General features: G+C 68.1%; 50 protein-coding genes, 3 tRNA genes and 2 pseudogenes (2 of these 55 only partly in view). 33 read left to right on the top strand and 22 right to left on the bottom strand.

What is annotated here, in order from left to right:
* From QFZ61_RS01310 to QFZ61_RS01320, 3 genes are all read left to right on the top strand, one after another.
* Positions 1–904 carry the end of a prolyl oligopeptidase family protein gene (locus QFZ61_RS01310; RefSeq protein ID WP_307032600.1) on the top strand. The gene continues 1,307 nt to the left of window position 1, outside the view, so only the last 904 of its 2,211 coding nucleotides appear in the window; its start codon lies beyond the left edge, outside the window; its stop codon occupies positions 902–904.
* Between the two features lie 82 nt (positions 905–986).
* Positions 987–1,074 (top strand) — tRNA-Ser (locus QFZ61_RS01315).
* A gap of 160 nt (positions 1,075–1,234) precedes the next feature.
* Entirely contained in the window at positions 1,235–2,899 is a 1,665-nt protein-coding gene (locus QFZ61_RS01320) for an NAD(P)/FAD-dependent oxidoreductase (RefSeq protein ID WP_307032602.1), read from the top strand.
* A gap of 130 nt (positions 2,900–3,029) precedes the next feature.
* Here the strand turns inward: QFZ61_RS01320 and QFZ61_RS01325 are convergent, their stop codons facing one another.
* The gene (locus QFZ61_RS01325; RefSeq protein WP_307032604.1) at positions 3,030–5,231 is read right to left on the bottom strand and encodes an ATP-dependent DNA helicase RecQ; all 2,202 of its coding nucleotides are present in this window, start codon (positions 5,229–5,231) and stop codon (positions 3,030–3,032) included.
* Positions 5,232–5,355: 124 nt separating this feature from the next.
* Here QFZ61_RS01325 and QFZ61_RS01330 point away from each other — a divergent pair, with 124 nt between their 5' ends.
* From QFZ61_RS01330 to QFZ61_RS01345, 4 genes are all read left to right on the top strand, one after another.
* Positions 5,356–6,774, top strand: a complete 1,419-nt coding sequence (locus QFZ61_RS01330) for a phosphomannomutase/phosphoglucomutase (protein WP_307032606.1) — start codon at positions 5,356–5,358, stop codon at positions 6,772–6,774.
* Positions 6,775–6,779: 5 nt separating this feature from the next.
* Positions 6,780–7,289, top strand: coding sequence for a hypothetical protein (locus tag QFZ61_RS01335; RefSeq protein WP_307032608.1), 510 nt, complete (start codon positions 6,780–6,782; stop codon positions 7,287–7,289).
* Between the two features lie 14 nt (positions 7,290–7,303).
* Positions 7,304–7,753 (top strand): Rrf2 family transcriptional regulator, encoded by a 450-nt coding sequence (locus QFZ61_RS01340; RefSeq protein ID WP_307032610.1) that lies wholly within the window; start codon positions 7,304–7,306, stop codon positions 7,751–7,753.
* Positions 7,754–7,904: 151 nt separating this feature from the next.
* Positions 7,905–9,065 carry a globin domain-containing protein gene (locus QFZ61_RS01345; protein ID WP_307032612.1) on the top strand — a complete coding sequence of 387 codons (1,161 nt, stop codon included), beginning with the start codon at positions 7,905–7,907 and terminating at the stop codon, positions 9,063–9,065.
* Between the two features lie 76 nt (positions 9,066–9,141).
* On the opposite strand, the gene QFZ61_RS01350 is transcribed toward QFZ61_RS01345, so the two are convergent.
* Complete coding sequence (locus QFZ61_RS01350; RefSeq protein WP_307032615.1) at positions 9,142–10,974, bottom strand: phosphoenolpyruvate carboxykinase (GTP); 1,833 nt, start codon at positions 10,972–10,974, stop codon at positions 9,142–9,144.
* A gap of 280 nt (positions 10,975–11,254) precedes the next feature.
* Here QFZ61_RS01350 and QFZ61_RS01355 point away from each other — a divergent pair.
* The 5 genes from QFZ61_RS01355 (at position 11,255) to QFZ61_RS01375 (ending at position 16,459) form a co-directional block, all read left to right on the top strand.
* Positions 11,255–11,328: transfer RNA gene (locus QFZ61_RS01355), tRNA-Arg, on the top strand.
* 164 nt (positions 11,329–11,492) lie between these two features.
* The gene (locus QFZ61_RS01360) at positions 11,493–12,950 is read left to right on the top strand and encodes an NAD(P)/FAD-dependent oxidoreductase (RefSeq protein WP_307032617.1); all 1,458 of its coding nucleotides are present in this window, start codon (positions 11,493–11,495) and stop codon (positions 12,948–12,950) included.
* A 133-nt stretch (positions 12,951–13,083) separates the two neighbouring features.
* Positions 13,084–13,761: an ABC transporter ATP-binding protein gene (locus QFZ61_RS01365; protein WP_307032618.1), complete on the top strand. Its 678-nt coding sequence runs from the start codon at positions 13,084–13,086 to the stop codon at positions 13,759–13,761.
* Entirely contained in the window at positions 13,758–15,824 is a 2,067-nt protein-coding gene (locus QFZ61_RS01370) for a YhgE/Pip domain-containing protein (protein ID WP_307032619.1), read from the top strand. Before QFZ61_RS01365 ends, QFZ61_RS01370 begins: the two co-directional genes overlap by 4 nt.
* On the top strand, positions 15,821–16,459 hold the full coding sequence (locus QFZ61_RS01375) for a TetR/AcrR family transcriptional regulator (protein WP_307032622.1): 639 nt from the start codon (positions 15,821–15,823) through the stop codon (positions 16,457–16,459). Before QFZ61_RS01370 ends, QFZ61_RS01375 begins: the two co-directional genes overlap by 4 nt.
* Positions 16,460–17,208: 749 nt before the next feature.
* Here QFZ61_RS01375 and QFZ61_RS01380 read toward each other — a convergent pair.
* The 4 genes and pseudogenes from QFZ61_RS01380 to QFZ61_RS01395 all read right to left on the bottom strand — a co-directional run.
* A pseudogene (locus QFZ61_RS01380) lies at positions 17,209–18,084 on the bottom strand (EamA family transporter); the annotation flags it as partial.
* A gap of 30 nt (positions 18,085–18,114) precedes the next feature.
* Positions 18,115–18,648, bottom strand: coding sequence for a hypothetical protein (locus tag QFZ61_RS01385; protein ID WP_307032625.1), 534 nt, complete (start codon positions 18,646–18,648; stop codon positions 18,115–18,117).
* 113 nt (positions 18,649–18,761) lie between these two features.
* Positions 18,762–19,289 carry a histidine phosphatase family protein gene (locus QFZ61_RS01390; RefSeq protein WP_307032628.1) on the bottom strand — a complete coding sequence of 176 codons (528 nt, stop codon included), beginning with the start codon at positions 19,287–19,289 and terminating at the stop codon, positions 18,762–18,764.
* A gap of 150 nt (positions 19,290–19,439) precedes the next feature.
* On the bottom strand, positions 19,440–20,309 hold the full coding sequence (locus QFZ61_RS01395; RefSeq protein WP_307032630.1) for a winged helix-turn-helix domain-containing protein: 870 nt from the start codon (positions 20,307–20,309) through the stop codon (positions 19,440–19,442).
* Between the two features lie 593 nt (positions 20,310–20,902).
* Between QFZ61_RS01395 and QFZ61_RS01400 the strand changes: the two genes are divergently transcribed.
* The 3 genes from QFZ61_RS01400 (at position 20,903) to QFZ61_RS01410 (ending at position 24,432) form a co-directional block, all read left to right on the top strand.
* A complete protein-coding gene (locus QFZ61_RS01400) occupies positions 20,903–21,643 on the top strand; it encodes a response regulator transcription factor (protein WP_307032632.1) in 741 nt (246 codons plus the stop codon).
* Between the two features lie 2 nt (positions 21,644–21,645).
* Positions 21,646–23,235, top strand: coding sequence for a HAMP domain-containing sensor histidine kinase (locus QFZ61_RS01405; protein WP_307032635.1), 1,590 nt, complete (start codon positions 21,646–21,648; stop codon positions 23,233–23,235).
* Between the two features lie 399 nt (positions 23,236–23,634).
* Positions 23,635–24,432 carry a hypothetical protein gene (locus QFZ61_RS01410; RefSeq protein ID WP_307032636.1) on the top strand — a complete coding sequence of 266 codons (798 nt, stop codon included), beginning with the start codon at positions 23,635–23,637 and terminating at the stop codon, positions 24,430–24,432.
* A 32-nt stretch (positions 24,433–24,464) separates the two neighbouring features.
* Here QFZ61_RS01410 and QFZ61_RS01415 read toward each other — a convergent pair whose 3' ends face one another.
* The 3 genes from QFZ61_RS01415 to QFZ61_RS01425 are packed head-to-tail and all read right to left on the bottom strand — an operon-like array spanning position 24,465 to position 26,389.
* Positions 24,465–24,842: a VOC family protein gene (locus QFZ61_RS01415; RefSeq protein WP_307032638.1), complete on the bottom strand. Its 378-nt coding sequence runs from the start codon at positions 24,840–24,842 to the stop codon at positions 24,465–24,467.
* A gap of 56 nt (positions 24,843–24,898) precedes the next feature.
* Positions 24,899–25,534 carry a uracil phosphoribosyltransferase gene (gene upp / locus QFZ61_RS01420; RefSeq protein ID WP_091255877.1) on the bottom strand — a complete coding sequence of 212 codons (636 nt, stop codon included), beginning with the start codon at positions 25,532–25,534 and terminating at the stop codon, positions 24,899–24,901.
* Positions 25,535–25,546: 12 nt separating this feature from the next.
* Positions 25,547–26,389, bottom strand: a complete 843-nt coding sequence (locus QFZ61_RS01425; protein WP_373427111.1) for a phosphatase PAP2 family protein — start codon at positions 26,387–26,389, stop codon at positions 25,547–25,549.
* A gap of 72 nt (positions 26,390–26,461) precedes the next feature.
* On the opposite strand from QFZ61_RS01425, the gene QFZ61_RS01430 reads away from it, so the two are divergent.
* Complete coding sequence (locus QFZ61_RS01430) at positions 26,462–27,004, top strand: nucleoside deaminase (protein ID WP_307032641.1); 543 nt, start codon at positions 26,462–26,464, stop codon at positions 27,002–27,004.
* Here QFZ61_RS01430 and QFZ61_RS01435 read toward each other — a convergent pair whose 3' ends face one another.
* From QFZ61_RS01435 to QFZ61_RS01455, 5 genes are all read right to left on the bottom strand, one after another.
* Positions 27,005–27,973: a DNA glycosylase AlkZ-like family protein gene (locus tag QFZ61_RS01435; protein WP_307037945.1), complete on the bottom strand. Its 969-nt coding sequence runs from the start codon at positions 27,971–27,973 to the stop codon at positions 27,005–27,007. It lies immediately after the preceding gene.
* A gap of 3 nt (positions 27,974–27,976) precedes the next feature.
* A complete protein-coding gene (locus QFZ61_RS01440) occupies positions 27,977–28,255 on the bottom strand; it encodes a hypothetical protein (protein WP_307032643.1) in 279 nt (92 codons plus the stop codon).
* 69 nt (positions 28,256–28,324) lie between these two features.
* A complete protein-coding gene (locus tag QFZ61_RS01445; RefSeq protein ID WP_307032645.1) occupies positions 28,325–29,356 on the bottom strand; it encodes a glycosyltransferase in 1,032 nt (343 codons plus the stop codon).
* Positions 29,357–29,402: 46 nt separating this feature from the next.
* Positions 29,403–29,801, bottom strand: coding sequence for a 6-carboxytetrahydropterin synthase (locus QFZ61_RS01450; RefSeq protein ID WP_307032647.1), 399 nt, complete (start codon positions 29,799–29,801; stop codon positions 29,403–29,405).
* A gap of 3 nt (positions 29,802–29,804) precedes the next feature.
* A complete protein-coding gene (locus QFZ61_RS01455; RefSeq protein ID WP_307032648.1) occupies positions 29,805–30,821 on the bottom strand; it encodes a dehydrogenase in 1,017 nt (338 codons plus the stop codon).
* A 136-nt stretch (positions 30,822–30,957) separates the two neighbouring features.
* Between QFZ61_RS01455 and QFZ61_RS01460 the strand changes: the two genes are divergently transcribed.
* The 5 genes and pseudogenes from QFZ61_RS01460 to QFZ61_RS16930 all read left to right on the top strand — a co-directional run.
* Positions 30,958–31,047, top strand: a tRNA-Ser gene (locus tag QFZ61_RS01460).
* A 250-nt stretch (positions 31,048–31,297) separates the two neighbouring features.
* Positions 31,298–31,600 (top strand): DUF4193 domain-containing protein, encoded by a 303-nt coding sequence (locus tag QFZ61_RS01465; protein ID WP_307032650.1) that lies wholly within the window; start codon positions 31,298–31,300, stop codon positions 31,598–31,600.
* A 272-nt stretch (positions 31,601–31,872) separates the two neighbouring features.
* Positions 31,873–32,316 (top strand): YdeI/OmpD-associated family protein, encoded by a 444-nt coding sequence (locus tag QFZ61_RS01470; protein ID WP_307032652.1) that lies wholly within the window; start codon positions 31,873–31,875, stop codon positions 32,314–32,316.
* Between the two features lie 273 nt (positions 32,317–32,589).
* Complete coding sequence (locus tag QFZ61_RS01475) at positions 32,590–33,078, top strand: DUF3995 domain-containing protein (RefSeq protein ID WP_307032654.1); 489 nt, start codon at positions 32,590–32,592, stop codon at positions 33,076–33,078.
* A gap of 320 nt (positions 33,079–33,398) precedes the next feature.
* Positions 33,399–33,866: pseudogene (locus QFZ61_RS16930) on the top strand (glycosyl hydrolase); the annotation flags it as partial.
* A 951-nt stretch (positions 33,867–34,817) separates the two neighbouring features.
* Here QFZ61_RS16930 and QFZ61_RS01485 read toward each other — a convergent pair.
* Complete coding sequence (locus tag QFZ61_RS01485; protein WP_307032658.1) at positions 34,818–35,276, bottom strand: rhodanese-like domain-containing protein; 459 nt, start codon at positions 35,274–35,276, stop codon at positions 34,818–34,820.
* Between the two features lie 422 nt (positions 35,277–35,698).
* Between QFZ61_RS01485 and QFZ61_RS01490 the strand changes: the two genes are divergently transcribed.
* Entirely contained in the window at positions 35,699–35,941 is a 243-nt protein-coding gene (locus tag QFZ61_RS01490) for a hypothetical protein (RefSeq protein WP_307032659.1), read from the top strand.
* 29 nt (positions 35,942–35,970) lie between these two features.
* Here QFZ61_RS01490 and QFZ61_RS01495 read toward each other — a convergent pair whose 3' ends face one another.
* Positions 35,971–36,771: an IclR family transcriptional regulator gene (locus QFZ61_RS01495; protein ID WP_307032661.1), complete on the bottom strand. Its 801-nt coding sequence runs from the start codon at positions 36,769–36,771 to the stop codon at positions 35,971–35,973.
* A 284-nt stretch (positions 36,772–37,055) separates the two neighbouring features.
* Between QFZ61_RS01495 and QFZ61_RS01500 the strand changes: the two genes are divergently transcribed.
* The 7 genes from QFZ61_RS01500 (at position 37,056) to QFZ61_RS01530 (ending at position 47,409) form a co-directional block, all read left to right on the top strand.
* The gene (locus QFZ61_RS01500) at positions 37,056–38,372 is read left to right on the top strand and encodes an MFS transporter (protein ID WP_307032662.1); all 1,317 of its coding nucleotides are present in this window, start codon (positions 37,056–37,058) and stop codon (positions 38,370–38,372) included.
* Positions 38,369–39,112, top strand: coding sequence for an enoyl-CoA hydratase/isomerase family protein (locus QFZ61_RS01505; protein ID WP_307032664.1), 744 nt, complete (start codon positions 38,369–38,371; stop codon positions 39,110–39,112). Before QFZ61_RS01500 ends, QFZ61_RS01505 begins: the two co-directional genes overlap by 4 nt.
* A gap of 67 nt (positions 39,113–39,179) precedes the next feature.
* Complete coding sequence (locus QFZ61_RS01510) at positions 39,180–39,812, top strand: hypothetical protein (protein WP_307032666.1); 633 nt, start codon at positions 39,180–39,182, stop codon at positions 39,810–39,812.
* Between the two features lie 116 nt (positions 39,813–39,928).
* Positions 39,929–40,705 carry a YcnI family protein gene (locus QFZ61_RS01515; RefSeq protein WP_307032668.1) on the top strand — a complete coding sequence of 259 codons (777 nt, stop codon included), beginning with the start codon at positions 39,929–39,931 and terminating at the stop codon, positions 40,703–40,705.
* 139 nt (positions 40,706–40,844) lie between these two features.
* A complete protein-coding gene (locus QFZ61_RS01520) occupies positions 40,845–41,507 on the top strand; it encodes a DUF4232 domain-containing protein (RefSeq protein ID WP_307032670.1) in 663 nt (220 codons plus the stop codon).
* Between the two features lie 54 nt (positions 41,508–41,561).
* A complete protein-coding gene (locus QFZ61_RS01525) occupies positions 41,562–46,568 on the top strand; it encodes a DNA glycosylase AlkZ-like family protein (protein WP_307032672.1) in 5,007 nt (1,668 codons plus the stop codon).
* Complete coding sequence (locus tag QFZ61_RS01530) at positions 46,561–47,409, top strand: DNA-formamidopyrimidine glycosylase family protein (RefSeq protein ID WP_307032673.1); 849 nt, start codon at positions 46,561–46,563, stop codon at positions 47,407–47,409. Before QFZ61_RS01525 ends, QFZ61_RS01530 begins: the two co-directional genes overlap by 8 nt.
* 7 nt (positions 47,410–47,416) lie before the next feature.
* On the opposite strand, the gene QFZ61_RS01535 is transcribed toward QFZ61_RS01530, so the two are convergent.
* A complete protein-coding gene (locus QFZ61_RS01535) occupies positions 47,417–48,064 on the bottom strand; it encodes a YitT family protein (protein WP_307032675.1) in 648 nt (215 codons plus the stop codon).
* 221 nt (positions 48,065–48,285) lie between these two features.
* Between QFZ61_RS01535 and QFZ61_RS01540 the strand changes: the two genes are divergently transcribed.
* Positions 48,286–49,215 carry an RluA family pseudouridine synthase gene (locus tag QFZ61_RS01540; RefSeq protein WP_307037946.1) on the top strand — a complete coding sequence of 310 codons (930 nt, stop codon included), beginning with the start codon at positions 48,286–48,288 and terminating at the stop codon, positions 49,213–49,215.
* A gap of 56 nt (positions 49,216–49,271) precedes the next feature.
* On the top strand, positions 49,272–49,892 hold the full coding sequence (locus tag QFZ61_RS01545; RefSeq protein WP_307032677.1) for a DedA family protein: 621 nt from the start codon (positions 49,272–49,274) through the stop codon (positions 49,890–49,892).
* Positions 49,893–49,923: 31 nt separating this feature from the next.
* Here the strand turns inward: QFZ61_RS01545 and QFZ61_RS01550 are convergent, their stop codons facing one another.
* The 4 genes from QFZ61_RS01550 to QFZ61_RS01565 form a co-directional block, all read right to left on the bottom strand.
* Positions 49,924–50,229 carry a hypothetical protein gene (locus QFZ61_RS01550; RefSeq protein WP_307032680.1) on the bottom strand — a complete coding sequence of 102 codons (306 nt, stop codon included), beginning with the start codon at positions 50,227–50,229 and terminating at the stop codon, positions 49,924–49,926.
* A gap of 39 nt (positions 50,230–50,268) precedes the next feature.
* The gene (gene ppc, locus QFZ61_RS01555) at positions 50,269–53,088 is read right to left on the bottom strand and encodes a phosphoenolpyruvate carboxylase (protein ID WP_307032681.1); all 2,820 of its coding nucleotides are present in this window, start codon (positions 53,086–53,088) and stop codon (positions 50,269–50,271) included.
* Positions 53,089–53,263: 175 nt separating this feature from the next.
* The gene (locus tag QFZ61_RS01560; protein WP_307032682.1) at positions 53,264–54,118 is read right to left on the bottom strand and encodes a Rieske (2Fe-2S) protein; all 855 of its coding nucleotides are present in this window, start codon (positions 54,116–54,118) and stop codon (positions 53,264–53,266) included.
* An 85-nt stretch (positions 54,119–54,203) separates the two neighbouring features.
* Positions 54,204–54,884, bottom strand: a complete 681-nt coding sequence (locus QFZ61_RS01565) for an NADPH-dependent F420 reductase (protein ID WP_307032684.1) — start codon at positions 54,882–54,884, stop codon at positions 54,204–54,206.
* 155 nt (positions 54,885–55,039) lie between these two features.
* Here QFZ61_RS01565 and QFZ61_RS01570 point away from each other — a divergent pair, with 155 nt between their 5' ends.
* Both QFZ61_RS01570 and QFZ61_RS01575 read left to right on the top strand, forming a co-directional pair.
* On the top strand, positions 55,040–55,684 hold the full coding sequence (locus tag QFZ61_RS01570; protein WP_307032686.1) for a TetR/AcrR family transcriptional regulator: 645 nt from the start codon (positions 55,040–55,042) through the stop codon (positions 55,682–55,684).
* Positions 55,684–56,523, top strand: a complete 840-nt coding sequence (locus QFZ61_RS01575; RefSeq protein ID WP_307032687.1) for a DUF1684 domain-containing protein — start codon at positions 55,684–55,686, stop codon at positions 56,521–56,523. Before QFZ61_RS01570 ends, QFZ61_RS01575 begins: the two co-directional genes overlap by 1 nt.
* A gap of 148 nt (positions 56,524–56,671) precedes the next feature.
* Here the strand turns inward: QFZ61_RS01575 and QFZ61_RS01580 are convergent, their stop codons facing one another.
* A protein-coding gene (locus tag QFZ61_RS01580; RefSeq protein WP_307037947.1) for an acyl-CoA dehydrogenase family protein crosses the window boundary here: on the bottom strand, positions 56,672–57,264 show its 3' portion. Its footprint extends 574 nt past the window's final position; only the last 593 of its 1,167 coding nucleotides appear in the window; its start codon lies beyond the right edge, outside the window; it ends in the stop codon at positions 56,672–56,674.

Below are 57,264 nucleotides of genomic sequence, written 5' to 3' on the forward strand. Positions count from 1 at the left end.
AGTGGTCAGCGCCCACGAGGTAGTCCGGACCTCGCCGTCGTTCTTCGATGAGGAGGCCTACGAGGTGCAGCAGCACTTCGCCGTGTCCGCGGACGGCACCCGGGTGCCGTACTTCCAGATCGCGTCCCGTGACCTGGTGCTGGACGGGCAGAACCCGACGCAGCTCTCCGGTTACGGCGGCTTCGAGATCTCCCGTACCCCTGCCTACAGCGGCGCCGTCGGCCGGGCCTGGCTTGAACGGCGCACGGAGGATTCAGCGGGCGCCGAGGGCGAGGCACCGCACAGCCGGGGCGGGGTCTACGTCGTCGCGAACATCCGCGGCGGCGGCGAGTACGGGCCGGCCTGGCACCGTGCCGCGCTGCAGGAGAAACGGCACCGCGCCTATGAGGATTTCGCCGCCGTCGCGCGGGACCTGATCTCGCGCGGCGTGACCTCACGCCAGCGGCTGGGCTGCGTGGGCGGCTCCAACGGCGGGCTGCTGGTGGGCAACATGCTCACCCAGTACCCGGAACTGTTCGGTGCCGTCTCCTGCGGCGTCCCGCTGCTGGACATGCGCCGCTACAGCAAGCTCTCCGCCGGGTACTCCTGGATTGCCGAATACGGCGACCCGGACGTGCCCGAGCAATGGGAGTTCATCCGGACTTTCTCGCCGTACCACCTGTTGCGTGACGGCGTGGACTATCCCGAAACGTTCATCTGGACCGCGACCTCCGATGACCGGGTGGGCCCGGTGCAGGCCCGCAAGATGGCGGCCCGGATGCAGGCGATGGGCATCCCCAACGTCTGGTTCCACGAGGCGTTGGAGGGCGGCCACGCCGGTGCTTCGGACAACCGGCAGGCCGCGGCGCTGCAGAGCCGCAGCCAGCATTTCCTCTGGCGGGCCCTCGCCGGCCGGGGTGCTTAACCGGCGGGGCGCCCGGCCGCGCTGACCGTTTTGCACTGCATGGCCGGTTCTGCGTATCCTTGGTTGGCTAGTAATAGCAATTGGAGACGTGCCAGAGCGGCCGAATGGGCTTCACTGCTAATGAAGTGTGGGGCACAACTCCACCGGGGGTTCAAATCCCCCCGTCTCCGCGTTTGGCCCCGGTCCTGGACCGGGGCCTTTTGCGTTCCCCGCCCTGACGCTCCCTCAGCTCCGGCGCGCATTCCGGAAACCCTCCCTCAGCTCCGGGCCAGGGATTAACGCCCGGGTCCGCCCCTGTTGGGCGGTGTCTCGGGATGGCAGGATGGGCCCATGTCGACCAGCCACGCGTTTGACGCGATCATCGTAGGCGGCGGCCATAACGGCCTGGCCGCCGCAGCGTACCTGTCCCGGGCGGGCCGGAAGGTTCTGCTGCTGGAAAAGCTCGCCCACACCGGGGGCGCCGCGGTCTCCGCGCAGGCGTTCGACGGCGTCGGGGCGCGGCTCTCGCGTTACTCCTACCTTGTCAGCCTGCTGCCGCAACAAATCATCGACGACCTGGGCCTGCGCATCACGCTCGCCCGGCGCCGCTACTCCTCCTACACCCCGGATCCGTCCTGCTCCGGCCGGGCGCTGCTGGTCGACAACGAAGACGCATCGTCCACTGCCGCCTCCTTCGCCGCCATCGGGGCCTCCGAGGACGAACACCGTGCCTTCAACGACTTCTATGCCGAGTGCGGAAAGCTAACCCGCTCGCTCTGGCCCACCATGACCGCACCGCTGCCTACCCGGTCCCAGGCCAGGTTGCTGGTCGCCGAGGCCGGAGCCGCACAGGCGTGGGAAGCAATGGTCGAGCAACCGATCGGGCAGGCGATCACCAGAAGACTGCAGCACGACCTGGTCCGCGGCGTCGTACTCACGGATGCGCTGATCGGCACGTTCGCCCGCGCCGACGACGAAGACCTGCAGCAAAACATCTGCTTCCTCTACCACCTGATCGGCGGCGGCACCGGCGACTGGGACGTCCCCGTGGGCGGAATGGGCGCGGTGTCCGGAGAACTCGAGCGCGCCGCCCGGGACGCGGGCGCGACCATTCTGGTGGCGGCGGAGGCCACCTCCGTCCGCCCGGGCGGCGTCGTCTGTTACCGGCACGGCGGCGAGGACCATACCGTTGCTGCCCCCTGGGTGCTGGCCAACGTGGCCCCAGTGGTGCTGGACCGGTTGCGTAACGCGGAGCCGGCCGGGACCGGGCCGGCAGCTCATGCCGGGACGCCCGCGCCCAGTGGAGGCCGGTCTGCGACGCAGCACCCGAACCACCTGCGCGAGGGAGCCCAGGTCAAGGTCAACCTGCTGCTCAAGCGCCTGCCGCGGTTGCTGGACGAAGGTGCCAGCCCGGAAGCGGCCTTCGGCGGAACCTTCCACATCAACGAAACCTGGTCCCAACTGGACAGCGCCTACCTCAGCGCCGCTGCCGGCAGCGTGCCGGAGCCCCTACCCTGTGAGATTTACTGCCACTCGCTGACCGACCCCAGCATCCTGTCCCCGGAACTGCGGGCCTCAGGCGCCCAGACCCTCACGGTGTTTGGCCTGCACGTCCCGGACAGACTCATCACCCCGCAAAACAACGACAACCGGCGGGCAGAGCTGCAGGCGGCGGTGCTGCGTTCGCTCAACAGTGTCCTTGCCGAGCCCATCGAAGAACTGCTGCTCACCGGCCCCGACGGAAGGCCGTGCATCGAAACCAAGACCACGCTGGACATCGAACACGCCGTCGGGATGCCCCGCGGGAACATCTTCCACGGCGGACTGGACTGGCCCTTCGTGGAAGACGGCGAGCCGCTGGACACCCCGGCCCGGCGCTGGGGCGTAGCCACGGATGATCCGCAACTCCTGCTCTGCGGCTCGGGCGCGCGCCGCGGCGGTGCCGTCAGCGCCATCGGCGGCCACAACGCCGCGATGGCCGTGCTGGAAGCGGAGCAGTCTGTGGGGCCTGCCTGAGCCGGACGCGAACGCGACGCGAACGAACGCCTGGGCGTGCCGGCCGCCGCCCAGGACCGGCCGGCGGCCGCCCGCTGCCTGCCGGCGGCCGACCCGCTGCCCGCCGGCAGCCGCCCCGCCGTTATGAGATTTACCCGGCCTGGCCGAGCACCAGCGGCAACACGGCTCCGGCGCCTGCCTGCCGGAGGGCGCGCCCTGCCACGGTGACGGTCCAGCGGCTGTCCACCAGGTCATCGATCAGCATGACACTTTGACCCTGGAGGCCGTTTAGGGCCGCAGCGAGCTCAGGGCCGACCACCAGGCGCTCCCAGACCCCGGCGAGCCGGTATGCGCTGTTCCCGCCGCGTCCGCCCGTGGGACCGCCGTGGGCCAGCTGCAACTGGCCCAGGTACGGGATGCGGCCGATCTCGGAAATGCCGCGCGCCAATGACTCCACGAGCTCGGGCTTGCTGCGTGAAGGAACGCTGATGATCGCGGCCGGCCGGCCCGCACCGCTCCACCCGGGGGTCCGCGAGTCGCCGCTTCCCCACTCGCGCAGCACATGTACGCAGGCCCCCAGCATTCCGGGGTCCACGGCGCCGTCGGGGGCGCCGGCGGCGAAGGTCTCCCTGAGCGCCCCGCCCCAGCCGAGGTCGGTCAGCCGGGCCAGCGCGCGGCCGTTCGCCACGCTCTCCTCCGGTTTGATCTTGCCCTTCACGTTTACACCCAGGCGGTCCATCCCGCTGGGCCACTGGAGGCGGGGTTCCAGCACGATCCCGGCCCGGTTCAGCGTCGCGCCGGCAGCTTCCGTAGCGTCCGCGGCGATGTCTGCCGGGAACCACCGGCCGGCACAGTTGTCGCAGCGGCCGCAGGGCCTGGCCGTCTCGTCGTCGAGGACTGAGGTGATGTACTCCATTCGGCAGCCCGCAGTGTCCTGGTAAATCACCATCGAATCCTGCTCGTCTACGCGGGCCTCCGCGATCCGCCCGTACCGCTCGGCGTCGTAGGTCCACGGCTGGCCGGTGGAGCGCCACCCGCCGCCCACACGCTCGACGGCACCGTCGACCGCCAGGACCTTCAGCAGCAGTTCCAGCGGCGTCCGGCGCAGGTCCACCCGGGCTTCCAGCGCCACCGTGGACACAGCAGTGCCTGCCTCGGCAAGGGCCGTCAGGACAGCGGCCGCCTTTTCCTCCGAAGGCATCGAGGCGGTGGCGAAGTACTGCCAGATGTCCCGGTCTTCCGAGCCGGGCAGGAGCAGCACGTCGGCGTTCGCCGCGCCACGGCCCGCGCGGCCGACCTGCTGGTAGTAGGCGACCGGGGACGACGGTGCCCCCAGGTGCACCACGAAGCCGAGGTCCGGCTTGTCGAAGCCCATGCCAAGGGCCGAGGTGGCCACCAGGGCCTTCACCTGGTTGTCTTTGAGCAGCTGTTCGGCCCGTTCCCGGTCCGCGGGGTCCGTCCGGCCGGTGTAGGCGAGCACCTCGTGGCCGGCTTCGGCCAGGAGGCGGGCGGTGTCTTCCGCGGCGGAGACGGTGAGCGTGTAGATGATGCCGCTGCCGGGAAGGTCACGCAGGTGTGTGAGCAGCCAGCCCAGCCGCTCGCGTGAATCCGGGAGCCGGAGCACGCCCAGGCGCAGGGACTCACGGCCCAGGGCGCCGCGGATGGTCAGCACCCCCTCGCCGAGTTGTTCTTCAATGTCGTGGACCACCCGCGAATTGGCGGTCGCCGTGGTGGCCAGGACCGGCACGCTGTCCGGCAGCTGGGCGATGAGGTCCGCGATCCGCCGGTAGTCGGGGCGGAAGTCGTGGCCCCAGTCGGAGATGCAGTGTGCCTCGTCGATGACCAGCAGCCCGGTCCGCCGGATCAACTCAGGCAGCTGGTTTTCCCGGAAGGAGGGGTTGGTGAGCCGTTCCGGTGACACCAGCAGCACATCGACTTCGTCGGCAGCGAGCTGTTCCCGGACGGTGTCCCATTCGAGCTGGTTTGCCGAGTTGATGGCCACGGCCCGCACGCCGGCCCGCGCGGCGGCCGCGACCTGGTCGCGCATCAGCGCCAGCAGCGGCGACACGATCAGGGTCGGCCCGGCGCCGCGGCGGCGCAGCAGCAGGGACGCGACGAAGTAAACGGCGGACTTCCCCCAGCCGGTGCGCTGCACGACCAGGGCGCGGCGGCCGCCGTCGACCAGCGCCTCGATCGCCTCGAACTGGCCATCGTGGAACTCAGCCCCGGGGTGGCCCACCAGCTCCCGCAGCACCGCCTGGGCCTGCGCGCGCGTCCCGGATTCCTCCGCGGCGCCGGCGACGGACTCGGGTTCGGAATCGGACAAGACTGCAGCGTTCTGGTGATGGGCCATTGCTTCAGTATCCCAGCCACCTCGGACAGCCACGAAGCCGGAGCCGCCCGTATGTGGACAACCGGTGTCCACATACGGAGGCAAGTTCAGGCCGCCCGCGACAGCTTCCACGTAGGATGGTGCCGTGACTAGCGATCAGACGAAGACTTTTGACCTCTCGGCATCCTTCAAGGCCTACGACGTGCGCGGCATCGTCGGCGAATCCATCACAGTGGAAATCGTCGAAGCCGTCGGCGCCGCCTTCGTGGACGTCTTGGGCCTGGCCGGAGAGACCGTGCTGGTCGGCGGCGACATGCGCCCCTCCTCCCCCGAGTTCAGCCGCGCCTTCGCCAACGGCGCCGCGACCCGCGGGGCGAACGTCCAGCTGCTGGACCTGATCTCCACCGACGAGCTGTACTACGCCTGCGGTGCGCTGAACGCGGCCGGCGCCACCTTCACCGCCAGCCACAACCCGGCCGAATACAACGGCATCAAGATGGCCAAGGCGGGCGCCGTGCCGATCTCGTCCGAGACCGGGCTGAAGGAGATTCAGGCCCTGGCCGAGGACTACCTGAACAGCGGCCACATCCCCGCGCAGGGCACCCGTGGCCTGATCAGCGTGCGCGACGTACTCAAGGACTACTCCGAGTACCTGCGCAGCCTCGTGGACCTCAGCGCATCCCGCCCGCTCAAAGTCGTGGTTGACGCAGGCAACGGCATGGCGGGCATGACGACGCCGGCCGTCCTCGGCGACACGCTGCTGCCCAAACTGCCGCTGGAGATCATCCCGCTCTACTTCGAGCTCGACGGGTCCTTCCCGAACCACCCGGCCAACCCGCTGGAGCCGGAGAACCTGCGGGACCTGCAGGCCGCCGTCGTCGAACACGGTGCGGACATCGGGCTGGCCTTCGACGGCGACGCCGACCGCTGCTTCGTCATCGACGAAAAGGGTGAGCCGGTTTCGCCGTCGGCGGTCACCGGCATGGTGGCCCGCCGGGAAATCGCCCGAGCGAAAGCCAACGGCGAGGACAACCCAACGATCATCCACAACCTCCTGACCTCCCGTGCGGTGCCCGAACTGGTGGCCACCGACGGCGGCCGGGCGGTGCGGACCCGGGTGGGGCACTCCTTCATCAAGGCCGTGATGGCGGCCGAGGGCGCGATCTTCGGCGGCGAGCACTCGGCGCACTTCTACTTCCGCGATTTCTGGAACGCGGACACCGGCATGCTGGCCGCCATGCACGTCCTGGCGGCCCTCGGGGAGCAGGACGGACCGCTGTCCGAACTCGGCCGGGAGTACGAGCCCTACCGCTCCTCCGGCGAAATCAACTCCGAAATCGAGGACAAGGCCGGTGCCGTCGAGCGCGTCCGTGCAGACTTCCACGCCGAGGATGTCGAGGTCGACTACCTCGACGGCAGCACGTTTATCGCGGCGGACGGAAGCTACTGGTTCAACCTGCGGCCTTCCAACACCGAGCCCTTCCTCCGCCTGAACGTCGAGGCCACTGATCAGCAGACCATGGAACGCATCCGCGACCGGGTGCTGGCCGTGGTCCGGAACTGACCGGCGTGACTGAGGCATCCGAGACTCCGGAAACAGTCCTGCAGCCGGCCGACCCGGCCGAAGACTCGTGGCGCGGCTCAGTGCCGGCCGCCAGTGCCACCGACCTGGAGAACCTGCTCGGCACCGGTGTGGGATCTGCCCAGGAACAGCTGGAGCGCAACGGCGGGTTCCTGCCGTTCGCCCTGGTGGTGGAGAACGACGGCGAGGTCCGCCTGGTGGCCGTCACGCCGGCCGATGCCGCCGCCGGCAGCGACGGCGATTTCGATGCCGACGGCATGATCAGCGACCTTACCGAACTCCTGCGCCAGCACCGCAGCGAGTTCCGCGCCGCCGCGATCGTCTGCGACATCACGCTGCTGGAAGAGGACTCGGACGCGATCCACGTTGCCGCCGAGCACCAGGACGGCTCGGTCTTCGCAGCGGTGCTGCCCTACAGCCCCAACCCGGGTACCAATGAGCTGGAGTTCGGCGACTTGTCCGCCGACACCAACGAACCCGCTGTCTGGGTGGACTAGACCAGGCCGGTGGCATGAAAATCAATGCTTTCGCAGACGTCAGCCTGCGCGCGATGATGGTCCTCGCGGCAGCCGCGGGCAGCGAGCTGCTCACCACCCAGAGTATTGCCGACGCCGTCGGCACCCCCTACAACCACGTCAGCAAGGCGATGGCGAAGCTGCGGGAACTCGGCCTGATCGACGTCGAACGCGGCCGCAACGGCGGAGCCCGGCTCAGCAGTGCCGGACGCGCCGCAACCGTGGGCCAGCTGCTGCGGGCGCTCGACACCCGGACCGACCCGGCTGATTGCGTCGCCGCCACGGGCAGCTGCCCGCTGGTCAGCGAGTGCCGGCTCAGGGCCGCCCTGGGCAGAGCCCGGGAGGCGTTTTACCGTGAGCTTGACGACATCGTTGTTGCCTCGCTGCCCACATCCCGGCAGATGAACCCCGTCTTTCAAGCCATCGGCCTGCGCCCCGGCCTGTAACGGTTTTCGGCGCGCCACGCCCGGCGCCACACTGATTTGCAACGGTTTTCTACGCCGTGTAGAACTAAGGCATAAATACTCGTATTTGAAATGCATGTATTTATGGAAACGGTCCGGTTGAAGACGCCGGCCACTATCTCAGGAGTTCGCAATGCTCTCGGACAAGTCCTTCCCGGTCATCGAGGCCACCCTGCCGCTCGTCGGTTCCCGGATCGGCGAAATCACCCCCAAGTTTTACGCCCGCCTCTTCGGCGCGCACCCCGAACTGCTGGACGGACTGTTCAGCCGCTCCAACCAGCGCTCCGGCGACCAACAGCAGGCCCTGGCCGGAAGCATCGCCGCTTTCGCCAGCCACCTCGTGAGCAACCCGGGCACCGTGCCGGAGACCGTCCTTTCGCGCATCGCACACCGCCACGCCTCGCTCGGCATCACCGAGCCGCAGTACCAGGTGGTCTACGAGCACCTCTTCGCCGCCATCGCCGAGGACCTGGCCGAGGTCATCACCCCCGAGATCGCCGAAGCCTGGACCGAGGTCTACTGGCTGATGGCCGACGCGCTGATCAAACTCGAAAAGGGCCTCTACGCCGCCCAGGCCAACGGCAAAATGTGGACCCCGTGGCGCGTTGCGGCCAAGACCCCCGCGGGCACCGGTTCCATGACATTCATTCTGGAACCAGCCGACGACACCCCCATCACTCCCGCGCTTCCGGGCCAGTACGTCAGCGTCAAGGTCACCCTCCCTGAGGGCCTGCGCCAGGTCCGCCAGTACTCCCTCTCCGGTGACGCCGGCACCAGCCGCAGCTTCACCACCAAGCTCGACGACGGCGGCGAAGTCTCCCCCGTGCTGCACCACCACGTCGAAGTCGGCGACATCCTTGAAATCTCCAATCCCTACGGCGAGATCACGCTCAAGGACAGCGACGGCCCGGTGGTTCTCGCTTCCGCCGGCATCGGGTGCACGCCGTCGGCCTCGATCCTGCGCTCCCTGGCCAGGTCCGGCTCGGACCGCCAGGTGCTGGTCCTGCACGCCGAGAGCACTCTCGACAGCTGGGCGCTGCGTTCCCAGATGACCGACGACGTCGACCAGCTTGAGGGGGCCGAACTGCAGCTTTGGCTCGAACGCCCCGAGGCAGGCGCCAAGGAAGGCTTCATGTCGCTGCGTGATGTCGACCTGCCGGCCAACGCCTCGCTGTACCTGTGCGGGCCGCTGCCGTTCATGAAGAACATCCGCAACGAGGCCATCAACGCGGGCATCCCGGCCACCAAGATCCACTACGAGGTCTTCGGCCCGGATATCTGGCTCGCCAACTAGTAAAAAACGACGGCGGCCCCGCACCTTCGAAAAGGTGCGGGGCCGCCGTCGTAAGGATTTCCGGATCGGTCGCCCGCTAGTGCGCGGACATACGTTCCTTCAAGGAATCCAGTTCGGCCTGCAACGCATCCGGCAGCGAGTCGCCGAACTTCGCGTACCACTCCTCGATGGAAGCCAGCTCGGCGTCCCACTCCTCGCGGTCGACGCGGACGGCGTCCTCCACGTGGGCGTGGGTCAGGTCCAGGCCGGTGACGTCCAGCGAATCTCCGGTGGGAACGTAGCCGATGGGAGTTTCGACGGCGTCGGCCTTGCCCTCAATGCGCTCGATGGCCCACTTGAGGACCCGGGCGTTGTCGCCGAAGCCAGGCCAGGCGAAGCCGCCGTCGGCCGTGCGGCGGAACCAGTTCACCAGGAAGATGTGCGGCAGCCGCTCCGGGTTGGCCTTGCCCGAGACGCTGATCCAGTGCTTGAGGTAGTCGCCTGCGTCGTAGCCGATGAACGGCAGCATGGCCATCGGGTCGCGGCGGAGCACGCCGACCTGGCCGGAGGCAGCGGCCGTGGTCTCGGACGAAAGCGTCGAACCCATGAAGATGCCGTTGGTCCAGTCGCGGGCCTGGGTCACCAGGGGCACCGTCGTCTTGCGGCGGCCGCCGAAGAGAATCGCGGAAATCTCCACACCGTCCGGGTTGTAGTACTCCTCGGCCAGCATGTCGACCTGTGAGATCGGGGTGCAGAAGCGGGAGTTGGGGTGCGCGGCCGGCTTGTCCGACGCCGGGGTCCAGTCGTTGCCCTGCCAGTCGATCAGGTGCGCGGGAACTTCGTCGGTCATACCCTCCCACCACACGCCGCCGTCGTCGGTGAGGGCGACGTTGGTGAAGATGCTGTGGCCCTTGGCGATAGCCCGCATCGCATTCGGGTTGGTGCCCCAGCCGGTGCCCGGCGCGACACCGAACAGGCCGGCCTCCGGGTTGGTGGCCCGCAGCTCGCCTTCCTTGCCGATCCGCATCCAGGTGATGTCGTCGCCCAGGGTCTCCACATTCCATCCGTCGATGGTGGGATCCAGCAGGGCGAGGTTGGTCTTGCCACAAGCGGAGGGGAACGCGGCGGACACGTAGTAATTCTTCTTCTCCGGCGAGGTCAGTTTCAGGATGAGCATGTGCTCGGCGAGCCAGCCCTCGTCCCGGGCCATGACAGAGGCGATGCGCAGCGCGTAGCACTTCTTGCCCAGCAGGGCGTTACCGCCGTAGCCAGAGCCGTAGGACCAGATGGAGCGCTCCTCGGGAAAGTGCACGATCCACTTTTCGGGATTGCAGGGCCAGGAGACGTCGGCCTGGCCGGCTTCCAGCGGCGCACCCAGCGAGTGCAGGGCGGGCACGAAAAAAGCGTTGGTTGCGGTGATCTTGTCCAGGACCTCGGTGCCGATCGTGGCCATGATCCGCATGGAAGCGACCACGTAGGCGCTGTCCGTGATCTCGACGCCGAACTTGGGATCCTCGGCGTCGAGGTGGCCCATGACGAACGGGATGACGTACATGGTGCGGCCCCGCATGGAGCCCCTGAACAAGCCGCGCAGCTTCTCTTTCATCTCCGCGGGCGCCATCCAGTTATTGGTGAAGCCCGCGTCGCGTTCGTTCTCCGAGCAGATAAAGGTCTGCTCTTCCACGCGGGCGACGTCGGCCGGGTCCGAGAACGCGGCGAAGGAATTCGGGAAGAGCTTCTCGTTCAGCCGGGTCAGGGTACCTGCGGCGACGAGCTCGTCCGTAAGCCGGGTGTTTTCGGCTTCGGTGCCATCAACCCAGTGGATCCGGTCCGGCTGGGTCAGGTCAGCTACCTCTTCAACCCATGCCAGCAGTCCTGCATGGGTAGTGGGTGCTTTCTCAAGCAGCGGCAGTCGCGCCAGATCGCCCATTACGGTTCCCTTTCCTCGGGTTCAGTCGTGTGTCCTAAATGCTAGGTCGCGCCGGAGATTCAGATTCCGGGCCAACGGCGGGTTGATGATGGGTGTCCGCAGCAAAAACCGCGGGGATTCAAGGATTCCTGCGCCCGGAGCGCAGCTTTTAAGTGACTAAGGTCACATAGACCGGTCTAGTCAGGCAGATTACAGGCCGGTGGATTTGGAACTATCGCCCCACCTCGCGTAAAGTAATTCGAGGTTCGGGGAGCGAGATACTCCGGAAAGAACCGAGAATGCGCCCATAGCTCAGCTGGATAGAGCGTCTGTCTACGGAACAGAAGGTCAGGGGTTCGAATCCCTTTGGGCGCACAGAAATTAGATCCGCACCGGTCCGCCGGTGCGGATCTTTTTGTTTCCTCGGCGCATCCGGAAATCCGCGGCGGTTTTGGACGGGGGCGGCCCGGATCCGGGTTGCGCCGGGTCCGGAACCGCAGCGAACGCCGGACGGCGGACCGCAGGGTTAGGCTGATGCCATGACGGCACAGGTTGAACGCGAATTCGATGTCATTGTTATCGGAGCCGGCGCCGTCGGCGAGAACGTCGCTGAACGCGTCGTTCAAGGCGGACTGACTGCGGTGCTCGTGGAGGCCGAACTGGTGGGCGGCGAGTGCTCCTACTGGGCCTGCATGCCGTCGAAGGCACTGCTCCGCCCCGGCACGGCGCTCCACGGCGCCCAGACCGTGCCCGGCGCCGAAGAAGCCGTCACCCGGGTACTGGACACGGCGGCGGTCCTGAAGCGGCGAAACTACTTTACGTCCAACTGGCAGGACGACAGCCAGGTCAAATGGGTCGAGGACACCGGAATCGAACTCATCCGCGGCCACGGCTGGATCACCGGCCGGCGCCGCGTCGAGGTGGCAGGCTCCGACGGAAACAGCTATGCCCTCGCCGCGCGCCGCGCCGTCGTCGTGGCAACCGGGTCCCGGCCCAGCATTCCTCCCATCGACGGCCTCAGTGACGTCGACTTCTGGACCACCCGGGAGGCCACGTCCGCCCAGCACATTCCGGCCCGGCTCGGAGTACTTGGCGGCGGTGTTGCCGGCACCGAGCTTGCCCAGGCCTACGCGCGGCTCGGTTCGTCGGTGACGTTGGTGGCCCGCGGCAGCCTCCTCGGGGCCTTTCCGGCTCCGGCGGCCGAGCTCGTCCAGGCCGGGCTCCGGGCCGACGGCGTCCAGCTCCACCTCCACACCGGAACGCACAGCGTCAAAGAGAACGACGACGGCTCCCTCACGCTGGCACTGGATGGCGGCCGCAGCGTGGCCGTCGACAAGCTGCTCGTGACCACAGGGCGGCACCCCGCCACGGAAGGGATCGGGCTGGAGAGCGTGGGACTGAACGCCGGCGAGGGAGAGCCCCCGCGGCTTAGGACCGATGCCAGCGGGCTCGTCCGGGAAGCTGACGGGAACGAGCACGAACCGTGGCTCTACGCTGTCGGTGACGCCGCCGGCAAGGTGATGCTGACCCATCAGGGCAAGTACGAGGCGCGCGCCACCGGTGACGCCATCGTCGCGCGGGCGGAAGGCACTCTTAGTGGCGAGCCGGCACCCTGGACCCGCTACGCCCAGACAGCGGATGACCATGCTGTTCCCAACGTGATCTTCACCGACCCGGAACTGGCCAACGTGGGCCGGAGCCTGGAGCAGGCACGGCGGGACGGCTACCAGGCGTCGTCCGTGGAGCTTCCCATCGAAGTGGCCGGATCCGCACTGCACTCCGAGCATTACAAGGGCTGGGCACAGCTGGTGGTTGATGAGGAACGCAAGGCGCTGCTGGGGGCGACCTTCGCCGGCCCTGACGTGGCCGAACTCCTGCACGCCGCCACGATCGCCGTCGTCGGCGAAGTCCCGCTGGACCGGCTCTGGCACGCCGTGCCGTCCTACCCCACCATCAGCGAGGTGTGGCTCCGGCTGCTGGAGAAGTACGGCCTGTAAGGCGCGAACGGACAGTTGAGGCCCCGGAACCCGGCGGTTCCGGGGCCTCAAGTGTCCGTTCGCACACATCTATTTGAACTGACCGGTCAGTTTAGTTAGCCTTGAAGCAGATACTTTCTGCGAAAGGCTTTTCTTGCTCTGCGTACAACAGCTCACCGTGAAGGGCCGCCGGGACGCCCTGCTCCCGCCCACCTCGCTGGAGGCGGCGGCGGGCGATCTTCTGCTCGTGACCGGCAAGCGCCAGGACCAGCGCACCGCCCTGGCCCTGGCCCTCACCGGCAGGATGAAACCCACCGCCGGCAGCGTCGCCTGGGACGGCCAGACGAAAATCAGGCAGCTGCGGCTGGCCAGCGCCGTCGTGGATGCCCCCGGCGTCAACGAGCCCGAGCAGCACCTCAGCGTCCGTGACCTGGTCACCGAAGACCTGGCCCTGGTCCCCCGCCGGTACCGCGGCACGTTACTCAGTACGCCCTGGCTCAAGGTCAACCGCTTCGAAGACATCGCCGGTTCCTGGGCGGACGACCTGCCCGCAGACCGCCGCCTCGAGCTGCTGACGGCCCTGGCCCTGGCGAATCCGCATACCGACCTGCTGGTGGTCGACTCCCCCGACCGGCACAGCGGCGATCCGGCCGACTGGCTGCCGCGGCTCCGGGAGCTCGCGTTCGACGCCGGACGCCCGCTCGCCGTCGTCGCTACCGTCGCCAGCGTTCCGGCGGGCTGGACCGGTCCAGTCGCGACCATCGGAAACGCTGATATTGCCCCCGAACCGACCGCCGATGTTCTTGAACCCGAAACCGAGGATGCCCGATGACTGTGTTGCGGCTGGCCCGCTCCGAACTCAAGCGCATGACCGGCGGCCTACTGCCGAAGCTGACGATCCTGGCGCTGACCCTGGTACCGCTGCTCTACGGCGCGGTGTACCTGTACGCGAACTGGGACCCGTACGGCAAGCTGAACCAGATCGACGCCGCCCTGGTGGTGGAGGACACCGGGGCCAGCTCCGCTGACGGCTCCCGGCTGGACGCCGGCCGCAAGGTCGCCGACAGCCTGGTGGACGGGCACGTCTTCAACTGGCAAACCGTCACCAGCACGGATGTCGCGGACGAGGGCGTGAGCAGCGGCAAATACGCCTTCGCCCTGAAGATCCCCCGTGATTTCTCCGCCAACCTGGTGTCACCGGGTAACTTCGACGCGGCCAACCAGGCCATGTTGAATGTCACCACCAATGACGCCAACAACTACCTGCTCGGCACCATCGTCGACAAGCTCACCACCGCTGTCCACGCCACCGTGGCGAAGGAAGTGGGCGAGGAGACCGCCAACCAGTTGCTCACCGGCTTCGGAACCATACATTCCCAGATGCTCAAAGCCGCCGACGGCGCCCACGAGCTGGCCAGCGGAGTGTCCTCGGTCCATGAGGGAGCCACCAGCCTGCATCAAGGCACCTCGGCGCTCAGGAACGGAAGCGGTGAGCTGGTGGCCGGCGAGCGCAAGCTCCTGGACGGCGCGAACGCCCTCAACGCCGGGGCGGGGCAACTGTCCGCGGGCCTGGGCCAGCTACAGGACAAGACCTCCACGCTGCCAGCCGACTCCCAGCGGCTGGCCGACGGCGCCGCCCAGGTCGCTGCCGGAAACGCGGCACTGAACACCAAGTTCCAGACCATTGCGGGACAGCTCGCCGCCGCGGAGCAGGCCTCCGCGGCGGCCGCAGCGCAGGCACAGCGCGCCAGGGTGGTGGATTCGACGAACCGGCTGGTTGCCGCCGGGACAATCAACCAGACCCAGGCCGACGCCATGCTGGCTGACTACGACGCTCATCCTGCCGCGGCGCCCTCCGTGTCTTCCGGGCCCGCTGGCGCCCTCACGGGCGCCGCAGCGCAGGTCCAGCAGCTCGCGGACGGCTCGGCTGCGGTCAGCAACGGAGCATCCCGGCTGGCGGCAGCGGCCCCCGCCCTGACGGAGGCGGTCGGTCAGGCCTCCGCGGGTGCTGGCCAGCTGGCCGGCGGCTCTGCAGACCTCGCCGCCGGCCAGCAGAACGCCCTGGCGGGTGCGGAGAAGCTGTCCCAGGGCGCCCAGCAGCTCGACGACGGCGCGGCGCAGCTCGACAGCGGTTCGGCTAGCGCGGCCGATGGCGCCGGAACGCTCGCCGGCGAATTGGCCACGGGCGCCGGGAAGGTCCCCAACCCTGACGACGCGCAAAAGGACAGCGTCGCCAAGGTCATGGCGGATCCGGTGGCTGTCAGCAATGTCTCGCAGGCCAAGGCGGGGTCCTACGGCGCCGGCCTGGCGCCGTTCTTCCTCACCCTGGCGCTGTGGATCGGGGTCTTCATGCTGATCCAGGCCATGCGCCCGGTGACGCAGCGCGCCCTCGCGTCCAACGCGCCGTCGTGGAAGATCGCCGTCGGAGGCTGGCTGCCGTTCCTCACCGTCGCCGCCGTCCAGGCCAGCCTGCTGACCCTGGTGGTCGACGTCGGGCTCGGTCTGGATCCTGCCCATCCGGTGCTGATGTGGGTCCTGATGCTCGCCGCCGCCATGGCGTTCAGTGCCATCATCCAAGGTGTGGTGGCGCTGCTCGGCTCCCCCGGGAAACTTGTGGTCCTGATTCTGCTGGTCCTGCAGCTGGTCTCCTCCGGCGGAACCTTCCCCTGGCAGACCACGCCGGAGCCGCTGCACGTGGTGCACCAGCTCCTGCCGATGGGCTATGTGGTCGGCGGCATGCGGCACCTGATCTACGGAGCAGACCTGGCCGGAATCGTGCCCACGATGCTGGGCCTGGTTGGCTACACTTTGCTGGGACTGGCAATGTCCGCCGTCGCCGTCCGGAAGCACAAGTTCTGGACACTCAAGACCCTAAAGCCGGAGATAGCCGTATGAGCCTGCCCAGTCCGACCGCGGAATCCGGGTCCGACGCCGGCAAGAAGCTCCGCCCGGGCCGCACCAATGCCACCAAGCAAAAGTTGTTCGAGGCCTCGATGGAGCTGATTGGCGAGCGGGGGGCCGCGGGCGTGACGGTCGATGAGATCGCGGCGGCGGCCGGGGTCTCAAAGGGCACGGTGTATTACAACTTCGGCAGCAAGTCGGACCTGATCGCGCAGCTGCTGCGGCACGGCGTGGACATTTTGATGGCGCGGCTGCTGAGCGTTGAAGATGAGGCCGCGGATCCGCTGGCCGCTATGGATGAGATGATCGGCCAGGCCATGGACTTCATGGCCGAGTATCCCTCGTTCGCCCGGTTGTGGGTCAGCGAGAACTGGCGGACCCCGAGTGAGTGGCAGGACACCTTTGCCGAGCTTCGCGGCCGTCTCCTCGGCGTCATCGGCGCCGCGATCGAGGCCGTTGAGGCGAAGTATGCCGTCGACCCCGGAATTTCCCGCGGCAGCCTGGAGACAGCGATCTTCGGTGCATGCTTCGTGGTGGGACTGGACCGCCAGACCTACCACCCCGAGCGCACCCGGGCGCAAAGCGTCGCCGCGATCATGGCCAGCATGCGTGGCTACGTCGTGAAGTAGTCCTCCTCAGGGATGATTAGTCCCATGCGTCACATGGGTAAGAGCGGCAGGACTGCCATTGGTGCGTCCGTGGCGGCGCTGGCGCTGCTCGTGCTCACCGGCGCCACCCTGCACGAGACGGTGGCGCTCTGGTTCCTGGCTGCCTCGGCGCTGGCGTACGTCGCCTGCGTGGCGGAGGTGGTAATCCGACGGCGGCACAAGACTCTGCTGGCCAGCGGGATCGGCAGCGTTCTGTTCATCGCCTTCGGCATCGCGTTCCTGCGCCAGTGGGGACTGGCCTTCAACGCGGACCCGGACGCGCTTTCCACCCGGGTGGATACCGAACACCCGGACCTCTACTTCTATCTTGCGGTGGCTGCCGGGGCGGCGACGCTGCTCCTGCTGCTTGCCGGCACGGTGTTGCCCGGCCGGGGCAACGCGGCCCGATCGGGCTATAGGTCCCGGCAGCCCGCTGCCACTTCCCGCCCGGCCGCGCGTCAAACCGCTTCCGGGCCTGCTTCCCGGCCCGTCGGCCGGCCCGTCGCCCGACCCGCGGTCCGGGCATCGGGGACGCGCACCGCGGCGCCGCGGGCCTCCGCGGCCAAACCTGCCGCACCTCGGGCATCCGCGGCCAAACCGGCCGCACCCCGGGCATCCGCGGCCAAACCGGCCGCCAAGGTCCCGGTCCGGCCCTCCGCCAAGGCTCCCACCCGGCGTTGATCGGGGCGTTGATCGGGCCCGGCGTCGGGCAGGACACCCTGACTGCCGCCTGGACCCACACCCCGGCCGCGCAGCACAGCGGTTGCCACCCCGGCCAGGAGCAGCAGACCGCCCGCCACGTCAGCGGCCGAGGGTACCTCGGACAGGACCAGCCACGCCGTCGTCATCCCCACCACCGGGACCAGCAGCGTGAACGGAACGACGGCGGAAGAGGGATACAGTCCCAGCAGGCGGTTCCAGATTCCATAGCCCACGAGGGAACCGAAGACGGCGGTGTAGAGAGCACTGATCACCGTCACCGGTTGCAGGTCCAGCAGGGCCGCCGATACCGCCGCGGGCCCGTCCACCAACAGCGAAAGACCGGCGAGGGGCACCGGCACCACAGCGCCGGACCACACCACGAGCCCCAGCCCGGAAGCGGCCTTTGCCTTGCGGGCCACGATGTTGCCGCCGGCCCAGGACAGGGCCGCTGCCAGCACGATCAGCAGCGGCAATAGCGGGGCGACCAGGCTTCGGCCCACGGCGACGACGGCCAGCCCGGCAATTCCAAGGACAACTCCCGCAACTTGCCGCCGGGTCGGTCTTTCGGCGAGGATTCCGGCGGCCAGCAGGACCGTCAGCAGCACCTGGGCCTGCAGCACCAGCGACGCGAGACCCGCGGGCATGCCCAGGGCCATGGCCAGGTAGAGCAGCCCGAACTGTCCCGCACTCATCAACAGTCCGACGCCGATGATCGCCTTCCAGCTGACGTCCGGTTTTCGGATGAAAAAGATGCAGGGGAACACCACGAGGGTGAAACGCATGGCAACGAACAACAGCGGGGGCATCTGGGCTCCCGCGGGGTGCAGGCCGAGGTCAATCGCGACGAAGTTGATGCCCCACAGCACGGCCACCAGCAGGGCGAGCCCGGAATGACGGGGGCTCATCGTGCTGGCGGCCGCGGTCCCTCCAGCGGCTCAGAGATTGCGGGGCCGCTCACCGTGCTGGCCGTCGGTGTCGTGCCGCTCGGCCGTCGTTTCCTCGTGGATCACCGTGGTGTCCTCGGTTCCTGCCGGACGAACGCGGTCGGTCCGGTCCCTGCGAAGCTCTTCGTGTTGGGCGTCGTGAGCATGCGAGTCGCCTGAGTGCTCATTATGGATTCGTTCGCCGTCCTTGCCCGTCTTGACGTCCGGGTCGACGTGGTCTGCCTTGCGGAGCTGCTCCTGGGCGCCGGCCCTGACACTTTCGGCCTCCTGCTGGGTACCCTGGGCCTGCCGCCGCAGGCGTTCGGCTTCCACTTCGGCGGCCTTGGCATCGGCATCCGCCCGCGCGGCCTTTGCCTCGTGCTCCCTTGCGGCCAGTTGGTCGGCTTCCGCCTTCTCGCGCATTTCCGCGGCACGGTTCCGGTCCGCGACGGTCTTGCGCTTCCGGCCCATACTGACCACCACAGCGATGATCGCGAGCACTACTACGATGCCGATAATGATCCACACAAGCTGTCCTGAATCCACGGTGATCCACCTTTTCCCTCGGTCGCCAAGAAACACCATCAGTAAAAGCAATAACAGCATCAGTAAACAACACAATCAGCGCACTGACCAACGATCGTCCGGCCCGCGCCGCCTTACGCCGCCCGGGGCACCTTGAAGTGAGTCAGCTTCGCGTCCTGGCCGTCGAGTTCGGCCCAGGGCTTCTCCGTCTCAAAAACGGTCAGGCCGCTGGTGGGGTAGCGCGTGGCCGCGTCCAGATAGGCATCATGGTCCGAATCACGCGACGCCAAATGCATGGCCAGGTCCTGCACTCCGGGCATGTGGGAGATCACCATCAGGGTCGTGACAGTGTCCGGAACGTGGTTAATGACAGCCAGCATGCGGAGCGCGGAGGCGCCGTAGAGGCCGTCTTCGAGCTTAGGCGTTGGAGCCTTGTCTCCGAGTTCGCTGCAGACCCACGTGCAGGTCTGCCGGGTACGCAGGGCGCTGGAGCAAAGGATGAAGTCGGGGACGACGCCGTGTTTGAGGAGCCATCTGCCTGCCACCGGCGCGTCGCGGTGTCCGCGCTCTTCGAGCGGCCGCTCGTGGTCGGCAACGCCGCCGGGCCAGTCGGCTTTGGCATGGCGCATGAGCACCAGCCGTTTGATGTGATGCTCGCTCATGGCTCAAGCCTAGTGCGGCCGGCACCTCGCCCGGCGCAGACCACATCACGGTCCCGCCAGTCTTCGATGATGAAAGTAAGGGATCGTGTCCCGAGAGCGCAAGCGAAAGCGCCCGCCCCGGAGAGGGACGGACGCTTTCCTGGAAGCCAGTTAGATGGAGTACTCCGGAGCGGCCCAGACGACAACTTCGGGGTGTTCGTAGAACCGGTAGCCCTGGCCACGGACAGTGCGGACGGTGTTGGCGAGGCGCCCGAGCTTGGAGCGCAGGCGACGGATGTGCACGTCGATGGTGCGCTCGTTGGGAACCTCTTCGGCGTTCCGCCACAGGCCCTCGAGGAGTTCGTCGCGGCCGACGGTGCGCGTACCGTTCTCCACGAGGTAGTTCAGGAGTTCGAATTCCTTGAATGTCAGGTTCAGCGATTCGCCGTCGAGCGCAACCTCGCGCCGGGCGAGGTCGATCAGCACGCCCGAGGGGCGCGGATCCTGGGCCTGCTGGAGCCGGGCGTTTTCGGCACGCTGCCGCGCGCCGGCCGTGGGGTCACCGAAGGTGGACCGAACGACGTCGAGCGCGGAGCCCGGGGCGGACGAGGGGGCGACGGCGACGGCGGCGTAGCTTTCGGCGCCGGCCACGAGGGACTGTGCGTAAGCGCGGATTTCCTGGGCCAGTTTGGCAATGGAGGTTCCGGCGGCGGCCGCGGTTTCCTCGTCGATGCCCATGTAAAGCACGAAGCCGCGGGCGACGTTGTCATTGGGAACGGGGCGGACCGGGCCGTGGCCCGGGGCAATTACCGGGGTGGGCGCCGTCGTCGGGGCCGATTCCGCGGCGGGTACGGCCCGCAGCTGGCCGTAGGAGTTCGGGTTGTAGCCCTGGTCCGCGTAGCCTGGAGCGGGGAAGCTCTTGCCGGGGGCGGCGGGGGCAAAGCTCGGACGGCCGCCAAAGCCCTGGCGGAGCCCGGAGGCCTGACCGGCCTTGTTGGCGTTTCGGACGGAGATGTGGACGTATCCGGATGCAACTGACATGGAATGCTTACCTCAATGTGAATGGCCGTCATCGCGGCTCGAATGCAGGTTTCCCCGCAATGAGAACTGGGGAGTGCGCCCGACGCTGGGCTGGGGGCGAATGCCTAGAAACGTTCTGGGGTGTAGAAGTTAGGCGTGCATTCGGCAACAGCGCATCTCGGTACCAGCTGGTGCGCTGATCCAGAAAACTGCGGCTGCAGGTGCTGTTGAGTTCTTGTTCACAATTGAAGTGTGCAACGTAACAATAAGAACTAGCAAGTAACAAAGGGCCGCGCGGTCCGCATCGTGAGACGAATGCGGTGTTTGTAGTGGAGATCGCAATTCGGCCGTCCGCTTCGTGCTCGCCGCGTGTCGAGCTAAACGGCTGGAAATACGTTCTCTGCCGAATATTCTTCGAACAAAATCCACTACTGGCCTCAAATCGCCTCCGGGACAGCGACCGGCAGAATGCCCCGCGGGCCCCCGGACGGCAGTCCTATGTCCACCCTGTGGTCACTCTGCCGGTCCTCCGTCCGGCTGGATATGCTGAGATTCACAGGGACCGCACAGGAACCCCTAAGCTGCGCCTCACCGGCGGACCGGAGAGTGATCGAATGGCCACCCCGCACTCCCTGACAAGCAACCTCCCGCAACTGACCCACCCGGACGGCTCTCCCATCCGTACACTGGTGGTGGACGATGAGCCCAGCCTCTCGGAACTGATGAGTATGGGCCTGCGGATGGCAGGCTGGGAGGTGGCCGTGGCGGCCGACGGACCCAGTGCGGTCAAGCTGGCCAAGGACTTCCGCCCGGACGTGCTGGTGCTGGACGTCATGCTTCCCGGGTTCGACGGCGTCGAACTCCTAAGCCGGATCCGTGCGTTCACACCCGAGGTTCCGGCGCTGTTCCTCACCGCCAAGGACGCCGTCCAGGACCGCATCGCCGGGCTCGCGGCAGGGGGCGACGACTACGTCACCAAGCCGTTCAGCATGGAGGAAGTCCTGCTCCGGCTGCACCGGCTGGTCCAGCGCTCCGGGGTGGCCGCCATGGACACCGCCGAACTTGTCGTGGGCGATCTGGTACTGAACGTCGACACCCGCGACGTCACCCGGGCAGGAGAGGAACTGCACCTGACCGCGACCCAGTTCGAACTGCTGCGTTATCTGATGGAAAATCCGAAACGGGTCATCAGCAAGGCCCAGATCCTTGACCGAGTCTGGGATTACGACTTCGGCGGGCAGGCGAACATCGTGGAACTCTACATCTCCTACCTTCGCAAGAAGATCGATGCCAAGCATGCGCCCATGATCCACACGGTGCGCGGTGCAGGGTATGTGCTGAAACCGGCGGACTGACCGTGCCCGCCCCTTCCGCCGCAGGGCCCGTGCGCGGGCGCGACTGGCGCGACCCGTCCACCTGGCACCTGCGCACGCGCCTGGTTCTCGTCGCCATGGGGCTGCTCGTGGCCATTTGCGGCGCAGTCGGGGTGTTCAGCTACGTCTCTATGGATGCATTCCTCACCCGCCAGCTCGATGAACAGCTGGCCGCAGCGTCGCACCGCTCTAGCGAGTTCGGCCGGCCCGAGTCCGGTGGCGGCCGGGGGGACCTCCTTGAAGCGCGAGGGCAGGGCATCGGAACGCTCAACGCCCGGGTGCGAAATGGCTCCGTCGTCAGCGCGGGCTTCCTGGCCGGGGACGCCAGCCGCGGCGGCCTCTCCGACGACGACGAGGCTGTCCTCCTGGAGCTCACCCCCAACAACGAACCGGTCAACCGGACCCTCTCGGCCGGCGACTACCGGCTCACGGCGGTCCGGGCCCCGTACGGAGACACCATCGTCACCGGGCTTCCCTTGGAAGAAAAGCACAACACATTGGCCTCGCTCGTGGGGACGCTGGGCCTGGTGTCCGCCGGTGGACTGTTGCTGATCGGCCTCGTCGGCACGGCCGTCATCCGTCGCACCATGCAGCCGCTGGAACAGCTCTCCGAGGTGGCCACGAAGGTCTCCCGTCTTCCCCTGGACGCCGGCGAGGTCGCACTCGGGGAGCGTGTCCCGGCGTCGGCGGCTCATCCGGGGACCGAAGTGGGCAGCGTGGGGTACGCGCTGAACCAGATGCTGGACAACGTCGCCAGCGCCCTGAAGGTGCGGCACGAAAGCGAGATGAAGGTGCGCCAGTTTGTTGCCGACGCCTCGCACGAGCTCCGCACCCCGCTGACTGCCATTCGCGGCTATACAGAGCTGATGCGGATGACGGAGCATTTCACCCCCGACGGCGAGAAGTCCCTGGCCCGGGTGCAAAGCCAATCCGAGCGGATGACCGCGCTGGTGGAGGACCTGCTGCTGCTGGCACGGCTGGACGAGGGGCAGCCACTCAAACTCACCGACGTCGACCTTACCCAGCTGGCGATCGAGTCGGTAACCGACGAGAAGGTCATGGCTCCGGACCGTGTCTGGCAGCTGGAACTTCCGGACGAACCGGTCATCGTGCGCGGCGACGCGGCCCAGCTTCACCAGGTGATCGCCAACCTGCTGTCCAATGCCCGCAAGCACACGGACGCCGGGACGAAAGTGGTGACGGGGGTTCGGCGGTCAGCCGGCGGTGGCGCCGTCGTTACCGTGACGGACGACGGCGCCGGGATCGCACCGGAGTTCGTCGCCAAGGTTTTCGCACGCTTCGCCAGGGCCGACGCCGCCCGCACGAATCCCGCGGACCGGCCCGGGCCGCGGCGGGCAGGGGCGCGCCCGGCCGGGGGGACGGCGGTTGACACGGCAGTCGAGACGGCCGAGAGCACCAGCGGGCTCGGCCTGTCCATCGTCCAGTCCATCGTGCAGGCCCATGGGGGCACAGTCGACGTGACCTCCCGTCCGGGCCGCACCGAATTCACCGTTCGTCTGCCGGCGCCGCGCCCGGCCCCGCCGCAGCGGGCTCCGGCCGCTCCCAGCCGCTAGGCCCCGCGAACTCGCTAACCCGCGCCAGCTCGCGGGTTCTGTCCACACTCGACGCTTCGAAACGGCGAGTGCGGACGGAACCTGCGAGCCCACCGAGAAGATCTCGCCCAAAGCAAGCCCCCGCTCCGGAAAGAGGACCTCTCGTTACCTAAATGTGACTTTGAGGTGGAAGTCAGGTACCGTTTTTAGGGCGCGTCCGTCGAAACGGCCGCTGCTCCGGGCTGGGGCATAACGTGCAGCCACCCGGATTCATGGATGAAACAGACGCAGGGAACACAGTGCTCCCGCGCGGTCTTCGTCCGTGCCCCCTTCAGGGTTACGCCGCCACGTTGAAATTCCGTGCGGCCCGGATATCGCATCCGACCCCCAGCTCGCTCCGTAGGCGTTGAGAGGCAAAACATGACTGCATTTAAGGCACCCGCGCGTCCAGACGACGCTAAACGTACATCCGCTGCCGACGTCGCGCGCCACCGCGCCGAGCCGGCCGCAGGCTCGACCTCGCCGCGTTCCGGTACCGGGCGCGGCACGCACGCCGTTTCCAGAGGGCCCGGGTCCAAAGGCAAGCGCGCGGCTATCGTCGGAACGGCTCTCGCCCTGCTGCTCGGGGCAGGGGCCGCAGGACAAGCCTCCAGCACCACCGCCCCCTCTGCCACGGCACCCAAGGCCGAATCCCTGCAGCTGTTGGACCTCGAGCGGCTCGGCAGCTACACCCCCGCATCGCCGGCGCCCCTCAGCGTCGAAGCGCAGGCGTCGGAAGTAAAGCCCGAAGCCCCTGCACCGGCACCCGCTGCTCCGGAAGCCGCACCGGCTCCCGCTGCCCCGGCTCCGGCCGCTCCTGCTCCGGCCGCGGCCCCAGCTCCTGCACCCGCTCCGGAACCTGTCGCCGTCGACGATCCCGCCGGCGCCCAGGCGTACGCGGAAGCGCAACTGCCCGCGCACGGGTGGGCTCCCAGCGAAATGCAGTGCCTGATGAAGCTGTGGACCAGGGAATCAGACTGGAAGACCACCGCCACCAACCCGGACAGCGGCGCCTACGGTGTGGTCCAGTCACTGCCTGCCGAAAAGATGGCCAGTGCAGGCGCAGATTACCGGACCAACTACCGGACGCAGATCAACTGGGGGCTGACGTACGTCGGAGAGCGCTACGGCTCCCCCTGCGGCGCCCTGAACTTCCACTACGCCAACAACTGGTACTAAAGCCCGGTAACGGGGCCTGGGCGGAGTAACCCCTAGCTGCCGGAACGGCCGGGGATGTACTGCACCGCCCAGTTGTTGCCGTCAGGATCCGCGAAATAGACGAAGTGCCCCCAGTCCTGAACGTCGACGTCGCTGACCTCTACACCGTTGTCCTTCAGTTGCCGGTGCGCGGCCTGAATGTCGTCAACCACCAGCTGCATGCTGGGAGCGGTTCCCGGCGGAGCGTCGTTGAGGCCTTCACCGATCGCGATTGAACAGCCCGACCCGGGCGGGGTCAGCTGCACGAAGCGGATGCCTTCTGTCGGCCGCTCGTCGTAGTCGGCGTGGAAGCCCACCTTGTTGACGTAAAAGTCCTTGGCACGGTCGACGTCGGACACGGGGACAAAAACAAGTTCCAGTTTCCAGTCCATGCCGCACAGGCTAGTCTCCCGGCGGCGCGTTCCGGAAGCCCGTGCGAGCAGTATCGCTAGCCGGCGATGCCGTAGAGCCGGTCTCCGGCGTCGCCCAGGCCGGGGACGATGTACGACTTTTCGTTGAGCTTTTCGTCGATCGAGGCCAGCACGATGGTCACGTTCGCCTCCGACAGTTCTTCTTCCAGCTTGGCCAGGCCCTCCGGGGCGGCCAGCAGGCAGATGCATGTGACATCGGAGGCGCCGCGCTTGAACAGGAACTTGATCGCCTCGCGCAGTGTGCCGCCGGTGGCGAGCATGGGGTCCAGGACGAAGATCTGCCGGTCCGTCAGGTCCTCGGGGAGGCGCTCCGCGTAGGTGATGATGTCCAGGGTCTCTTCATCGCGGGCCATGCCCAGGAAGCCGACCTCAGCGGTGGGAACCAGCTTGGTCATGCCTTCGAGCATGCCGAGCCCGGCGCGCAGGATCGGGACGACGAGCGGCGTGGGCTTGGTGAACGCTGTGCCGATGGTGGTGCTGACCGGCGTCTCGATCGTCACCGGCTCGGTCCGGACGTCGCGGGTTGCCTCATAGGCCAGGAGCGTGACGAGCTCCTCGGTGAGCTGGCGGAAGACCGGCGACGGGGTGTTTTTGTCCCGCAGAACGGTGAGCTTATGGGCGACCAGCGGGTGGTCCACAACGAGAGTGCGCATGGGTCAAAACTATCATCCGGACGCTGTCGACCGGCCCGCGCTGCCGGGAGTACCGGCGTCGTCCGTCCCTCCGTCGCGGCTGCTGCCGGGGGCGCCGTCGTGCAGGTTGACCTCGTTGTCGAACGTCGGTGCGGGACCGGCGTGTTCCCGGTGCCGCAACACGTGGAAGAGCCGGTGCGCCAGGATCACGATCCCCACCCAGCCCAGTCCCAGCACCCAGCCGATGATCACGTCCGTCATCCAGTGATGGCCCAAGTAGACCCGGCTCATCCCCATCGCGAAGACGAAGACCGCGCCGGCGGTGATCAGGCCCACCCGCGCGATGGTCCGGTGCACCTGCAGGCACGCGAGGTAGACCACCAAGCCGATCACCACTGTGGAGTTCAGCGTGTGGCCGCTGGGGAACGACGGCGAGCTCTCGTAGGGCGGGACGGCGTCGGCGTGGTCGGGTCGGGTCCGGCCGATCAGCTTCTTGCCGACCGTGGTGGCGGTGGTGGAAACGGCAGCGGCGCCGCCGATCAGGATCAGCGGCCGCCAGGTCCTGGAGACCCAGATCAACCACGCTGTCAGGATGCTGGCCAGGATCGGCATGCCGATTCCACCACCAATGTTGGTGAACCCGGTGACGAAGGAATCAAGCCCGGGGCTGCGCAGCTGTTCCATGAACGCCAGGGTGGGCTTGTCCAGGTTGGCCAGGCCGGCGTCGTCCACCACGTTGTCGTAGACCTCGGCGCTGGTGAGCGCCAGGGCGACGATCACGACGCCGCCGATCAACATCGTGATCCACAACGCGGCGTACGGCACCACCCACCTGCCCCAGCGCCGCGTCAACCAGTTTTCAGTCCTGGTGGTCAAGGCCCTCTCCCGACTTCCCGGTGCACCAGCTGGGGCGCACAGCCTGCTTAGGTTCGAAACTACCATTGAGCCATGACTACCCCCGAGCCCCGCCATGCCGAGTGGATGGGACTGGCCCTGGCAGAGGCGCGCCGGGCGCTGGCCACCGCGGACGTGCCGATCGGTGCCGTCGTGATCGGGCCGGACGGTTCGGTGCTGGGCGCGGGGCGCAACGAGCGGGAGGCGCTCGGTGACCCGACGGCGCACGCGGAGATGGTCGCGATCCGGGAAGCCGCGGCGGCATTGCGGGGCCGCAGCGCGTTGGAAGGACGGGACGACGACGGCTGGCGGCTGGCGGACTGCACCCTGGTGGTCACCTTGGAGCCCTGCGCCATGTGCGCCGGCGCGGTGGTGCTGGCCCGGATTCCGCGGGTGGTTTTCGGCGCCTGGGATGAGAAAGCCGGGGCCGCCGGCTCGGTGTTCGACATCCTCCGCGAGCGCCGGCTCAACCACTGGGTGGAGGTGTACGCCGGCGTCCGGGAGCAGGAGTGCGGCGCGCTGCTGCGGGAATTCTTCGCGCTGCACCGGGGCGACTCCGAGCTCTCAGCCGGCGGCGCTCCGGGCTGGCAGGACTAGCTAGCGCTCCGCGGTAGCCGTCCGGGAGTTCCGCAGCGCGTCGACGCGCTTTTGCCGTGACGCGGGCGAGTCGAGGCTGAACGCCCGGAAGTCGCCCAGTTCCTCCCTGATCCACGCTTCCACCTCGGCGATCCGCCGGGTCACAGCTTCGGTGGCCGCGCCGAAGCTCCACGCGGCGATCTGCTCCTTGCCCGGGTCGTACTGCCACAGTCCGATGATGCGGCCGCGGTCCAGGATGGGGTGGTCCGGAAGGTCGGCCTGCAGCGCGAGGGAACCGAGCGCCTGCCTGTCCTGGTCCTCCTCGGCGAGCAGCTCGGCGGCGTTCCGGCGCAGCAGCACCAAGGAGTCGGTTCCGGCGAGCAGCTGGATTTGTTCCTCGGCGGGCTCGGCGAAGGCGGCGAGCCGTTCGACGTCGCCGGGCAGCAGCCAGAGAGGATCGTGGTCCGCTGCGGAGATCGCGGTGGGCACCTCGAGGGCGCCGACGGCGGTCAGCGCTGCCCTGGTCTGGGTGACCGTGAAGCCGGTGAACCACTGCGACTGTTTCACGGTGGCGCCTCCGGTCCAGCCGAGGTAGCGGCGGATCAGTTCGGCGCGGACGTCGTCATCGCTAAGCTCGCTCGGCGGCAGTCCCCAGGGTTCGTAGGCGTAGCGCTGCTGGTCCAGCCGGCCGGTGGCGGGAACCCGGCGGATCCGCCCGTCAGCCTGCAGAAGGCCCAAAGCGGTGGGCAGCGTGGTGCTGGCGCCCTTCTTCTTGCCTTCCTCGCCGAGGTTGCGGACGGAATCGCCGAGTTCCTCCTTGAGCTGCCGGGGGTCCAGCGGCACCCCAGCCTCTACGAGGACATGCAGTACCTGTTCCTCGAGCAACGCGATTTCGCCGCGGTCGACGCCGAGCCGGCCGACGACTTTGAATCCTGTCTCGGCGGCGTCCCGGCCCAGCCGCAGCGCCCAGGCGAAGTCGTCCCGACCCAGAACCTAGGTGCAGCCGCGGGCCGTCGGGAGTTCCAGGACGCGGTGGGCCAGGACGTCGGCGTCCACCTCCCCGCGGCGGATGCCGGCCCGGGCGAAGAGCGTGAGGTAGGGGTTGGCGCCGCCCACGGACCGCGCCCAGCCGGCCCGGGCCAGGACCTGCTCCGCGGTGCTGCCGGCCAGCGAGCCGTCCAGGCCCTGCCGGTGCCAGGACCAGGCGCGCAGCCGCTGCCGGGTGAGGCTCTGTGCCGGCGGCAGCTGCACGGTCATGGGCTCGGTCCTCATGGGGCCATTCTCCACCCGCAGCTCACACTTATTATCGTTTTCGAGGCTGAAAACGGTACCTGCTGCCGGTTAGTCGGGTGTACCCGGGGCGGCCAGGCCGAGGATCGCCAGGACTGCGCGCGCGGTCACGTCCCAGCCGGGAAGGTTGTTCCGGGACACCTCGGCGGCGGCCCGCCACTGCCGGCGGAGGTCCGGTTCCGTGAGCCAGCGGCGCAGCAGCGCGGCGAGCGGCTCGGGGTCATCTTCGAGTTCGACGGCGGCACCTGGCAGGTCCGCCGCCCCGGCTGGGGTGCCGGCGGCGAGGGCCTCCGTGGCTCCCGTGCCGCGGCGCACGATCACCGGAACGGCCCGGGCCAAGGATTCGGTGACCACCAGCCCGTATGTTTCGGCCTGCGAAACCAGCAGGCTGAGGTCAGCGGCAGCCCATTCCGCTTCGAGGGCCGCACCGCGGAGTTCGCCCGGTATGCGCACCCGGTCCCACAGGCCCAGGCGTTCGGTTTCGCCGCGGAGCAGGCTGGCGTAGGCCTGGTCGGCGGTATCCGACCCGACAAATGACGCCGTCCAGGCCAGGTCGGTGAGGGTGGCCAGGGCGCGCAGCAGCAAGTGTTGGCTTTTGTTCGGCAGCAGCGCCGCCACGACCAACAGGTGCGGCGGTTCGGAACCGGCGGCGGGCGGGGCGGGTTCGGTGCCCGGCAGGGCGATCCCGCCGCCGTCCGGAAGGTCCGGCCCGTGCCGCTGTTGCAGGTCCGCCGCGGCCGAGCTGCTGGTGCAGATGACCCCCGCCGCGGCGCGCAGCGCGCGGCGTTCCAGCTCCGGATGGTCAGCCAGCGGCATATGCAGGAGGATCCAGGCCGGCATCCCGGCGGCCGCGGCCGCTTCCAGCTCTTCCGGCGCTCCGAGTGCCACCAGGCCGTCGACGAGCGTGACCGGTCCGCCGTCGTCGTCGATATCCGTGAGCAGCACGCCGAGCCGTCGCCGGTCAGCCGGGCTGCCGACCGGCCAGTCGCCGTCGACCGTGCAGGACTCCGTCACCATGCCGAGGTCGGCGAGCGCGCGGAGAAGGGCGGCGTTGTAGGCGTTGCCGCCGGAATTGTGGCGCACGTTCCCCGGCAGCAGAAGGCGCAGGCCCGCTGTTGCCCCGGCGCTGCTAGACGGCGTCGAACTCAAGGGAATAGCTGGCCCAGGCGTCCGGCGTTTCACGCAGGGTGACGTCAAGGCCGGCGAGCGCCTGACCGTCGTTGCCACTGCGGATCTTGCCTGCGACGGCGTCGGCGATGTACTGGGCCAAGGCCTCGGTGGTGCTGAGCCTGCCGGCGAAGTCAGGGTGCTCGTCGAGGTTCTTGTAGTTCAGGCCCGCAAGGATCGCATCCAGAACGTCGCCGGCCTCGCCTATGTCCAGCACGATCGAATCCTCGTTCAGGGTCGGGCGCCGGAAGGTCACCTCCGTGACGAAGGTGGCTCCGTGCAGGCCCTGGGCGGGGCCGAAGGCGGGGCGCGGGAGGCTGTGGGCGATCATGAAATTGCGGCGGACGGTCAGGCTGAACACGGATTACCTCGGGGTTTCTGTTGCGGGCGTGCTGGCGGGGTATTCAATGACGTGGCAGAGCGCGTCGAGGGTGCCGTCGGAGAGTCGCTGGACGACGTCGGGAAGTTCGTTGAAGCCGGACGTGCCGGTGAGGAAGGAGTCGAAGACGGGGTCGCTGAGCAGGGCGACGGCGATGTCCAGCCGGTCGGCGTTGGTGCGGCGGTGCCGCCGGGCGCGGGCGACGACGCCCACCTGGCTGGCGCGGATGGACAGCCGGCGCGCGTGGAAGTCCTCACCGAGCGGCAGGGTGATCTGCCGGTCTGCGTACCAGGACATCTCGATGATGTCGCCTTCGTCGCCCACCAGTTGCAGGGCCCGTTCCAGCCCGGCCTCCGAGGCGGAGCAGTGGATCACGATGTCGCAGTCCCCCAGGGCGTCGTCGGGGTGGCTGAACTCCACGCCCAGGGTGTCAGCGAACGCCTGCTTGGCGGGGTCGATGTCGATCAGCTGCAGCCGGCCCAGCGGGAAGGTTCCGAGGAGCTTCGCGACCATGCCGCCCACCAGCCCGGCGCCGATCACGGCCACCCGGTCACCGAGGCGAGGCCCGGCCTCCCACAGGCCGTTGACCGCAGTTTCCACCGTGCCGGTGAGCACGGCACGGCGGGCGGGCACGGTGTCCGGAACCAGCGTGAGGGACTCGACCGGGACGATGTAGCGGTCCTGGTGCGGGTGCAGGCAAAAGACGGTTTTGCCTTGCCATTCCGCGGGGCCGGCCTCGACGACGCCGACCGAGAGGTAGCCGAACTTCACCGGAGACGGGAACGTGCCCTCCTGGTGGGGCGCGGCCATTTCCTTCGCCACGCATTCCGGGACGCGGGCGTTGTGCACGACCATCTCGGTGCCCTTGCTGATGCCGGAGTAGAGCGACCGCACCAAAGCCTCACCTGGTCCGGGCGCCGGCAGTTCCTCGCGGCGGAGCTCGCCCTGTTCCGGGCCGACGGTCCAATATGCGATTGCGGTTGTCGCGTTCAAGTTGCTCATCTTACTTACGAATCTAATGCGGTAGGTGGCCGGGGGAAAGCTGCCGGGCCCAGGCAGCGCGTTTCGCTCGCCTCCGGGCGGCTCCGCGGGCACCGTTTTGGGGTTGGGCGCCTTGCTCCGGTACCCTAGTCAGGTTGGTGACGTGTCCGAGCGGCCGAAGGTGCAACACTCGAAATGTTGTTTGGTGTAAAAGCCAACGTGGGTTCAAATCCCACCGTCACCGCCACGTAGCGAGGCCCGTGGTTCCCTTTATTTACAAGGGAACTAGGGGCCTTTGCTTTGCCCAGCCGGGACCGGTTGGCAAAGAATTGGGAAATTTCCGGCCATCTGTTGCAGTCAGGCTGGCCGCTTTTCGGGACCGCCCCCATCATCGAACGCCTCAACACACATATCGCCGCCGTCGGGCACAAAACTGCCTCCCAGGACGTTCTACTCAGTGCCGAACGGCATCACCCAGAGAAAAGAGCAGCTACACCTTGGCAACCGACTATGACGAAGTACGCCCCGACGTCGCGGAATCCCGCAACGCGTCCCTTGAGGCCCTGAAGTCCGCCAACAGCCCCGACGCCCGCAGCGTCGTCCTCGAACTCGACGAAGCCGACACCGTCGATGGCGTGGAACTGCCCGGCGCTGACCTCTCCGGCGAGGAACTGATCATCCAGGTCATACCGCAGGCCGCAGACGAATTCACCTGCTACTCCTGCTTCCTCGTCCGCCACCGCTCCCAGCTCGCGCGGGAGAAAAACGGCCATGCCTACTGCACCGAATGTGAAAGCTAACAACAGACCCTGACCTGCGCTTAAGCAGGAAGGTGCTACCCGGCCGCCGACAAATACCGGTCTGACGACCCGCATCAACCGCGGTGTCCTGCGCGGTCACCATTGAGCGGGACGCCTGACCTTGCTATAGCACGTGAAGTTGTCGTCTGTCCGCGGAGCATGCCGCCCGCATCTCAGGGAAGTCGGAACCAAAGCTGCCACGAAACCGCCAACAGGGAATTACTGCCACCCTCCGACACTCCGGCAAAATGCACTGGAGGCATACTGTGAACATGAAATTCACAACAACCATCCTGGGCAGCGGCAACAAGGCCGGCATCGAAGTCCCAGAAGATGTCGTCACCGCTCTGGGTGCAGGCCGGAGGCCGCCGGTCGTCGTCACCGTAAACGGAACAAGCTACCGCAGCAGCATCGCGGTGATGGGCGGCCGCAACATGATCGGCGTCAGCGCAGCCAACCGGGAGCTGACCGGCGCATCCGCCGGGGACACAGTTGAGGTCGATCTCGAGCTGGACAGCGAGCCGCGCGTCGTTGCCGTCCCCGATGACCTTGCCGCCGCCTTGGAGTTGGAGCCCAAAGCGAAAGCGTTCTTCGCGACGCTGAATTACAGCAGCCAGCGGCGCTACGTTGAACCGCTCGCAGCCGCAAAGACCGCAGAGACCCGCTCCCGTCGGGTCGCCAAGGTGGTGACCGAGCTTTTGGCAGGACGCAGGTAGCCCTCCATCGCCGGGGTCCGCGTACCGCTCTCCCGCGGAATAAAACCAAGGGCTTGGCGAGACGCCGGCGAGTCAACTGAACAGCCGCTCGACGCCGTTTCCCAGACTCGCAGCTAGTAGCTGGCCACGGCTACACGGGGTCGCGGCATAACCAGCGCCCACCGCCAGATTCAAAGCCGCTGTTTCGGCATCCGTTCGTCACGGCAGACCGGAGCAGCGGGCCACGACAACCGCCGCACCGGGTAGGCACAACGACCTGCTTAGACTGGCGCAATGACAACGCCCACGAGGACCGGGTTCAGCCGCGCGCTGGTGTGGATGGCCGGCGCCGCTGGGATGCTGCATGCTGCCGCCAGCCTCTACTGGGCACTCGGCGGCCAGTGGCTGCTGGCGACAGTGGGACAGTGGGCGTTGGACCTCTCCGTCGAGGCACCTCTGGCCGCGGGCCTGGCCCTCGGTTTCGTCGCACTGGTCAAGGTCCTGGCCGCGGCCATCCCCATCGGCGTCGCTTACGGCCGGATTCCCGGGGCGAGGTTCTGGCGCGCAGTCAGCTGGACCGGTGGGCTGCTGCTGATCGCATACGGCGGAACCAATACGATCGTGAGCGGCGCGGTACTCGCCGGGCTGATCCAACCGGAGGGCGGTTACGATCCCGCGAGCATAACGGGGCACGCGTTGCTCTGGGATCCGCTGTTCTTCGCCTGGGGCGCCGCTCTCATCCTCGCACTGTGGTTCTCACGCCCGGTACGGGCCCGTGCCTGAAAATCCGCGCCATCAAAACACCTTACCGGAGGGGCTACGCTCCCGGACAAGGCGCTGAACCAACCAGAGCACCCAAACGGGCTTCACTGGCCAATGCGGAGGTCCTAGTCCGCCAAGGCCGGCAGCGCGCGCCGGGCAACGGCCCGGGCAGGTGACCGGTTCCGGCAGAGCGCTCGCGGCATCCTCAGCCGCATCATCACCAACGGCCGGCTCGTGGGGCTGGGGGCGGCGGGCCAGTCCGGCGGCGGCCGGTCCGGTACGTCGGCTGCCGCGGGGGCGGCGGACCCGGTAACGGCGGCCGGCCTTGCTACATTGAAGCGGTGAAGTTCCTGGCCCGGCTGGCAGACGCCGCCGTACTTTGCGTTGCCGTTCTTGCCCTAAGCGGCTGCGCCCCCATCGCCCAGTCCCCAGCGGATACAGCACCGGCCTGCATTCCTGCCGGCAGGGCGGACCTCGTACCCGCATCGGGAATCCTGTCCGGCGTAAACCTTGACTGGGAGCACGAGCGGCTCGATCAGTTCAGCGAGAACCTGGGCCACCGCCCGGCTGTTGCGGTCAGTTTTGTCCCCTTCCCTCTGACGGCGACCGATCACGCCAACCTCGACGGCGCAGTCGCCCAGGTTCGCCACAACGGCGGCATCCTTCTCCTGACCCTGGAACCGCACCAAGGCCTGAAGGCCGTAACCGCGGACACAGCTGACGAGTTCGCGGCGACACTGGCCAAATACAACAATGCCGGAATCCCCGTCATCGTGCGCTTCGCGCACGAAATGAACGGATCCTGGTACGAGTGGGGCCAGCAACCCGCCGCGTACAAGACGGCCTTCCATACCATTGCCAACGCGATCCACCACAAAGCACCCGGAAGCGCCACCATGTGGGCACCCAATTACGGAGGAGGCTACCCCTTCACCGGAGGCCACTTCGCAGCAGCCCCCGGAAGCGGGGACTTCACCGCCCTCGACACGAACCAGGACGGCGCGCTCACCATGGCCGACGACTCCTACGCCCCTTACTACCCCGGCGATGACGCCGTGGACTGGGTAGGCATGTCCCTCTACCACTGGGGAAACACCTACCCCTGGGGAGCAAACGTCCGCCCCGAAGACGGCAAATTCCTCCAACAACTCACCGGCACCTACAACGGCGCCGGCGGCAACGACCTCGACGTGCCCGACTTCTACACCGAGTACGGCGCCGGACGCGGCAAACCCGTCGCGATCCCCGAAACGGCCGCCCTCTACGCCACCAGCGCCGCGGAGACAGGCGCCAACGAACTAGACCTCAAGTCCGCATGGTGGAAGCAACTGTTCGACCCGGCAATCCCGCAGCGCTACCCCCAACTGAAAATGATCAACTGGTTCGAATGGAACAAGACGGAAACCGAAGTCAAAGGAACCGTCGACTGGCGCGCAGCCGGCTCCCCCGAGACCCGCCAGGCCTACGTCAACGCCCTCCCCTCCTGGTTCACCTTCGCCGGGCCAACCCTCAACTGCAACCCCGCCCCATAACACCGGCCGCTGGACTTGCTTCAAGCAGCAACGAGGGTCCAGTGGAACCGGCCCAGCCAACCGCATCGTCCGAAGGGAAGACAGACGTCACGCTCGTACCGTAAGTAGCCCCCATAGAGGTTGATTCCCTGCGGCCAGCGGGACCAGGCCAGCCACCGGCTCTACTTCCCGCTGGAAAGTCAGCGAGGCCGACCTGCCGAGCCCACGAATCGGCTCTGTTTTCGACCATCACTCACGTTTCGAGCAATTCTTGCCCAGCGCTGCCCAAGCCTGGAACCCGCCAATCAGGTCGGTCGCCTGGGTCAGCCCGAGCCGCTGCAGGGTGCGTGCAGCGAGGCTGGAGCTATAGCCCTCGTTGCAGACGATCACGATCCGCCGGCCAAAATCGTCAGCGATCGGAAGCCGGTGGGGGCTCGAAGGGTCGAGCCGCCACTCGAGAACGTTTCGATCAATGACGACGGCTCCCGGAAGGTCTCCGTCGCGATCGCGCTGACCGATCGGACGAGTGTCAACAACGAGGGCCCCCGCTGCTCTCTCCCGCTCAAGATCCGAAGCATGTACACGCTTTAGCCCGATTCGGCTTTCACGTAATAACTGGTCGATTGTTAGAGGCCCCCGCGCGTCGTCCGGATTCACACCGGGCTGGCGCCCCACGGAGCGATCGTCGGATGTTGAACTTTCCTTCACCGTGTTCCTCTTCGTTGCTGCTGCTCGGTCGTTCCACCATGACGCAATCCGATCCAAGATTGGGAGTCAGTTCCAAGGCTATGGACGGCGTCAAATCGGGGACGCGCTCACATCAAACCTCCAGATTGGGCTCCACCTCTGCCACCGGGAGTCTCGAATCAACTGCAAAGTCGCCGTAGACTCCGTCCCATACAGCCCTCAACCGATCACGCGGAGGTACGGCCGATGACACAAGTTCTGCGGTTCGACCACGTTGGCGTCACCGTTCAGGACCTCGATACGGTGACGGCGTTCTTCATCGGCCTTGGACTCGAGATCGAAGGCGGACCTTTGTCGAGGGCGAGTTTATCGACACGGTCATTGCTATCCCGGACTCCCGCACCGAGATCGTCATGCTGCGCGCGCCCGGCGGAGGGGCAAGCGTGGAGCTTTCCAGCTTCGTCCGGCCCGCCTCCACTCCCGGATCGCCGGCAGCGATGGCAAATGAATTAGGCCTGCGCAGCTTGGCCTTCGAAGTCAGCGATCTGCAGGCCCACGTCGACCGGTTGGCCGCGGAAGGGTACGGGTTGGTCGGCGGCGTCGGCCGGTATGAGGATGTCTGGCAGATGGCTTACGTGCGGGGTCCCGAAGGGATCATCGTGGCGTTGGCTGAGCGGATCAGCTGAACCCCCTGCCAGCACGGCCGCCGCGGGCGTCACCCCTGGCTGTGGGCCCGGTACCCTAAAGCGGCACTGGCCGCCCGGCCGGCTGCGGCAACCATCGGCCCGAGTCGCGGGACGTCGTCGGCGCTGACGCGCTGGACCGGGAATCCCAGGCCCAACGCAGCTGCCAGCTCGCCGTCGTACCGGAAGACGGGCGCGCTGATCGATCCGACGTCGCTGTGCCGCTCACCGAAGGCCGCGAAGTACCCCTGCTGGCGGGCCTGCGCGGCCTGCTCGTCCAGCTGCGCCCAGCTGACCGGCGTCGACGGCGTGAACCGGGTGAGGTCGGTCCCGAGCAGGGCGCTGCGGGCGCCGGGATCGAAACCCAGGAAGATCTTCCCCGGAGCGCCGGCGTGGATCGGCATGACTTGGCCCACCGTGAAGGGCCGCATAACGACGTGCCGGGTCTCCGCCACGGCCACCACCGTGCGGTGCAGCCCATCGCGCAGATATAGACAGGCCGTCTCCCCCGTCGCGTCCCGGAGCTCTTGGAGGATGGGCCGGACCAGCCGAACAATGTCCAGGCCCAGAGTGCCGGGGGCCGCCCACTGCACCAGCCTCAACCCGATCCGGTAGCGGTCCCCGTCGCGGTCCAGGAATCCTTCGTGCACCATGTTCTGGACCAGCCGCTGGCACGTGCTCGCGGGCAACCCCGTGGCGCGGGCGATCTGCTGAAGCGTTGGTTCCGGGGAATCGACGGAGAAGCAGTTCAGGATGTCGCTGACCTTGCCCAGCACGAGGACCGGGGTGGATTTCAGGCGCTTCTCGTTGGCAGCTGCACTTCCGCCACTCATCTGCCACCCTCTTCCTTCCCGGGGGCCCGGCTCAGCCAGTGAGACATCTCGGAACTGACCGTTGACACATCCAGCTTAGGCTCGCACTATGGGTTGCAAAACCACCATATGGGTTTTGCTGATGCGAAATTACAGCCGCCGCACAGTGCACCGAACGGTGAGCCGGAAGCGGTAACCACATGAGCCAATGCCCCGGACACTCGGCCGCGACTCTCCCTCTGGAGCGCCGGATGGCTTCTCTACCGAGGACACTTCGCCCACACCCTTAGAAATGGAGTGATGTGATGAAAGTTCAGGAAGTCACCCGGGCACAGGCAGTGCGGCGTGCCACGATGGCAAGCGTCGTCGGGACCACTATCGAGTGGTACGACTTTTTCCTCTACGGCACGGCGGCGGCGCTGGTGTTCCCGCAGCTGTTCTTTCCCGGCCAGAACGCCTTCGCCGGGGTCCTGGCGGCGTTCGCCACCCAGTTCGTCGGCTTCGTCGCCCGCCCCGTCGGGGCAGCCATTTTCGGGCATTACGGGGACCGGATCGGCCGCAAGACCACCCTGATGGCGACGCTGTTCCTGATGGCTTTCGGTACCGTGCTGATCGGCTTGCTGCCGACCTACGAAAGCATCGGCATCGCCGCGCCTATCCTCCTCGTCACCCTGCGCATCATCCAGGGAATCGGCGTCGGCGGCGAGTGGGGCGGCTCGGTCCTGCTCAGCATGGAGTGGGGCCATGTGGAACGCCGCGGGCTCTCCGCCAGCTGGCCGCAGATGGGCGTACCGATCGGGCTCGTCCTCTCCACCGGCATCGTCCGCATCACCTCCGGATTGACCGGCACGGAGGGTTTCGTCGCGTACGGCTGGCGAATCCCGTTCCTCCTCAGCATCCTGCTGGTCGGCGTGGGTCTCTTCGTCCGGCTGCGCGTGATTGAGAGCCCGGAATTTGAGGCCGTCCGGAAGGCCGACAAGGTGGTCAAGGCACCCCTGATCGAGGTCTTCAGGCGCCAGCCAAAGGAAGTCTTGCTGACAGCACTGGTCCGCACGTCGGAGCAGGCGCCGTTCTACCTCTTCATCACCTTCGTCCTTACCTATACCTCCCGCCAGCTCAAGCTCAACAGCAATTCGATCCTGGATTACACCCTCATCGCCGCCGCGCTGGGTCTGATCAGCATTCCGCTCTTCGGCCGGCTCTCGGACAGGTTCGGCCGGCGAAAGGTCTACGGCACCGGCATTGTCCTGACCGCTATTTACGCCTTCCCCTACTTCGGCCTGCTCAACACCCGCGACGGGCTGCTGGTAGCGATCGCCATCGTGCTCAGCCTGATGCTCCACGACATCCAGTACGGGCCGCAGGCTGCCTTGATCGCTGAAAGTTTCGACGCCGACATCCGCTACACCGGGGCGGGCATGGGCTACCAGCTGGCCAGCATCGTCGCCGGTGGCCCGGCGCCCCTCATCGCGGCCGCCCTGCTGTCGGCCACGGGCACGTCCACGGCCATCTCCATCTACATTCTTGCCTGCTGCCTGATCAGCATGCTGGCGTTGATCATGCTGCCCAAACGTTCCGCCGCGCCCGCCCCGGAGGCGGAAAACGTCACCGGCGTAGTGTGAGAAGCCCTGTCGCCGACGACGGCGTTGCAGTGCTGACAGTGGGGACCGGTGAACGGTTTAACGCCCTTACGTCCCCGCAGTGGAACGCCCTTGAAACCTCCGCGCGGAGCCTCGCCGCCGATTCGTCCGTCCGGGCAGTGGTCATCCGCGGCACCGGGAACACATTTTGTTCCGGCTCCGACCTGCGGGAATGGCGGGAGGCCACCGGCGCCGACGTGAGCGCAGGTTTTGCTGCCGTCGAGGCGGCGCTGCAGGCCGTTGAAGCCATTCCTGTGCCCACAATTGCCCTGCTGCAGGGCGTGGCCACCGGGGCTGGATGCCAGCTGGCCCTCGCCTGCGATCTGCAGGTGCTCGAGTCCGCGGCGAGGATCGGTATGCCCACCTCCCGGCTGGGCATGCTCATTCCGCCCACGTTCGCCACCCGGATGTCGCTACGGATCGGCCCCTCCCGGACCAAGAACCTTCTATACGGCGGGAAGTTGCTGACCGCGGCGGAGGCGCTGGCGATGGGGCTCGTGACGACGGTGGTTCCCGACGGCGCCGGCGTCGAGGAAGTCGCACAGTTGACGGGGCGATGGGGCCGCATGTCGCAGGCATCGCTCCGGGCCGCCAAAGCGGCAGTGAACCGGGGGCTTGCTCCGGTGGACGACCCCATCCGCGGTCTCCCCCAAGAGCCGGCGGCGGACCCGGAGGAGTTCCTTGACCGGCTGGAACAATTCCTGCGCCACAAGATGAGCTAGGAAGACTTCGACGGCCGGTAGAATTGGCGTAAACCACAGTCAACGTCGAGCCGTGAGGGAGGTCTTCGTGCGCACACCCCGGTCGCGGACGCCTTTCCAAGCGCTCCGCTCCGCAGCGGTCGCCTCGACGATCCTGACTCTCGCCGCCGGCGCCCACGTGCTGGCCGGCGGCCAGCTTCCCGCCCCGGCGATTCTATTCGCTTTGCTGGCCCTGACCGGCCTGGTGTCGACCGCCGCCACCCGGCTGAAGCTGACCCTTCCCGCGATGGCCGGCCTGCTCGGAGCCGGGCAGGTGGTGCTGCACGAGGCGTTCTCGGCCTTCAGCACCCCCGGCAACCTGACCGGCACCATCACCGGCGGCACCCCTGCCCCCTCGCACCACCCGGGACCGGCGGGCGTTCCAGTCCCGGCGGCGCACGTCCAGCTGCACGAACTCGATTCGGCCCTCGCAGTGTCGATGCTGATCGGCCACGCGGTGGCCACGCTCACCTGCGCCCTGCTCCTGGCCAAAGGCGAGGACGCCCTGTGGTCCCTCGCGGCATGGCTCCGCCCGCTCGTCCAGCTCCCGGCTGCTGCAACGCCGCGCCCTGTTCCGGCGCCGGTCCTGCCATCCCGGTCAGATGCGGGCATCCCGTTGCCGTGGCGGAACCTGCGGCGCGATTGCCGGCGCGGGCCGCCCGCCGTCGTCGTTCCTTCCTAACCTTCCCTTAGCGCCGCAGCCGTTCCTGCCACTGCCGATGCTCCGGCCGGCGGTTCCGCCGCGCTTCCCTTCCCTGCGCCCTCTTGCGCGCACGCCTGAAAGGCACTTCTTTGACCATGTCACAGCACAAAACCGCCCTCCGCCGCGCCCTCGCAGCCGCCGCCGTCACCGGCAGCACCTCGGTACTGATGCTCGCCGGCATCGGCGCCGTCTCGGCCCATGTCGGCGTCTCCCCGGACAAGACCGCGGCGAACTCCCCCGCCCTGCTGAGCTTCGCCATACCGCACGGCTGCGAGGAATCGAGCACCGTGAAGGTGGCCATCACGCTGCCACCCGAGCTCAACGATGCACAGCCGAACGTGAACCCGAACTGGACCGCCACCAAGGTCACGGAGCAACTGGCGGAGCCGAAGAAGCTGGCTGACGGCTCGGCGATCACCAAGCGGACAAGCCAGATCGTCTACACCGCCAAGGAGCCGCTCAGCCATGAGCTCCGGGACACGCTGGTGCTCTCGGTCAAGCTGCCGGATGCGGCGGGCAAGACCCTGTACTTCCCGACCCTGCAGACCTGCGAAGCCGGCCAGGTGGACTGGTCGCAGATCCCGGCCGAAGGCCAGGACGGGCATGCGCTGAAGACACCGGCACCCTCGCTGACGATCTCTGCCGCTCCCGCGTCGGCCGACGCGCACGGCACGGCAGCCGGCGGACACGGGGGTGCTGCGCCGATCGACGCCGCCCAGGCCTCTGCTACGACCGACGACGGCGGGGCGCGCAGCTGGGCTGGCCTGGTCGCCGGCGTGGGCGGGCTGCTCCTGGGTGGGCTCGCCTTGCTCCGGAGCAGGAAGCCCGCACCCGCCCGGGTCCCTGCCGCGGGCCCGGCACCCACGAAGTAACGCAGGGCCGCCGGGCGCTCTCGGCGGCGCCGGTTGATGGACCCCGGTTGATGCCCGGAAATCACAATCCGGGCATCAATCGGGGCTGGCCGTCGTGGCATCGTTGACTAAGGCAACCGGGGGCCATAAAAGTTGAGCCATGAGGCCTCAGCAGAAGAAACACAGACTGGTAATTACTTCGGTGACGGCAGCCGCTGCGGCCGCGCTGCTGCTCAGCGGCTGCGCCCAGTCCCAGCCCCAGGCCGCCGCGAGCCCGGCGCCGGCGTCGTCGTCGTCCCCGACGTCGTCATCACCGAGCCAGTCCAGCCAGCCCAGCTCCGCCAGCCCGTCCCAGACCGGGTCCGGGGCCGCCGCCGTTGCGACCTCGCCAGCCCCGGCTGGCCCCGCCCTGTGCAAGGCTGCCAACCTGACCGGCAGCCTTGACGCCACCGGAGGCGGCGCGGCCGGCAGCGTCTACATGAAGTTGATGCTCACGAACTCCGGCGCCGAGCCATGCCTGCTCAAGGGCTTCGCGGGCGTGTCCCTCACTGCCAACGCCACCGGGGAGCCGATCGGCGCGGCGGCGAGCCGGGACGACTCCACCCCGGTTGCCGACGTGCTGCTCGCCCCGGGCAAGGCAGGGAGCGCGGTGCTGCGCTACACCCAAGCCGGGAACTACCAGGGCTGCACCCGCACCCCCGCTGCCGGTTTCCGGGTCTACCCGCCGGAGGATACGGCGTCGCTGTTCGTCGCCGCCCCCAAGGACGCCTGCACCGAGCCGGGAATCCACCTCCTGACCATCGGGGCCTTCACCGCGGTGTAGCCTGCGGTCCGGGCGCCGGGAAACACTGTCGGTGCCGTAGGGCATGATGGAGGAATGAAGGGGCAGGAACGCGCCGGCGGCACACTTGCGGCCGAGGCCATGGACCGGTTCAGCCGGCCGACCCGGGAATGGTTTCTGGGCGCCTTTTCCGCGCCCACCCCGGCCCAGAACGGCGCCTGGAACGCCATCTCCTCGGGCTCGCACGCCTTGGTGGTAGCCCCGACCGGTTCCGGTAAAACCCTCGCCGCGTTCCTCTGGGCGCTGGACCGGCTACTGGTCTCGGCACCGGCGGCGCCGGCGGAACTTCCAGGCCTCCCCGGGCCGGGCGCCGGCACTGCCAAAGCGGCCCGGCAGAAAGCCCCGAAGCGGAAAACCCGCGTGCTGTACATCTCGCCGCTCAAGGCGCTTGGCGTCGACGTCGAACGCAACCTCCGCGCCCCGCTGATCGGGATCACCCAGACGGCGAAGCGACTCGGCCTGCCGGCGCCGCTGACCACCGTGGGGGTGCGCTCCGGCGATACGACGGCGGCGGACCGCCGCTCGCTGCTGAGCCACCCGCCGGACATCCTCATCACCACCCCCGAATCCCTGTTCCTGATGCTCACCTCGAAGGCGCGCGAGACCCTCGACGAGGTGGACACCATCATCGTCGACGAGGTCCACGCCGTCGCCGGGACCAAGCGCGGCGCGCACCTGGCCGTCTCGCTCGAGCGGCTCGATGCGCTGCTGCCCAAGCCGGCCCAGCGGATCGGCCTCTCGGCGACGGTGGAGCCGAAGGAACTGGTAGCGCAGTTCCTGGCCGGCTCCGCGCCGGTGGAAATCGTGGCGCCGCCGTCGAAGAAGACGTGGGACCTGACGGTGTCGGTGCCAGTGGAGGACATGTCCGACCTCCAGGGCGCTGCCGGGGCCTTCGATTCGGGTCCCGCGTCCGGCCTGCAGCCGCAGGCCTCCATCTGGCCGCACGTGGAGGAGAAAATCGTCGACCTGGTGCTGGCCAACCAGTCCACCATTGTCTTTGCCAACTCCCGCCGGCTCGCCGAACGGCTCACCGCCCGGCTCAACGAGATCTACGCCGAACGCCAACTGATGGCCGAAGGCGGCGGATGGGATGAACCCGGCGGCTCCGCCGGCTCCGCGGGCGGTTTGCCCGCCTCCACGGCAACACCGGCGCACATGATGGCCCAGGCCGGCAGCACCTCCGGCGCGGATCCGGTACTGGCCAGGGCGCACCACGGTTCCGTATCCAAGGACCAGCGTGCCCTGATCGAGGACGACCTGAAATCCGGCCGGCTGCGCTGCGTGGTGGCAACCTCCTCGCTGGAACTTGGCATCGACATGGGCGCCGTGGACCTCGTGGTTCAGGTCGAGTCGCCGCCGTCGGTGGCCAGCGGGCTGCAGCGCGTGGGCCGCGCCGGCCACCAGGTCGGTGAGGTCTCCCAGGGCGTGCTCTTCCCCAAGCACCGGGCGGACCTGGTCCACACGGCCATCACCGTCGAGCGCATGCTGGACGGCAAGATCGAACGGCTGTTCGTCCCGGCGAACCCGCTGGACATCCTGGCCCAACAGACCGTCGCGGCGACCGCGCTGGGTGCGATCGATGTCGAGGAGTGGTTCTCGACCGTGCGCCGCTCCGCCCCGTTCGCCTCGCTCCCCCGCTCCGCGTTCGAGGCGACGCTGGACCTGCTGGCCGGCCGCTACCCCTCGGACGAGTTCGCCGAGCTGCGGCCCCGGATCGTCTGGGACCGCAACGCCGGCACCATCGAGGGACGCCCGGGCGCGCAGCGGCTGGCCGTGACCTCCGGCGGCACCATCCCGGACCGCGGCCTGTTCGGCGTGTACATCATCGGCACCGAGGTGGAGGGCACCGGTTCCTCCGGGGGGTCCGGGTCCGGCGGTTCAAGCTCCGGGGACGCCAAAGCTGCGGGGACGGCGTCGACCGCCAAGGGCGGGCGCCGGGTCGGTGAACTCGACGAGGAAATGGTCTACGAGTCGCGCGTCGGCGACGTCTTCGCCCTCGGCGCGACCAGCTGGAAGATCGAGGACATCACGCACGACCGCGTCCTGGTCTCCCCCGCCTTCGGTCAGCCCGGCAAGCTCCCGTTCTGGAAGGGCGATTCCCTCGGCCGCCCGGTGGACCTGGGACGGGCCCTCGGTGCGTTCGTGCGCGAACTTTCCGCGTCCGACGTCGGGCCGGCCGCCGAACGCTGTAAAGCAAGCGGCCTGGACGATTTCGCCGCCAACAACCTGATCCAGTACCTCGCCGAACAGAAAGCCGCCACCGAGGTGGTTCCCAGCGATACGACCCTAGTGGTGGAGCGGTTCCATGACGAACTCGGGGACTGGCGGGTGGTGCTGCACAGCCCGTTCGGCATGCCCGTCCATGCGCCCTGGGCCCTCGCCGTCGGCCAGCGGCTGCACCAGCGCTACGGGATGGACGGCTCCGCGATGGCTGCCGACGACGGCATCGTGCTGCGGGTGCCGATGATGGAGGACGAACCGCCGGGAGCGGAGCTGTTCCTGTTCGAACCCGAAGAGCTTGAACAGATCGTCACCGCGGAGGTGGGCGGCAGTGCCCTGTTCGCGTCCCGCTTCCGGGAGTGCGCCGCGCGGGCCCTGCTGCTGCCGCGGCAGACCCCGGGCAAACGGCAGCCGCTGTGGCAGCAGCGGCAGCGCTCCGCCCAGCTGCTGGACGTTGCACGGAAGTACCCGACGTTCCCGATCGTGCTGGAAACAGTGCGCGAATGCCTGCAGGACGTCTACGATCTGCCGGCTCTGAAGGACATCGCGGCCTCGATCGAGCGGCGCGAGCTACGGATCCTGCAGACCACCACGCAGCAGCCCTCGCCGTTCGCCAAGTCCCTGCTCTTTGGCTACGTGGCGCAGTTCCTCTATGAAGGGGATTCGCCGCTGGCCGAGCGCCGCGCCGCCGCGCTGGCGCTGGATTCGACCCTGCTGAATGAGCTGCTGGGCCGGGTGGAGCTGCGCGAACTGCTCGACGCCAAGGTCATCGAGGCCACGGAGCGTGAACTGCAGCGGCTGGCCCCGGACCGGAAGATGCGCGGGCTGGAGGGCGTCGCCGACCTGCTGCGGCTGCTGGGTCCGCTCACCCCCGAGGAAGTCGCCGTCCGGCTGGAGGGGGCCGAGAGTGCCACGGCGGGGATAGCCGGTGCAGCCCCCAGCACGGCCGACGCCGCCGCGCACCTGGCCGTGCTGCAGCGGGCCAACCGCGCCATCAAGGTCAACATCGGCGGCGTCGAGCGGTTCGCCGCCGTCGAGGACGCCGCGAGGCTGCGCGACGCGCTCGGCGTTCCGCTGCCGATGGGCGTGCCGCTGGCCTTCATCGAACCCGTCGCGGACCCCCTCGGTGACCTGGTCTCACGCTACGCCCGCACCCATGGTCCGTTCACCGCCGCCGAGGCCGCCGCCCGGCTGGGGCTCGGTGTCGCCGTCGTCGGCACCGCGCTGAAACGGCTCGGTGCTGACGGACGCGTCGTCGAAGGAGAGTTCCGGCCCCACGCCGCACCGCCGGAGCATGAAGGCCCTGCGGACGTTTCCGAAGAAACCGCCACGCCCGCCCCCGCCCCGCCCGCTGCGCCGCCCGTCGTCCTGCCAGGGGGTCCGGTCAGCGAATGGTGCGACGCCGAGGTGCTCCGCAAGTTGCGCCGGCGTTCGCTGGCAGCGCTGCGCGCCGAGGTCGAGCCCGTGGACAACGCCGCGTACGGGCGGTTCCTGCCCGCCTGGCAAAACGTCCGGACCCCAGGAAGCCGGGGACAGTCGGCGCTGCGGGGGCTCGACGGCATCATCACCGCCGTCGACCAACTCTCCGGCGTGCCGATTCCGGCGTCCGCCTGGGAACCGCTGGTGCTGGCCAGCCGCGTCTCCAACTACCAGCCTGCGATGCTGGACGAACTCATGGCCGCCGGGGAGGTCCTTTGGTCAGGGGCCGGCTCGCTGCCCGGCAACGACGGCTGGATCAGCCTGCACCTCGCCGATTCAGCCGAACTGACGCTGAACCCTGCCCTGGATTTCGTGCCCGGGGACGCCCAGCAGCGGCTGCTGGACCACCTCCAGAACAACGGCGGCGGCTACTTCTTCCGGCAGCTGACCGACGTTGCCGGCGGCATGGACACCGTGCTGAGCGACCAGGACGTCGTCTCCGCGCTCTGGGACCTGGCCTGGGCAGGCCGGATCACCGGCGACACCTTCGCCCCGGTCCGCGCCCTGATCGCCGGCGGGCATACCGCGCACCGGCAGGTCGGGCGGGCCCCGCGGGCCCGCGCACCGAGGCTCAGTCGACTGGGCCGCTCGCACGGAACCGGCCTGCTCGGCTCCCCCGGCCTCACCGGCGGCCGGTACGGCACTGCCGGCGGTGCCGCCACACCTCCGCTGGCTGCGGGGCGCTGGTCCGCCCTGCCGGCCCCGGAACTGGACCCCACCATCCACGCCCGGGCCACCGCCGAACTCCTGCTCGACCGGTACGGCGTAGTCACCCGGGGCTCGGTCATGGCGGAGAACATCCTGGGCGGCTTCGGCCTGATGTACAAGGTGCTGGCCCGGCTGGAAGAAGCTGGACGCTGCCGCCGCGGCTACTTCATCGAACACCTCGGCGCTGCCCAGTTCGCGGTGCCGGCGACGGTGGACCGGCTGCGGTCCTACGTCGAGGACGCCCAGGTGCACAAGGCCGAACCGGTCGCCCTGGCGCTCGCCGCCACCGACCCGGCCAACCCCTACGGCGCGGCCCTGCCCTGGCCGGCCCTCGACGTCGAAGCCGGAACCGGCCACCGACCGGGCCGGAAGGCCGGCGCCCTCGTGGTGCTGGTCGACGGCGCGCTGGTCCTGTATGTGGAGCGCGGGGGCAAGACCCTGCTCGCCTTCAGCACCGACACCGATGTCCTCGCTGCCGCCGGCGCAGCCCTCGTGGGGGTGGTGACCCGCGGCGCCGTCGACAAGCTGATCATGGAAAAGGTCAACGGCCACGGCATCCTGGACACCCCCGTCGCCGGCGCCCTGGCCCAGGCCGGCGCCTACTCCACGCCGAAGGGGTTGAGGATCCGTGCCTGAGGGCGATTCCGTGTTCCGCGCCGCGGCGCAGTTGCATGCGGCACTGGCGGGCAAGGAGCTGCTCGCGTCCGACTTCCGGGTGCCCCGCTTCGCGACCCTCAAGCTGGGCGGCTGGACCGTTGAAGAGGTCGTGCCCCGCGGCAAACACCTGCTGATGCGGGTGGCAGGCCCCCGGCCGGTGGACCGGCTCACCATCCACTCGCATCTGAAGATGGAGGGGACCTGGCAGGTTTACCCTCCCGGCGGCCGCTGGCGTAAGCCCGGGTTCACCGCCCGCTGCGTGCTGCGCACAGCCTCAGCGGACGCCGTCGGGTTTTCCCTGGGCCTGCTGGAAGTCATCCCGACCGCGGAGGAGGCCAACATCGTGGGCCACCTCGGACCGGACCTGCTCGGCCCCGACTGGGACATGGTGGAGGCCGAACGGCGCCTGCTCGCCGCACCCGAGGTGCCCGTCGGCGTCGCCCTGCTGGACCAGCGCAACCTGGCCGGCATCGGCAACATCTACCGCTGCGAGGCGTGCTTCCTCTCCGGGGTGCACCCGGCGTCGCCCGTCTCAGCGGTTCCGGACCTCGCGGCCATGATCACCGACGCAAAGGTCCTGCTGTCGGCAAACCTGGGCCCGGGGCGCCGGACCACTGTGCTCAATGCCAGCGGCATCCCGGTGGGCAGAACGGCCGGCCGGCCCGGCTACTGGGTGTACCGGCGCGAACACCAGCCATGCCTTAAATGCGGCACCCCCATCCGCCGCGGAGTTCTCGCCAGGGACAGCGGGACCGAGGAGCGCGACATCTACTTCTGCCCGCGCTGCCAGCCGCCGCCCGGCAAACCGGGAACCGCCTGACGGGGCGCTACGACGCCGGCGCCGACGTGCCGATCCCCGGGGCCTCCGGCTCGGGCAGCGTTTCACGCCGGGAAGCCGGTTGCGGCACAGTAAATCTCGGCAGCATGAGCTGGACCAGCGGGCCGATCGCCAGGGCGTACAGCACGGTCCCCAGGCCCACCGCGCCGCCCAGGAGCCAGCCGGCGGCGAGGACAACCACTTCGATGCCGGTCCGGATGACTCCCACCGTCCACCCGGTGCGTGCCGCGAGCCCGGTCATCAGCCCGTCCCGCGGCCCCGGTCCGAGGCGCGCGCCGATGTAAAAAGCCGAGCCCACACCGTTGAGCAACACCCCTCCGACCAACAGTGCGACCTGGCCGCCGAGGTGGGAAAACTGCGGTATCAGCGCCAGTCCGGCGTCGGCAAACACACCCACCAGCACGGCGTTGGCGACGGTGCCCACGCCAGGCCGCTGCCGGAGCGGAATCCACAGCAGCAGCACCAAAAAACTGACGATGACCAGCACCGCACCAAGGCTCAGCCCGGCCCTGCCCGCAAGCCCCTGATGAAAGACGTCCCACGGGGCCAAGCCAAGCCCAGCGCGGACGACCATGGCCAGGGATACGCCGAACATGGCGAGGCCAATCAGGAGCTGAAGGAGTCTGCGCGTCATCACAGGCACTATCCTGCCACCCTCCGGGGGCGCCTCCGGAGCCGCATTCCGCCGGCCATGCCCATTCCCGCCCCCAGCCTCTTTCGAGGGGCCTCCCGTTCCGTGGGTTCCGTCCCGGCTCGCCGTTTCGAAACGTCGAGCCGGGCGGGAACCCGCGAGCCCGGCCGCTGTCGGGACACCCGGGCGGGAGCCAGCCAAGGGCGGCAAAGTAGAATAGGTCCGTGATGCAATCCCCCCTGCCCGTGCGCGACGGCGTGAACGCGACCCGCCTGCGTTTGCCGGAGGAAGGGCCCTGGGAGACCGCCATGGATTACATGATGCACCGGTGGGGCCACATCGACCCACAGGGCATCGAGGACCGCTTCGACGCCGGGGAAATCGTCGGCGACGCCGGCATTCCGCTGGACCGCACCACCCCGCTGCAGCGCTACACCTTCATCTGGTACTACCGCACGCTGCCGCCGGAGACGCGGATCCCGGTGGAACTGAACATCCTGCACCAGGACGACCACCTCCTGGTCGTTGACAAACCGCACTTCCTGCCCACCACCCCCGGCGGCACCTACATTCAGGAATCTGCTCTGGTCCGGTTGCGCAACCAGCTGCAGCTGCCGGACCTGATCCCGATGCACCGCCTGGACCGCATGACCGCCGGCATCCTGCTGCTCTCCACGAACCCGGAGACCCGCGGGAAATACCAGGTGCTCTTCGAGAAGCGCCAGGTCCAGAAGGAATACGAGTGCGTGTCCGCGGCCGAACCCGCGCCTGGGTATCCCGGCGTCGACTTCCCCGTAGTGGTGCGGAACCGGATGACCAAGTCCCGGAGCTACCTGCTCGCCGAGGTGATTGAGGGCGAGCCCAACGCCGAAACCCGGATCGAGCGGCTCCGCACTTTCGCCGCTCCGGGGGTCCCGGTCCGCGCGCTGTACCGCCTGGAGCCGCATTCGGGGAAGACCCACCAGCTGCGCGTCCACATGGCGTCGCTGGGACTTGGGATCGTGAACGATGCGTTCTATCCCGAGCTGCTGGACAAGGCGCCCGATGACTACGCTAAGCCGCTGCAACTGCTGGCCCGCGGCATCCGTTTCGTCGACCCGATCTCCGGCAGCCCGGTGGAGTACCGCAGCCGGTTGGAACTTTCCGAAGCCTCCTGACGCACTCCCCTGAGGGCCGGCACCCCGCCGCGGAAGATATGCGGTAACTTGTGCCCATGGACCTGGCGAATGCGGACACCTGGGGATCCGCGATCTACTTCTGGATCGTCCCCATCGTCCTTGGCGACGCCATCTTTCCGCCGGTCCCCTCCGAGATGGTGGTCATCACCGGCGGAGCCCTCTCCGCCGACGGCCGCGCCAACGTTTTTCTGGTCGGCATCCTCGCGGCGCTGGCCTCCTGGATCGGCGACCTCGTGGTCTTCCAGCTGTTCAAGCGCCGCCTAAGTCACGTCCTGGACCGTTGGAGCTGGGGCCGGAAATTCCACAGCGCCGTCCACCAGGCCATCGCCAAGGCCGGCCGCTCGTCCACGTACGGGGCCATCATCGGAATCCGCTTCATTCCCGGCGGGCGGCTCGCCACCACCGCCGCGGCAGGGATCGCCAACGTGTCCACGCGCGGCTTCAGCTTCTGCGCCGCCTTGGGCGGCACGCTGTGGGCGGTCTGGTCGGTCGGTCTGGGCTACGCCACCGGCTCGGCCACAAGGCTGCCATTCTGGGCAAGCTCCCTGATCGGGGTGGGCGTAGGTCTGGTGATCGGTGCCGTCATCGGACTCATCGTCACCCGCCGCCGGGGCAACCGCTCCCCCGTGGTCGAGGACGAGGAACTGGACTTCTAACCGGCGTGAGAGCCGGCGCTAGACCGAGGGATTAGATCGGCGCCCACCGGCCGCGGTTGCGCCGCAGCACCGTCAGCGTCCCGGTCAACGCAACACGTTCGACGGCGTCGCGCATCATCGCGGCCGACGTCAGCGCCTGGCTGTTCTCCGCCGCATAAGCCGTGGCGTCCACCAGAAAACGCAGGTTCAGCTGCGGAACCCCGCCGGCGAGCTCGAGCTGGTTGGATTCGACATGGTGCCGCGTCCCCAGCGCCTCCACGGCTGCCGCCATCACCGCTTCTGGCGGATTGCCCGGTTTGAGTCCGGTAATTTTGAGTCTGGTCTGGAACGACGGCATGGATCCACCCTAGCCGCCGACGGCGGGGAGGCTGGGGGGCTAACCGGTGTTGCGCAGTCCGGCAGCGACCCCGTTCACGGTGATCAACATAGCCCGCTGGAGGCGTTCGTCGATCTCGGCGTTGGACATGTCCCCGCCGGCTGTGCCTTCGGCCCTGATGCGGCGCAGCAGTTCCACCTGCAGGTAGCTGATCGGGTCCAGATACTGGTCGCGGATCTCGAGTGAGCGCTTGAGCGTCGGCTGCGCGTCCAGCAGCAGATCCTCGCCGGTGAGCTTGCGGACCTCGGCGACCGTCAGGTCGTACTCGGCCCGGATAGTGCGGAACAGCCGGTGCAGCTCGGCCGGGACCAGGGTCGAGACGTAGTAGCCGGCGATGTCCATATCCGTCTTGGCCAGGGTCATCTCAACGTTGGAGAGCACCGACCGGAAGAAGTGCCAGCCCTCCATCATCTCCCCCAGCTGGGCCGAGTGGCCTGCCTCGCGGGCGGCCTTGAGTCCGGAACCGACGCCGAACCAGCCGGGAACGATCTGCCGCGACTGGGTCCAGCCAAACACCCACGGGATGGCGCGCAGACCCTCCAGGCCCGCGCCGGAATCGGGGCGCTTGGAGGGCCGGGACCCGATGTTCAGCGACCCCAACTGCTCCACCGGTGTGGACGCCATGAAATACGCCGGGAGGTCCGGGTCATCGATCAGGGTCCGGTACTGGGCGAACGCGGCGTCGGAAATGGTTTCCATAACGTGGCCGTAGCGCTCGCGCTGGTCTTCGGAGGTGCGCGGGGTGCGGTGCAGCGCCGAACCCTGCAGCACCGCGGCGAGCGAGAGTTCCAGGTTCTCGCGGGCGAGCTCGGGCAGCGAGTACTTGTCGGAGATGACCTCGCCCTGTTCGGTGAACTTAATTTCCCCCTCGAGCACGCCGTTGGGCTGGGCCATGATCGCGTCGTAGGTGGGGCCACCGCCGCGGCCCACCGACCCGCCCCGGCCGTGGAAGAGCCGCACGCGGACACCGTGCTTGGCCGCGACATCGCGCAGTTTCCGCTGCGTCTTGTGGATTTCCCACTGGCTGGTGATCACGCCGGATTCCTTGTTGGAGTCGGAGTAGCCGAGCATGATCTCCTGCATGTCGCCGCGCAAGCGGACCAGTTCCCGGTAGGACGAATCGGACAGCAGCGCATCGACGATCTCGGCCGAGGCCCGCAGTTCCTCCACAGTTTCCAGCAGCGGGGCGAAGCCGATCCTGGCGTAGGGCGCCTCGCCGAAGAGGCTGACCAGCCCGGCTTCGCGGGCCAGGACGGCGGCGGCCAGGACGTCGTCGGCGCCGCGGGTCATCGAAATGATGTAGGTCTCGATCACGTCCGGACCGTAGGTCCGCAGGGCGCGGCGGATTTCGCGGAAGACGTCGTACGTGCCGTCCGCGGCGCCGTCGAGCTTGATCGGATGGCCGGAAAGCGGGCGGCGGGAAGCGAGCTCGGCGCCGAGCACCTCGAACCGCTCAGCCCGGCTCAACTCGGCGTAACGCACGCCTGGTCCGCCGAGGCGGTCCATCAGCTGCCCGACGGCGTCGTGGTGGTAGTCGGCGTGTTCGCGGATGTCCAGCGTCGCCAGGTGCAACCCGAAGGAAGCGATGGCGCGACGGACCCGGGCGAGCGCACCGTCGGCGGCGAGACCGGCGTGGTGGTGCCGCAGCGAGGTATCCAGCAGGGCCAGCTCGGCCAGGAGCTCCGCGGTGGCGGCGTAATCACGGCCCGGCTCATGGGCCGAACCGGAGGCGACCCGGCGGCCGGTGTTGAGCAGCTTAGCCTTGATGCAGGTCAGCTTGAGCCGGTACGGTTCCTGGGCGTTGAGCTCCAGGACGCGGCGGTCCAGCCCGGGCAGGTTCTTCAGGTCGACGTCGATCGACTCCAGCAGCGCCTGGTCGGCGTCGGCCAGTGCGGTCGAGTTGGACAAGATGGAGATCAGCCCGTCGATCAGCGCGATGCTGATCCGGATGGCGTGCTGGTTCTGGATCTGCAGAATCTCGCGGGTGACCCCGGCCGTGACGTTGGGGTTGCCGTCCCGGTCGCCGCCGATCCACGATCCGAAGCGGATCGGTGACTTCGAGACGGGGAGGGTGACTCCCTGCCCGTCGAGGAGTTCTGACAGGTCCGAGAGCATCTCCGGCATGGCGTCGGTGAGGATGCCGGTGAGGTAGTAGATCGCGTTCCGGGCTTCGTCCACGGGGGTGGGCCGGACCTGGCGGAGCTCATCGGTCTGCCACATCTGGTCGATCACCTCGGCCAGCTGCCGGTTCTGGCGGCGGCGGGCCGTGGTCCCCTCCGCGGTGGTTTCGGCCAGCACATCGGAGAGCCGGCGGACCTTGTCCAGGACCGAACGGCGGGAGGCCTCGGTGGGGTGCGCGGTGAAGACCGGCCTGACGTCGAGTTCGTTCACAACATCCTGCAGCACGGCAGTCCCGGCCTTTTCTGCGATCTCCGTGACGGCTTTGGCCAGCCAGCCGTCCTTTTCCTGCCGGTTCCGCAGCCCCCGGACCCGGTGCACCTGTTCGGCGGCGTTGACCAGGTGGAAGTAGAAGGCGAAAGCCCGCACCAGATCGGTAGCCTGCTCAAGCGGCAACGAGCCGAGCAGCTCACGGACCTGGGCGACGACGTCGTACGAGCTCCACGGACCGGTCGCATCAGCGCCGCCCCGCGCGGCCTCCTTCGATTCCTTGGTGAGCAGACGCACCTGCTCCACGAGATCGAGCAGTTCCGGGCCGTGCTGGCGGACCAGGGATTCGCCGAGAAGGGTGGACACCCGGCGGACGTCGGCGCGCAGCTCGGAGGCGAGATCGGTGCCGGGAGTCAAGGCAGTGTCAGCCATGGAAACAATCTTTCGAGGGTTCGACTTGGCTCGTACACTGCGCTGGATACTGTGAGCCGGGTTACTTGTACCCATGGGATGTTACTCGGCTCACCCTCCTGCGGGGAATCCGTCTCAGATCGTGCCCGGCGTCTTTGCGTTCAGGGGCGGCCAGTCCGGCGCCCGCCGGCGAGGGCTATACCGTTTTCCGGCGGAGTTCGATGCGCCCCTCGTTCACCCGTGTCTCATAGGCCGGCTGCGGGCGGGTGGCCGGGCCGCGGACGACGCTGCCGTCGTCCAGGCTGAAGGTGCTCCCGTGCCAGGGGCAGACGACGCAGCCGTCGGCAATGTCCCCCTCTTCAAGCGGCCCGCCCATGTGGCTGCACACACTGTCCACGGCCAGGATGTTCGATCCTGAGCGGTAGAGCAGCACGGAGACCTTGCCGGCGTCGACCTTGCGGTGCTCGCCGTCGGGCAGGTCCGCGTCGTCCAGCACCGGAGTCCACTTCGAGGGACCGTTCCGGTCCGCCGTCTTGTTCACATTGACCGCATTGGCGTAGCTGAGGTGGCCGCCCAGGAACCCGCCGAACATCAGGGCTCCGAGCCCCGCCAGGCCGAATGATTTGCCCAGCCCGCGGTTTCCCTTCGCGCGGGCGACGGCAGAGGCCCCATAAAGGCACAGCGCCATGCTGTTGGCCGCAGCATGCACCAACCCGACCCTGCGCGGCTTCCCCTGGGTGTCGGACCAGTCGTTGAGGCCGGCCGCCGCCGTCGGAACGGCCGCCGCGATGCCCACGGATACCAGCAGGTCCGCGGCCGGCTCCATGGCCTTGCCGCCGACCAGATCCAACAGGCCGGCCATGCTCCAAGCACCGATCGGAACGTCCGTGAGCACCGGGTGCAGCGGATGGCCGACGACGGTGCCGCTGAGGATGTTCCGGACGGCGCGCGGCTTTACCGCCTTGCCGACCACCTCGGAGAGAGAGGAAGCGAAACCGTCCAGCCGATCGAAGCGCTCGATGGATGCTACGAAGGAATCTAGCGGGTTCATGTCGGCTCCTGGGTTTGGGGCGGGAAACTACGCAGGGGTCAAAGTGTTCCACCCATACGAAGCCGGGGCAAGGTTGGGGACGGGCCTACCGCGCAATCTTGAAGTTGAAGTCCGCATTGCCGAGGGCACCCCAGAGCCGCAGCCAGATGGGCAGGAGCATCTCCGTGCCGCGGGCCGTTGTGATATCGCCCAAGTCGATGATGTCCCGGTGGCCGAGCTCCGCCAGGAGTCCGGCGACGACGGTCTTGGCGTCGGCGTCGTTGCCGGAGACGAACACGGAGTGGTCGCCGCCCGCCACGCTGGCCGGGTCCACCATGATCGCGGCGTTCATGGTGTTGAGCGTCTTGACCACGCGGGCGTCGGGGAAGGTCCGCTGGATCTGCTCGCCAAGGCTGTCCGTGTTGACCGGGTCCAACGACGGCGGGAATCCCCGGGAGAAGTCAAGAGGGTTGGCGATGTCCATAACAACCTTGCCGGCCAGGTTCGCTGCGCCCGCGGCGTCCAGTGCGGCCAGCGACCCGGAACCGTTCGTGGCGTTGACGATCAGGTCGCTGCCGGCCGCGGCGTCGGCGAATGTCGCCACTGCGATTCCGCTGTGCTCGGCGTGCCACTGGGCGAACGGAACGCCGCCCATCGGGCCTGCCTGGGTCCGGGCGGGGGTGTCCTGCGGGTCACGCGTGCCGATGACGACGTCGTGCCCGAGCTTTGCCAGCGCGGCGGCGACGGCGGGGCCTACAGTTCCGGTGCCAAATACTGCAATTTTCATGGAAACCTCATTCAGGAAAGTTTGGGAGCCCGAAGGCGGAGTAGACAGATTTGTCTACCGCTGTGCGAGACGCTACCAGACAGAGCTGTCTATGACAACGGGCCGCCCAAGGCCCAGACCCGCGACGCGGACAGACCGGTCTGTACCATAGGACTATGACCCCCGCAGCATCCCCTGCCCCCGCTGTCCGCACCGCCGCCGTGCGCACGCCGGCAGGCCAGGCGAAGGACAAGATCCTGGCGACGGCGTTCCGGCTCTTCTACGCGCACGGCCTCAGGGCAGCCGGCATCGATACGATCATTGCCGAATCCGGCGTCGCGAAAGCCACCTTCTACAAGTACTTCCCGGCTAAGGATGATCTGATCCTGGCCTATCTGGAGCACGTCGACGGCGTCTGGACCGGGCAGCTGCACGCCGCTGCCGAGGCGGCGGGCCCGGACCCGGCGGCGCAGCTGGTCGGCCTCTTCGACGCCCTGTCCACCGCCTGCCGCCGCGACGGGTACCGCGGCTGCGCCTTCATCAACGCCGCCGCGGAGTCGGCCTCCGGCACCCGGGTGCATGAACGGACAGTGGCGCACAAGCAGCAGATCCTTGCATGGATCCGGGACCTTGCGGACCAGGCGGGTGCGGCCGATCCCGATCGGTTGGCCCGCGGCCTGGCTTTACTGCTCGACGGCGGACTGGCCAGCGGGGTGCTCGACGCCGATCCCGCCGCGGCCGCCGTCGCCCGCGCCACAGCGGCGCAGCTCGTGGCCGCAGCCCTTCCGACGCCGCCAACTGATACCCATGGAGACGACTGATGACCCCCGCCGAGTCCTCCGCTGACCCGAAGCTCGCCCGCTGGCAGCGTTTCCGCAAGAGCCGCAACGAGGCGCTCGCCGCCCCGCATGGCTGGCTCACCCTCACGTCCTTCCAGTGGCTGCCGGAGAGCCCCGCCTGCGTGGACCTGGTCCCGGGGTTGTGGTCCACGGACGGCCCGACGGCGTTCCTCACGGCCGCTGCGGCCGACGGGCTGACGCTGGTGGAGAATGGCCAGCCGGTTGACGGGACCATCAGCTCAGTCCTGGCTGACGAGGAATCGCTGATGTGGGTGCAGTTCGGCGGGAGCGACGGGCGGCAGGTGGTGGTGGAGCTGGCCAGGCGTGCCGACAAATATGCCATCCGGACGCGGGATGCGGCGTCCCCGGTGTTCACCGGCTTCGACGGCGTTCCGGTTTTCGATTACCGGCCGGACCTTGTCATTGAGGCTCGGTTCCTGCGCTATCCCGAGCCGGTGGATGTTCCCATTGGAACGGCCAACCCGCTGGTCGACGGCGTCCACCGTTCCGTCGGCGAGCTGGTCTTCCGGCTGCCGGGTCAGGAACATGAGTGCCGCTTGCAGGCGGAGGAGGAAAAGCTCGGCGCCCTGACGGTGACCTTCCATGACGAGACCAACGGGGATACGACCGATGAGTGGCGCAAGGTGTCCACCGCCCGGCCCCGGGTCGACGCCGAGGGGAACCGCACGGTAATCCTGGACTTCAACCGGGCCATCAACTACCCCAGCGCCTTCACCCCCTACGGCACCTGCCCGATGCCGGTGAGAAACAACAGCCTCGACTACCGGATCGAAGCCGGCGAGAAGGCTCCCTTCGCCTAGCCCGGGCAGGCGCGAACGGACACTTGCGGCCCCGGACAGTGCGCGAACGGACACTTGCGGCCCCGGACAGCGCGCGAACGGACACTTGCGGCCCCGGTTTCCGGCAAATGCGGGGCCTGAAGTGTCCGTTCGCGCATCTGGGACGGGGTTAGACGATCGCGGACATCCCGGTCACGGCGCGGCCCGCGATCAGCGTGTTGATCTCGTACGAGCCCTCATAGGTGTAGATCGCTTCGGCGTCGGCGAAAATTTTCGCCATGCGGTAGTCGGTCACGATGCCGTTGCCGCCCAGCAGGGACCGGCCCATCGCCACGGTCTCGCGCATCCGGGCGCTCACGTAGGACTTGGCGAGGGCCACCTGCGGCATGTCCGCTGCGCCTTGGTCCTGCAGCTGGGCGATCCGGACCATCATCCCCATGCTCGCCACCGCGTTGCCCAGCATCGTCACCAGCTGCTGCTGGACCAGCTGGAACTTGGCCAGCGGCCGGCCGAACTGCCGGCGCTCGACGGCGTACTGCCGGGCGACGTCGAAAGCGGCCAACTGCTGCCCCACACCCTGCCAGGCCACCATGATCCGCGAGCCGCGCAGCAGTTCGTTGGTGTCCTCAAAGCTGTTGATGCCGGCGAAGCGGTCCGCCTCCGCCACGCGGACGTCGGCAAACACGATGTCCGCGTTCTGCACTGTGCGCAGCGCGATCTTGTTCTCGATCTTGCTGCGGCTCACGCCCGGCAGGGTGGCGT

It is taken from the genome of Arthrobacter sp. B3I4 (assembly GCF_030816855.1).
Lineage (GTDB): Bacteria > Actinomycetota > Actinomycetes > Actinomycetales > Micrococcaceae > Arthrobacter.

Bases quoted from the DNA above. Each gene is read 5' to 3' on its own strand.
- QFZ61_RS01320 (WP_307032602.1), top strand. From the start codon at position 1,235: ATGTCGACCAGCCACGCGTTTGACGCGATCATCGTAGGCGGCGGCCAT.
- QFZ61_RS01325 (WP_307032604.1), bottom strand. From the start codon at position 5,231: ATGGCCCATCACCAGAACGCTGCAGTCTTGTCCGATTCCGAACCCGAG.
- QFZ61_RS01340 (WP_307032610.1), top strand. From the start codon at position 7,304: ATGAAAATCAATGCTTTCGCAGACGTCAGCCTGCGCGCGATGATGGTC.
- QFZ61_RS01345 (WP_307032612.1), top strand. From the start codon at position 7,905: ATGCTCTCGGACAAGTCCTTCCCGGTCATCGAGGCCACCCTGCCGCTC.
- QFZ61_RS01350 (WP_307032615.1), bottom strand. From the start codon at position 10,974: ATGGGCGATCTGGCGCGACTGCCGCTGCTTGAGAAAGCACCCACTACC.
- QFZ61_RS01360 (WP_307032617.1), top strand. From the start codon at position 11,493: ATGACGGCACAGGTTGAACGCGAATTCGATGTCATTGTTATCGGAGCC.
- QFZ61_RS01370 (WP_307032619.1), top strand. From the start codon at position 13,758: ATGACTGTGTTGCGGCTGGCCCGCTCCGAACTCAAGCGCATGACCGGC.
- QFZ61_RS01375 (WP_307032622.1), top strand. From the start codon at position 15,821: ATGAGCCTGCCCAGTCCGACCGCGGAATCCGGGTCCGACGCCGGCAAG.
- QFZ61_RS01390 (WP_307032628.1), bottom strand. From the start codon at position 19,289: ATGAGCGAGCATCACATCAAACGGCTGGTGCTCATGCGCCATGCCAAA.
- QFZ61_RS01395 (WP_307032630.1), bottom strand. From the start codon at position 20,309: ATGTCAGTTGCATCCGGATACGTCCACATCTCCGTCCGAAACGCCAAC.
- QFZ61_RS01400 (WP_307032632.1), top strand. From the start codon at position 20,903: ATGGCCACCCCGCACTCCCTGACAAGCAACCTCCCGCAACTGACCCAC.
- QFZ61_RS01410 (WP_307032636.1), top strand. From the start codon at position 23,635: ATGACTGCATTTAAGGCACCCGCGCGTCCAGACGACGCTAAACGTACA.
- QFZ61_RS01415 (WP_307032638.1), bottom strand. From the start codon at position 24,842: ATGGACTGGAAACTGGAACTTGTTTTTGTCCCCGTGTCCGACGTCGAC.
- upp (WP_091255877.1), bottom strand. From the start codon at position 25,534: ATGCGCACTCTCGTTGTGGACCACCCGCTGGTCGCCCATAAGCTCACC.
- QFZ61_RS01430 (WP_307032641.1), top strand. From the start codon at position 26,462: ATGACTACCCCCGAGCCCCGCCATGCCGAGTGGATGGGACTGGCCCTG.
- QFZ61_RS01440 (WP_307032643.1), bottom strand. From the start codon at position 28,255: ATGAGGACCGAGCCCATGACCGTGCAGCTGCCGCCGGCACAGAGCCTC.
- QFZ61_RS01455 (WP_307032648.1), bottom strand. From the start codon at position 30,821: ATGAGCAACTTGAACGCGACAACCGCAATCGCATATTGGACCGTCGGC.
- QFZ61_RS01470 (WP_307032652.1), top strand. From the start codon at position 31,873: ATGAAATTCACAACAACCATCCTGGGCAGCGGCAACAAGGCCGGCATC.
- QFZ61_RS01475 (WP_307032654.1), top strand. From the start codon at position 32,590: ATGACAACGCCCACGAGGACCGGGTTCAGCCGCGCGCTGGTGTGGATG.
- QFZ61_RS01495 (WP_307032661.1), bottom strand. From the start codon at position 36,771: ATGAGTGGCGGAAGTGCAGCTGCCAACGAGAAGCGCCTGAAATCCACC.
- QFZ61_RS01500 (WP_307032662.1), top strand. From the start codon at position 37,056: ATGAAAGTTCAGGAAGTCACCCGGGCACAGGCAGTGCGGCGTGCCACG.
- QFZ61_RS01515 (WP_307032668.1), top strand. From the start codon at position 39,929: ATGTCACAGCACAAAACCGCCCTCCGCCGCGCCCTCGCAGCCGCCGCC.
- QFZ61_RS01520 (WP_307032670.1), top strand. From the start codon at position 40,845: ATGAGGCCTCAGCAGAAGAAACACAGACTGGTAATTACTTCGGTGACG.
- QFZ61_RS01525 (WP_307032672.1), top strand. From the start codon at position 41,562: ATGAAGGGGCAGGAACGCGCCGGCGGCACACTTGCGGCCGAGGCCATG.
- QFZ61_RS01540 (WP_307037946.1), top strand. From the start codon at position 48,286: ATGCAATCCCCCCTGCCCGTGCGCGACGGCGTGAACGCGACCCGCCTG.
- QFZ61_RS01545 (WP_307032677.1), top strand. From the start codon at position 49,272: ATGGACCTGGCGAATGCGGACACCTGGGGATCCGCGATCTACTTCTGG.
- QFZ61_RS01550 (WP_307032680.1), bottom strand. From the start codon at position 50,229: ATGCCGTCGTTCCAGACCAGACTCAAAATTACCGGACTCAAACCGGGC.
- ppc (WP_307032681.1), bottom strand. From the start codon at position 53,088: ATGGCTGACACTGCCTTGACTCCCGGCACCGATCTCGCCTCCGAGCTG.
- QFZ61_RS01560 (WP_307032682.1), bottom strand. From the start codon at position 54,118: ATGAACCCGCTAGATTCCTTCGTAGCATCCATCGAGCGCTTCGATCGG.
- QFZ61_RS01565 (WP_307032684.1), bottom strand. From the start codon at position 54,884: ATGAAAATTGCAGTATTTGGCACCGGAACTGTAGGCCCCGCCGTCGCC.
- QFZ61_RS01570 (WP_307032686.1), top strand. From the start codon at position 55,040: ATGACCCCCGCAGCATCCCCTGCCCCCGCTGTCCGCACCGCCGCCGTG.
- QFZ61_RS01575 (WP_307032687.1), top strand. From the start codon at position 55,684: ATGACCCCCGCCGAGTCCTCCGCTGACCCGAAGCTCGCCCGCTGGCAG.